The organism is Pseudoalteromonas luteoviolacea H33-S (genome assembly GCF_001625695.1).
GTDB lineage: Bacteria > Pseudomonadota > Gammaproteobacteria > Enterobacterales > Alteromonadaceae > Pseudoalteromonas > Pseudoalteromonas luteoviolacea_B.
The window spans coordinates 57672-115342 of record NZ_AUXY01000088.1; the positions used below are offsets into that span (position 1 = coordinate 57672).

The 57671-nt window shown below is 39.2% G+C and carries 48 protein-coding genes; 27 read left to right on the forward strand and 21 right to left on the reverse strand.

Features of this window, described 5'->3' with window-relative positions; all coding sequences use genetic code 11:
• Positions 1-137 precede the first annotated feature (137 nt).
• Together N477_RS17590 and N477_RS17595 are read left to right on the forward strand one after the other, a co-directional pair.
• The gene (locus N477_RS17590) at positions 138-1091 is read left to right on the forward strand and encodes an ABC transporter substrate-binding protein (protein WP_196760653.1); all 954 of its coding nucleotides are present in this window, start codon (positions 138-140) and stop codon (positions 1089-1091) included.
• On the forward strand, positions 1088-4249 hold the full coding sequence (locus N477_RS17595) for a PAS domain S-box protein (protein WP_063360073.1): 3162 nt from the start codon (positions 1088-1090) through the stop codon (positions 4247-4249). Before N477_RS17590 ends, N477_RS17595 begins: the two co-directional genes overlap by 4 nt.
• Here N477_RS17595 and N477_RS17600 read toward each other — a convergent pair.
• A complete protein-coding gene (locus tag N477_RS17600) occupies positions 4246-6471 on the reverse strand; it encodes a TonB-dependent siderophore receptor (protein WP_063360072.1) in 2226 nt (741 codons plus the stop codon). The genes N477_RS17595 and N477_RS17600 overlap by 4 nt on opposite strands.
• 380 nt (positions 6472-6851) lie before the next feature.
• On the opposite strand from N477_RS17600, the gene N477_RS17605 reads away from it, so the two are divergent.
• Positions 6852-7922, forward strand: coding sequence for a sensor histidine kinase (locus N477_RS17605; RefSeq protein WP_063360071.1), 1071 nt, complete (start codon positions 6852-6854; stop codon positions 7920-7922).
• Positions 7923-7926: 4 nt separating this feature from the next.
• A complete protein-coding gene (locus tag N477_RS17610) occupies positions 7927-8751 on the forward strand; it encodes a LytR/AlgR family response regulator transcription factor (RefSeq protein WP_063360070.1) in 825 nt (274 codons plus the stop codon).
• A gap of 96 nt (positions 8752-8847) precedes the next feature.
• On the opposite strand, the gene pyk is transcribed toward N477_RS17610, so the two are convergent.
• Complete coding sequence (gene pyk, locus N477_RS17615; RefSeq protein WP_063360069.1) at positions 8848-10281, reverse strand: pyruvate kinase; 1434 nt, start codon at positions 10279-10281, stop codon at positions 8848-8850.
• A 434-nt stretch (positions 10282-10715) separates the two neighbouring features.
• Here pyk and gndA point away from each other — a divergent pair, with 434 nt between their 5' ends.
• Together gndA and N477_RS17625 are read left to right on the forward strand one after the other, a co-directional pair.
• On the forward strand, positions 10716-12089 hold the full coding sequence (gndA, locus tag N477_RS17620; protein WP_063360068.1) for an NADP-dependent phosphogluconate dehydrogenase: 1374 nt from the start codon (positions 10716-10718) through the stop codon (positions 12087-12089).
• A 99-nt stretch (positions 12090-12188) separates the two neighbouring features.
• A complete protein-coding gene (locus tag N477_RS17625; protein WP_063379457.1) occupies positions 12189-12779 on the forward strand; it encodes a hypothetical protein in 591 nt (196 codons plus the stop codon).
• 116 nt (positions 12780-12895) lie between these two features.
• On the opposite strand, the gene ansA is transcribed toward N477_RS17625, so the two are convergent.
• Positions 12896-13906, reverse strand: coding sequence for an asparaginase (gene ansA / locus N477_RS17630; RefSeq protein WP_046355524.1), 1011 nt, complete (start codon positions 13904-13906; stop codon positions 12896-12898).
• A 78-nt stretch (positions 13907-13984) separates the two neighbouring features.
• Positions 13985-15853 carry a signal peptide peptidase SppA gene (gene sppA / locus N477_RS17635; RefSeq protein ID WP_063360117.1) on the reverse strand — a complete coding sequence of 623 codons (1869 nt, stop codon included), beginning with the start codon at positions 15851-15853 and terminating at the stop codon, positions 13985-13987.
• A gap of 239 nt (positions 15854-16092) precedes the next feature.
• Between sppA and N477_RS17640 the strand changes: the two genes are divergently transcribed.
• From N477_RS17640 to upp, 4 genes are all read left to right on the forward strand, one after another.
• The gene (locus N477_RS17640) at positions 16093-18054 is read left to right on the forward strand and encodes an FAD-dependent oxidoreductase (RefSeq protein ID WP_063360066.1); all 1962 of its coding nucleotides are present in this window, start codon (positions 16093-16095) and stop codon (positions 18052-18054) included.
• A gap of 111 nt (positions 18055-18165) precedes the next feature.
• Positions 18166-18855 carry a DoxX family protein gene (locus N477_RS17645; RefSeq protein WP_063360065.1) on the forward strand — a complete coding sequence of 230 codons (690 nt, stop codon included), beginning with the start codon at positions 18166-18168 and terminating at the stop codon, positions 18853-18855.
• Between the two features lie 81 nt (positions 18856-18936).
• Positions 18937-19485, forward strand: a complete 549-nt coding sequence (locus N477_RS17650) for an NAD(P)H nitroreductase (protein ID WP_063360064.1) — start codon at positions 18937-18939, stop codon at positions 19483-19485.
• Positions 19486-19502: 17 nt separating this feature from the next.
• The gene (gene upp, locus N477_RS17655) at positions 19503-20135 is read left to right on the forward strand and encodes a uracil phosphoribosyltransferase (protein ID WP_063360063.1); all 633 of its coding nucleotides are present in this window, start codon (positions 19503-19505) and stop codon (positions 20133-20135) included.
• A 39-nt stretch (positions 20136-20174) separates the two neighbouring features.
• Here the strand turns inward: upp and N477_RS17660 are convergent, their stop codons facing one another.
• From N477_RS17660 to N477_RS17670, 3 genes are read right to left on the reverse strand one after another with little or no spacing between them, the layout of a single operon-like run.
• On the reverse strand, positions 20175-20846 hold the full coding sequence (locus N477_RS17660; protein WP_063360062.1) for a TVP38/TMEM64 family protein: 672 nt from the start codon (positions 20844-20846) through the stop codon (positions 20175-20177).
• A gap of 24 nt (positions 20847-20870) precedes the next feature.
• A complete protein-coding gene (locus N477_RS17665) occupies positions 20871-21269 on the reverse strand; it encodes a DUF2141 domain-containing protein (protein ID WP_196760654.1) in 399 nt (132 codons plus the stop codon).
• A gap of 44 nt (positions 21270-21313) precedes the next feature.
• A complete protein-coding gene (locus N477_RS17670) occupies positions 21314-22048 on the reverse strand; it encodes an SDR family oxidoreductase (protein ID WP_063360060.1) in 735 nt (244 codons plus the stop codon).
• Between the two features lie 195 nt (positions 22049-22243).
• On the opposite strand from N477_RS17670, the gene N477_RS17675 reads away from it, so the two are divergent.
• The 8 genes from N477_RS17675 (at position 22244) to N477_RS17705 (ending at position 29710) form a co-directional block, all read left to right on the forward strand.
• On the forward strand, positions 22244-22762 hold the full coding sequence (locus N477_RS17675) for a Crp/Fnr family transcriptional regulator (RefSeq protein ID WP_063360059.1): 519 nt from the start codon (positions 22244-22246) through the stop codon (positions 22760-22762).
• Positions 22763-22988: 226 nt separating this feature from the next.
• Positions 22989-23492 carry a DUF3887 domain-containing protein gene (locus tag N477_RS17680; RefSeq protein ID WP_063360058.1) on the forward strand — a complete coding sequence of 168 codons (504 nt, stop codon included), beginning with the start codon at positions 22989-22991 and terminating at the stop codon, positions 23490-23492.
• A gap of 206 nt (positions 23493-23698) precedes the next feature.
• Positions 23699-24736, forward strand: coding sequence for an alpha/beta hydrolase family protein (locus N477_RS17685; RefSeq protein ID WP_063360057.1), 1038 nt, complete (start codon positions 23699-23701; stop codon positions 24734-24736).
• A 198-nt stretch (positions 24737-24934) separates the two neighbouring features.
• Positions 24935-25108, forward strand: a complete 174-nt coding sequence (locus tag N477_RS26130) for a hypothetical protein (protein WP_155731946.1) — start codon at positions 24935-24937, stop codon at positions 25106-25108.
• 331 nt (positions 25109-25439) lie between these two features.
• Positions 25440-25586, forward strand: a complete 147-nt coding sequence (locus tag N477_RS26135) for a hypothetical protein (RefSeq protein ID WP_155731947.1) — start codon at positions 25440-25442, stop codon at positions 25584-25586.
• Positions 25587-25937: 351 nt separating this feature from the next.
• The gene (locus tag N477_RS17695; RefSeq protein WP_063360055.1) at positions 25938-27257 is read left to right on the forward strand and encodes an FAD-dependent oxidoreductase; all 1320 of its coding nucleotides are present in this window, start codon (positions 25938-25940) and stop codon (positions 27255-27257) included.
• Positions 27257-29098, forward strand: coding sequence for a flavin monoamine oxidase family protein (locus tag N477_RS17700; RefSeq protein ID WP_063360054.1), 1842 nt, complete (start codon positions 27257-27259; stop codon positions 29096-29098). The genes N477_RS17695 and N477_RS17700 overlap by 1 nt, the downstream gene beginning before the upstream one ends.
• Positions 29099-29524: 426 nt before the next feature.
• A complete protein-coding gene (locus N477_RS17705) occupies positions 29525-29710 on the forward strand; it encodes a YqaE/Pmp3 family membrane protein (protein WP_063360053.1) in 186 nt (61 codons plus the stop codon).
• A gap of 95 nt (positions 29711-29805) precedes the next feature.
• On the opposite strand, the gene N477_RS17710 is transcribed toward N477_RS17705, so the two are convergent.
• From N477_RS17710 to N477_RS17720, 3 genes are all read right to left on the reverse strand, one after another.
• On the reverse strand, positions 29806-30633 hold the full coding sequence (locus tag N477_RS17710) for a hypothetical protein (protein WP_155731948.1): 828 nt from the start codon (positions 30631-30633) through the stop codon (positions 29806-29808).
• Positions 30634-30858: 225 nt separating this feature from the next.
• Entirely contained in the window at positions 30859-31488 is a 630-nt protein-coding gene (locus N477_RS17715; RefSeq protein WP_231098038.1) for a LysR substrate-binding domain-containing protein, read from the reverse strand.
• A 116-nt stretch (positions 31489-31604) separates the two neighbouring features.
• Positions 31605-34193, reverse strand: a complete 2589-nt coding sequence (locus N477_RS17720; RefSeq protein WP_063360050.1) for a TonB-dependent receptor — start codon at positions 34191-34193, stop codon at positions 31605-31607.
• 149 nt (positions 34194-34342) lie between these two features.
• Between N477_RS17720 and N477_RS17725 the strand changes: the two genes are divergently transcribed.
• Positions 34343-34867 carry a YaeQ family protein gene (locus N477_RS17725; RefSeq protein WP_063360049.1) on the forward strand — a complete coding sequence of 175 codons (525 nt, stop codon included), beginning with the start codon at positions 34343-34345 and terminating at the stop codon, positions 34865-34867.
• On the opposite strand, the gene yfaE is transcribed toward N477_RS17725, so the two are convergent.
• The 4 genes from yfaE to N477_RS17745 form a co-directional block, all read right to left on the reverse strand.
• Positions 34859-35131 (reverse strand): class I ribonucleotide reductase maintenance protein YfaE, encoded by a 273-nt coding sequence (gene yfaE, locus N477_RS17730; RefSeq protein ID WP_063360048.1) that lies wholly within the window; start codon positions 35129-35131, stop codon positions 34859-34861. The genes N477_RS17725 and yfaE overlap by 9 nt on opposite strands.
• Complete coding sequence (gene nrdB, locus N477_RS17735) at positions 35131-36261, reverse strand: class Ia ribonucleoside-diphosphate reductase subunit beta (protein ID WP_063360047.1); 1131 nt, start codon at positions 36259-36261, stop codon at positions 35131-35133. Before nrdB ends, yfaE begins: the two co-directional genes overlap by 1 nt.
• A gap of 632 nt (positions 36262-36893) precedes the next feature.
• On the reverse strand, positions 36894-38888 hold the full coding sequence (locus N477_RS17740) for a hypothetical protein (RefSeq protein ID WP_063360046.1): 1995 nt from the start codon (positions 38886-38888) through the stop codon (positions 36894-36896).
• Between the two features lie 181 nt (positions 38889-39069).
• Complete coding sequence (locus N477_RS17745) at positions 39070-39537, reverse strand: nuclear transport factor 2 family protein (protein WP_063360045.1); 468 nt, start codon at positions 39535-39537, stop codon at positions 39070-39072.
• Positions 39538-40136: 599 nt separating this feature from the next.
• Between N477_RS17745 and N477_RS17755 the strand changes: the two genes are divergently transcribed.
• From N477_RS17755 to N477_RS17765, 3 genes are all read left to right on the forward strand, one after another.
• Entirely contained in the window at positions 40137-41624 is a 1488-nt protein-coding gene (locus tag N477_RS17755) for a sensor domain-containing diguanylate cyclase (protein WP_196760655.1), read from the forward strand.
• 121 nt (positions 41625-41745) lie between these two features.
• A complete protein-coding gene (locus N477_RS17760; RefSeq protein WP_063360042.1) occupies positions 41746-43152 on the forward strand; it encodes a YfcC family protein in 1407 nt (468 codons plus the stop codon).
• A gap of 273 nt (positions 43153-43425) precedes the next feature.
• The gene (locus N477_RS17765; protein ID WP_063360041.1) at positions 43426-45990 is read left to right on the forward strand and encodes a putative bifunctional diguanylate cyclase/phosphodiesterase; all 2565 of its coding nucleotides are present in this window, start codon (positions 43426-43428) and stop codon (positions 45988-45990) included.
• Between the two features lie 203 nt (positions 45991-46193).
• Here the strand turns inward: N477_RS17765 and hemH are convergent, their stop codons facing one another.
• Positions 46194-47213, reverse strand: a complete 1020-nt coding sequence (gene hemH, locus N477_RS17770) for a ferrochelatase (protein ID WP_063360040.1) — start codon at positions 47211-47213, stop codon at positions 46194-46196.
• Between the two features lie 227 nt (positions 47214-47440).
• Between hemH and N477_RS17775 the strand changes: the two genes are divergently transcribed.
• Positions 47441-48991 carry a methyl-accepting chemotaxis protein gene (locus tag N477_RS17775; protein ID WP_063360039.1) on the forward strand — a complete coding sequence of 517 codons (1551 nt, stop codon included), beginning with the start codon at positions 47441-47443 and terminating at the stop codon, positions 48989-48991.
• A 205-nt stretch (positions 48992-49196) separates the two neighbouring features.
• Here N477_RS17775 and N477_RS17780 read toward each other — a convergent pair whose 3' ends face one another.
• Positions 49197-50405, reverse strand: a complete 1209-nt coding sequence (locus N477_RS17780; protein ID WP_063360038.1) for a tyrosine-type recombinase/integrase — start codon at positions 50403-50405, stop codon at positions 49197-49199.
• Between the two features lie 46 nt (positions 50406-50451).
• Positions 50452-51384: an aromatic amino acid DMT transporter YddG gene (yddG, locus tag N477_RS17785; protein WP_063360037.1), complete on the reverse strand. Its 933-nt coding sequence runs from the start codon at positions 51382-51384 to the stop codon at positions 50452-50454.
• A gap of 161 nt (positions 51385-51545) precedes the next feature.
• Between yddG and N477_RS26610 the strand changes: the two genes are divergently transcribed.
• Both N477_RS26610 and N477_RS17790 read left to right on the forward strand, forming a co-directional pair.
• Positions 51546-51644 (forward strand): peptide-methionine (S)-S-oxide reductase, encoded by a 99-nt coding sequence (locus N477_RS26610; RefSeq protein WP_269200069.1) that lies wholly within the window; start codon positions 51546-51548, stop codon positions 51642-51644.
• A 41-nt stretch (positions 51645-51685) separates the two neighbouring features.
• On the forward strand, positions 51686-52054 hold the full coding sequence (locus tag N477_RS17790; RefSeq protein ID WP_269200070.1) for a peptide-methionine (S)-S-oxide reductase: 369 nt from the start codon (positions 51686-51688) through the stop codon (positions 52052-52054).
• A 318-nt stretch (positions 52055-52372) separates the two neighbouring features.
• Here the strand turns inward: N477_RS17790 and N477_RS17795 are convergent, their stop codons facing one another.
• The 3 genes from N477_RS17795 to N477_RS17805 form a co-directional block, all read right to left on the reverse strand.
• Entirely contained in the window at positions 52373-52714 is a 342-nt protein-coding gene (locus tag N477_RS17795; protein WP_081216309.1) for a hypothetical protein, read from the reverse strand.
• A 69-nt stretch (positions 52715-52783) separates the two neighbouring features.
• A complete protein-coding gene (locus N477_RS17800; protein WP_063360036.1) occupies positions 52784-54607 on the reverse strand; it encodes a hypothetical protein in 1824 nt (607 codons plus the stop codon).
• A gap of 151 nt (positions 54608-54758) precedes the next feature.
• On the reverse strand, positions 54759-55076 hold the full coding sequence (locus N477_RS17805; RefSeq protein ID WP_063360035.1) for a hypothetical protein: 318 nt from the start codon (positions 55074-55076) through the stop codon (positions 54759-54761).
• Positions 55077-55344: 268 nt separating this feature from the next.
• On the opposite strand from N477_RS17805, the gene N477_RS17810 reads away from it, so the two are divergent.
• The gene (locus N477_RS17810; RefSeq protein WP_063360034.1) at positions 55345-55860 is read left to right on the forward strand and encodes a hypothetical protein; all 516 of its coding nucleotides are present in this window, start codon (positions 55345-55347) and stop codon (positions 55858-55860) included.
• A 619-nt stretch (positions 55861-56479) separates the two neighbouring features.
• Complete coding sequence (locus tag N477_RS17815; RefSeq protein ID WP_063360033.1) at positions 56480-57001, forward strand: flagellar protein FlhE; 522 nt, start codon at positions 56480-56482, stop codon at positions 56999-57001.
• Between the two features lie 23 nt (positions 57002-57024).
• Here N477_RS17815 and N477_RS17820 read toward each other — a convergent pair whose 3' ends face one another.
• Positions 57025-57510, reverse strand: coding sequence for a hypothetical protein (locus tag N477_RS17820; protein ID WP_063360032.1), 486 nt, complete (start codon positions 57508-57510; stop codon positions 57025-57027).
• Between the last annotated feature and the right edge of the window lie 161 nt (positions 57511-57671).

Genomic DNA, 57671 nt, shown 5'->3' on the forward strand with positions numbered 1-57671 from the left:
TTATATGGCAATGCTTGTGTCTAATAATCGTAGGTCAAATGGTGATAACTTTCCAAAAGCATGGAGAAAAAACCATAACCTTTAAGTTGGGCTACACTATTTTTAATTATCCGGTGATTGAAATGAGTGTGAATCTGATGAAACTTAAGTACATTCTGTGTTTTTTATTTTTTTGCTTTGCTTCACTCAGTCAATTTGGATGCTCAAAGTTTGATAATAAAACAATTAGAGTAGGTTCAAATGTATGGCCAGGTTACGAGACATTATATTTGGCGAGGCACCTAGAAGAGCTCCCTGACAATATTAAGTTGATAGAGTTACTGTCTGCAACAGATGTCATGGAAGCGTTTCGTTTGAAGCGCCTAGAAGTCGCAGCACTGACTATGGATGAAGCAATGACGCTTGTATCGGAAGGTATTGATTTGAAAGTCTTTTTAGTGATGGATGTGTCAAATGGTGGAGACCAACTCATAGTACGTCCTGATATTAATGAACTATCAGAACTAAAGGGAAAAACAATTGGGTATGAGCAAACCGCATTAGGTGCATTGATGTTACACGAGGTCTTGTACGCTGGTGGGCTCGATATCAAAGATGTGACGTTGATACACCTTCAAATTAATCAGCAATTAGATGCTTTTTCGAAAGGCTATATAGATGCGTTGATAACTTTTGAGCCAGTTGCCACGCAATCAAAACAACTTGGCGGTAAAGTCATATTTGATAGCTCACATATTCCCAATACGATAGTAGATGTATTAGTAGCGAGGAAAGAGACACTTGAAAAGCATAAAAACCTTATCCAAACACTTGTGAATGGACAATCCAAAGCGCTCGATACCATCGAGATTTCTAAAGTTGAAAGCTTAAAAGTGATGGCGCAGCGGATGGAAATTTCTCAAGAGCAGTTAGATGAGGCAATGCAAGGGATCCACTATCCGGATTTGCAAGAAAATCAGACATTACTAAGGAAAAACGGGAAGTTATTTGCGACCGTAGAACGCTTAAATACAATTTTATATGAGGCGAACCTCATTGCTCAACCGGTTGAAGCACATAAACTTTTTGATGATAGCTTTGTAAGCCAATGAAAAATTTACTCTTACCGCGTTCTATTGTCGTATGGGTGCCATTGTGCACTGCTTTGATTTTTATCATTTCTATTACAACTGGCGCCAGTCTAACTTACATTGGTAGTCGCAATGTAGCAGAAGAGAATAGCCTATCTCAAATAAGTTATGTGTTACTGTCATTAAAGAATAAAGCAGAGCAAGAAGTGTTTAGGGCCGGTCACGATGTTTTAAATCATGAAGCATCAATTATCGGGACTATTTCTGCGGTTGATGATGTGGCGGTGACTGACGATAAAGGTATCATCTGGGCGTCAAATCGATATAGCACCAGAGGCAAACCTTTGCTAGATATTGCTTCTTATATGTCTAAAGCCGATATTCAAAATACACAAATGTATAAGTCTATTCAGTTTCACTACTCACCTGATAAGCAAATGGTTGAAGCTACTTTGAGCTATATATGGCCCTCAGAGAGTGAAATCCGGTCTAGTAAAAGAGGACTTATCTATCTGAAATACGATTTGAGCTATGACAGATTACATTTATCTGAGTTTATTACACATCAACTGATGTTTATTGGATTACTTGGATTGGTATTGATAATTTGTACCATGGTGCTTCTGCGTCATTTTTTTGTAGAGCCAATTAAACAGCTTATCGTGCAAGCATCGGCGTTGGCAAAAGGGGACTACGGCAAAAAAATTGAGGTGCAAGGCGCAAAGGAAGTACAAGCTTTAGCAAAATCATTCGTGCAAATGCGTGAAGCAGTATCAAGACATATAAATGAACTCGATGAGGTTAGGTCTCAGTTGGAAAAACGCGTTCAGCTGAGAACGTCTGAGCTAAATAAGGCCAATTTGAATTACAAGTATGCTCAAAATATGGCTATGTTAGGGCATTGGTCTTATGAGCTTTCTACTGGAGTTTGTGAGTTTTCAAATGAAGCAAGAACAATATTGGGTATTGAAAAATCAGGTACCGCAGGCCATGTCCAATGGCTATTTGGCAGTCAAGATCTGAAAGATGACAACAAGAATGAGTTGCTAACTGACTTATTGGATCATGAGCAGGAATTTAAGGATTTTAATTATACCATTATTGTAAATGGCAGTATGCGTTATATCCGCATGGTTTCAGAGCACGTATTTGACTCGTTAAGTAAGCAAGTAAAGATCACGGGGATTGTGCAGGATGTTACTGACTTAAAGCAAAAAGAATTATCTTTGCTTGAGAGTGAGGCAAAAATGCGTGCAATAGTTGATACAGCAGCCGATCCAATCATTGTTATTGACACTCAAGGATTCATTCAAGAGTTTAGTCCTTCTGCGAGTAAAGTATTTGGGTATAGCAAAGATGAAGTGTTAGGTCAGAATTTGAAAGTGTTGATGCCAGAACCAACACGAAGTGAGCATGATAAGTACCTTGAAAAGTATAAACAAACTGGTATACGTAATGTGATAGGTAATAAAAGAGAGGTGACTGCACTGAGGAAAAATGGCAATCAATTTCCAATTGATTTAGCGGTGACAGAAACAAACATTGCAGGTAAAGGCTATTACACAGCCATCATCAGAGATATTACCCAAAGAAAAGAAGCAGAAGAAATATTATTAGAGGCAATGAAAGCCGCCCAGAGTGCCACAGTTGCAAAGTCCACATTTTTAGCCAATATGTCTCATGAAATTCGCACGCCTATGAATGCAATAGTTGGCTTGTGCAGCTTGATGTCTGATACTCCGCTATCTCAAAAGCAACAAGGCTATTTAACAAAGTTGACGCGCGCATCAAACAGTTTACTGAATATCATTAACGACATTTTAGACATATCAAAAATTGAGTCAGGGAAGCTTGAAATTGAGCATATACCTTTTCGTTTAGAAGATGTTGTGGATTTAGCAAGTGATATTATTTGTGACCGGGCTCAAGAGAAAAATATTGATTTTTACATAGAGATTGCTAGCTCTGTGCCTACGGCTTTAATTGGTGACCCTGTACGTTTAGGGCAAATACTCATTAACTTACTGGGCAATGCTGTTAAATTCACGCCAAATAACGGGAAAGTCGTTCTAAAGCTTGAGGCTGACACATTAACAGATACAAAAGTCATGCTTTTAGTGTCAGTGATCGATACTGGTATCGGCATCGCTAAAGATAAACAAGAAAAGCTCTTTTCAGTTTTTACCCAAGCTGATATTTCTACAACAAGAGAGTTTGGTGGGACTGGTTTAGGTTTAGCGATTTGTCGTAATTTAGTTTCGATGATGGGGGGACAAATTGGCCTTGAAAGTGAATTGGGTTCTGGCAGTCGATTTTACTTTACGGTGAATATTTTAAGACAGCAAGGGATACCATCAGCAAGGCAGCAAAAGACCAATACTATCGATAAAAAAGAATATGCGGATCAGGCGGAGCGGATTAAGAATATTGAAATTCTGTTGGTTGAAGACAATGATATAAATCTAGAAATTGCATTAGAACTCTTAACGAGTATAGGAATACAAGTTGTTACGGCGACTAACGGTAGTGAAGCAATAAGCGTGCTTAAGGAGAAACCAAATATTGGCTTGATTCTAATGGACTGCCAAATGCCAATTATGGATGGATATAGAGCCACTGAGTTAATTAGGCAAGACAAACGGTTTATTGACCTACCTATTATCGCTCTGACAGCCAATGTTATGCCTGAGGATATAAAAAAGATTGAATTGAGCGGAATGAATGGTTTTATTGCTAAGCCGTTGAACGTTGATACACTGTTTCAAATGATATTTGAAGGAGTTAAGCCTTTAATAAGCTCGTCTGAATCAAAATTAAACTTGCCAGTAGAAGGTTTTAATTCCGATATTGATTTTGAATTGGGTTTAAAGCAAGTAAATGGTGATGTTGATTTTTATAAAAAGATGGTGGAAAAATTCCGTATGAAACAGTCAGACTTCACTCAGAGACTTAGGTTACTGGTTGAAGATAAAAAGTTTGAAGAGGCGAGGAGAGAGGCTCATACTTTAAAAGGTCAAGCTGCCTACCTGGGCTTTAATTCAGTTTCCGCAAAAGCTGCGTTGTTAGAGAGTAAGTGTGCGGATAAGCAACTTTGGGATGATATTGAATACGAAGTCAATAGTGTCGCCTCATTAATCAACACGGCAATTAATGAGGCAGAGTTAAATATAACTACTTAAAAGCGATATTTTAGGTTAGCTGTGATGGTACGGCGTTGGCCATAGAAGCAATCCCCACGGTATAAACAACTGGTAATGACTGTCTTGTCTGTTAAGTTGTCGATGTTAAGGCTTAACTCATAGTCGTTAAATTGATAGCCAACCATCATGTCATATAATGTAAAGCTATCTGTGGTAAGCGCCTTGTGATATTCAACACTACCAACAGAGACCGAGCGGCTACCATCAAATGTTTTGCCTACATATCGAATACCTGCACCAAACTTTAACCCCTCTAACAGGTTGTCTGCACGGTAAGTTGCCCATACTGATGCCAAATGCTCTGGGGTTGCTGACAGAGGCACATCATCAGTGCCAGTTGTTAATACAGCACCAGCCATAATTTGCTGCTGCCGATCCGGAGCCTGTTGAGCTAACATAGCTGCCTGAGTAAAGATTTCTTGTGCAGATAGAGGAGTGGTATCTTGCTCAGATTCTGTGTACGCATATGAAGCATATACATCTAAATTTTCCCACTCTAGTTGCGCTTCAATCTCAAAGCCATCAACTGAGACTTCACTATCTTGTACATGTTCGAGAGGGGAAATTTTTCTTACATGATTTTTATCTGTGATATGGAAAACACTAGCAGTAATTAAGTGTTCAGTGCCAGCAGGTTGATATTTCACACCGTATTCTATTTGCTCACCTTCTTTAGGCTTGAAGCTTCCGCCTTGTGGCCTTAAATCATATATAGGCTGGAATGACTCTGAGTAGCTAACATAAGGTGAAATACCATTTTCAAATTGGTATAGTCCGCCAATTCTACCTGTTAAAGCACTTTGCGATTTTTTAACTTGCAATAGACTTGCTACATCACCCACTTTTTCCCATGTTTTTTGCTCGAGATCGTCGTGGCGAAGTGCAGTGTTTAATACAAAATTATGGTATTCAAACGTCGCTTGGATGTATCCACCAAGTTGAGTATTGACTTGTTCTGGCGCGATGTCTTTTATTTCAGTTGGTAATGGATCATTTAAACCGTATACAGGGTTGTATAAATCTAATGGAGAAGAGACTCCACCGCGCAAACGACTGGTGCGTGTTTCTGCGTCTTGGAAATCAATACCAGCAACAATGTTTACTTCTACGTCATTGAATTCGATGTACTGATGCAGTTGGATATCACTTAACAAGCTCTTTGATTCGCCATCTGACATGCTAAATATACGCTTGATTGAGCGTTTATCTGCTTCAAACTTAGGTGGCCAAGAAAAAATAGTACGGTACTCAGAAGCGCTATCACTATAGCGAGTAGACCAGTTAACTTGCGTGTCTTCAGCAATACTGTGCTCTACGATTGTTGTGATTGCAAACTGTTCCGTATCGTAGCGATCCCAACCCGGCTCACTCACAAATCGTTCACTCGGGATTTGACCATATTTTGCTGGTAAAATGGTGCCTTCGTGAGGGAAGAATTGAGTTGAAGACCCTGACTCATTTTCTTGTATATTAGTCAAGATTGTTAAACGAGTATCTTGGTTGATATCCCAAGCAAAGCTTGGTGCAAATACAAGTGTATTGTCTTCGACAAAGTCTGTTTGGGTATCACTATTACGATATACACCGACAAATCTTGCTTGATATTCATCGCTTTGACCAAAGGCTGTGTTGTAGTCACCAGCGAGCTGCGCGCGATCATAGTTACCAACTTGTGCCCAGATCTCGCCTTGGGTTTCGCTGTGTGGACGTTTTGATACTGAGTTTATGATACCGCCTGTTGAGCCTTGACCATAAAGAACAGAAGAGGGGCCTTTTAAAATTTCAACGCGCTCAAGTGTATAGGGGTTAGTACGTGTATTGTTGTAGTGTCCAAACTGCATTTGTAGGCCGTCTACATAAATTAGAGGGTCTACACCACGCACTTTTGACCAATCACCACGGGTATCGACACCATATGGGCCATTGTATACACCAGCTACATAACCAATTGCATCTTGTAAGGTTTCTGCACCAAGATCGGCGATTCGCTTTGAAGTTAAAACAGAAACTGATACAGGTGTTTTGGTAATAGGCACATCTGATTTTGATGCACTTGCACTAACATAAGAAATAAGCCCTTTAGGACTGACTTCAATCACTTCCAATTCATTTTTTTTTGAATCGTCAGCGAGTGACACACCAGAAAAAGCAATCGCAAGTGCTGAAAGAAGCATTGGATATTTGGTTTTAAATGAGCGCATGATTTTCCTTCATTATTAAATAATCGCGCGAATAGTATTGTAAGTGATAACGATTATCAATGGTGTTTTTGGTGTTTTTATTATAAGAAACATATATGTAAGAAATTACTTAACACACCGCCACGTCTCTTAATTTTAAATTTACATACATACCTCTAATTGGAACGTTAATGTGTGGATTTACAGGTGGTCAAATTATGGTTGGAATCGTAATTTAAACTGATAATTAAGGTTGAGTCTGATTAGTTACTGTGTTGTTACTGTGTTTCAATAACCTATATGTTTGCGGTTAATTGTTGGAAATACAAGACTATTGGTAGTGCTTAACTGGTTTTCTATGGGATATAATCCAAGGTAGGTTATTAGAGGTAAAAATTAATTTGAATTGGCAAGCTTTAGTCGATAATCGACAACGATTTTTTTGGGTTTTACAGATATCCGGTTGGATCGGTTATGCACTGGTTAACTATATAGGCTCAAAAGTATTTGAAATGCGAGACATTTATGTATTTGTCATCGTACTCAATGCGTATGCTGGTTGTTTGATGACGGTGCCACTTAGGTACCTCTACCGACGGGTATGGAATGCAAAGCCGTGGATTTTGATATTTGTTGTTTTCAGTGTTTCTTACATTACTGGTACATTGTGGTCAGTTGTACAAAAGTATAACTTGTGGGAAATATATCGACATGGTTATCGTCCAGAAGAGTGGTTTTATTACCTTCAGCAAGGGTTAGACTCAGTTTATATTGTATTGTGTTGGAGTGGCCTATATTTTGGTATTAAATATTACCAGTTACTTCAAAGTGAACGTCAAAAAGCACTTAAGGCCAATACTATGGCGCACGAAGCGCAATTAAAAATGCTTCGTTATCAGCTAAACCCTCATTTCTTATTTAATACATTAAACGCAATATCGACATTGATATTAGTCGAAGAGAACAAAGACGCTAACCAGATGGTGTCTAGATTAAGTGACTTTTTAAGGTATACCTTAAATACAGATCCAATTAAAAAAGTGCCACTAGAGCAGGAGCTTCACGCATTAAAGTTGTATTTAGAGATAGAGAAGGTTCGCTTTGACGAACGTTTGGCGATAGATTTAGATGTTACTGAGCAAGCAAAAAATGCGCTTGTACCAAGTCTGATATTGCAGCCATTGATTGAAAATTCCATCAAATACGCGATAGCGCATATGGATGAGGGCGGCAAGATTGAAATTAAAGCGCAAGTATTTGCCAATGAACTATTGTTAGAAGTTGGAGACAATGGTCCTGGCGCTGAGCTTACTGATGGTCAGCTAACCAATGCGAGCGGTGTTGGCATCGCAAATACCAAAGACAGATTAAAAACACTTTATGAGAATAATTACTCGTTTGTGTTATCAAATAATTCGCCTTCAGGATTGAAGGCAAACATACGAGTTCCGTTTGAAAAGGCCGAGAAGTGAAGTAATGAGCAAGATTAAAACGATAATTGTTGACGACGAGCCACTAGCAAGAAAGGGCTTGGCAGTCAGATTGAGAGAATTTGATGAAATAGAAGTAGTCGAACTTTGTAACAGTGGACAAAAAGCCATAGACATTTGCCAGCAGCAGGATATTGATTTGGTCTTTTTAGATATCCAAATGCCTGGGTTAAATGGTTTTGAAGTAGCGCGAATTCTAAGTGAAAGTGTTAAACCTTTGCCTGCTATTGTCTTTGTTACAGCGTTTGATCACTATGCGGTCAAAGCGTTTGAGATCCACGCTTTGGATTACATTCTAAAACCAGTTGATGACAACAGACTAAAACAGGCGATCGAAAAAGTGCAAAGTTATTTAAAGAACCAACAAGATAACGCCCACAAGAAAAAGCTAGCCAGCTTTGTGGCGGGGATAACAGGTAACAATTGCGAAGAAATTCTAAAAAAGCTAGCCACTGGTGATGCAATTGAAGATAAAAAGTTTCCTGAATCTCTTGCTGTAAAAGAGCAGGGCGAAATAATCAGAGTGTCGACTGCAACTATCCAATGGATTGATGCTGCGGGTGATTATATGTGTCTTCACTGTGCTGACGGACAAACGCATATCTTACGTAAAACAATGAAAGAGTTGGAACAAGAACTCGATCCGAAACTGTTTGTACGTGTACATCGTTCTGCCATTGTAAACACAGGACAAATCAGTAAGTTAGTGACGCAAAGCAGCGGTGAATATTTGTTGGTATTGGATAACGGCCAAGAGCTTAAAGTCAGCCGTAGCTACAGAGATAAAGTGAAGTCTGCGTTGGCAAGTTAGTAACACAGCACTTTAATATCGTTTTGCCTTAATGTCTGATACAAAAAAGCCCAACTAATTTAAGTCGGGCTCAGTATGTATCAGTAATCGTAAAGATTATACTGTGACGATTTTCAACGTATTGGTCGCGCCAATAGTTTCCATTAAGTCACCGTGAGTAAGAATAACGGTATCACCTTTTTCTAAAGAGCCACTTTCAACAAGCGTATTTAGCGCATCATTAACAAGCGAATCAGCTGTGCAACTTGTTGAATCAAAGTACACTGGGTAAACACCGCGGTATAGTGCTGTTTGACCTAGTGTAGTGGCATGACGTGATAGCGAGTAAATTGGTAATCCAGAGCTGATCCTCGACATCAGTTTAGAAGTGTTGCCTGATTCTGTTAAAGCGACAATAGCCTTCACTGAATCTAAGTGGTTCGCAGCGTACATTGCAGATAGAGCCAAAGTCTCTGATGTATCAGCAAACATACTGTCTAGTCTGTGCTTAGAAATATGTGTCTCAGGTTGAGATTCTGCACCTAAACATACGCGAGCCATAGTCGCTACAGTTTCTTCTGGATAATCGCCAGCTGCTGTTTCAGCCGAAAGCATAACCGCATCTGTGCCGTCTAGTACTGCGTTTGCAACATCCATTACTTCAGCACGCGTAGGCATTGGGTTGTCGATCATCGACTCCATCATTTGTGTCGCTGTGACAACAGTTCTATTTAAAGAGCGTGCGCGGCTGATAATTTGTTTTTGCTTACCTACAAGCGCTGCATCACCAATTTCAACACCTAAGTCACCACGCGCAACCATTACTGCATCTGATGCTAATACAATATCGTCAATTGCTTCAACTGTATCAACTGCTTCTGCGCGCTCAATTTTAGCAAGTAACTGTGCATTAGAGCCTGCCTTTTCCGCAAGACTTCTGACATAACGCATGTCATCACCGCTACGAGGGAATGAAACTGCAATGTAATCTACGCCGATTTCCGTAGCAGTGATTAAGTCTTCTTTGTCTTTCTCCGTAAACGCTGGTGCTGTTAAACCGCCACCCAATCTATTGATACCTTTGTTGTTTGACAAGATACCACCAACAGTTACGGTACAATTTACTTTTTTACCGACGACTTCATCAACGGTTAATTGAATCAAACCATCGTTCAATAATAGAAGATCACCTGTATTTACGTCTTGCGGTAATTCTTTATAGTCAATGCCCACGGCTTCAACAGTGCCCTCACCAAGGCCAAGCTCTGCATCAAGTGTGAACTTTGCACCTACCTCTAGATTCACTTTACCTTCAGCAAAAGTAGAGACACGGATTTTAGGGCCCTGTAAATCTGCAAGGATTGAAACATGCTTATCTAGTCTTTTAGAGATTTCGCGAACAGCGTCTGCTCTGTTTTTATGATCTTGCGCTACACCATGGGAAAAGTTTAGTCGTACTACATTAGCACCTGCGCGAATGATTTTTTCTAAATTATTATCTCTATCTGTAGCTGGTCCCAGTGTGGCAACTATTTTAGTGCGTCTAAGCATCAGATTCTCCTGTAGGCTGCTCTTGCTAACATCTTTTTCAATTGAAAGTGGTTAAATAGTGGTCTTTTAAACCTTAATTAAGCAAATATTCTCAGATAATTACGCTTTTATGTAAAGTTTTGCCACTAAACCCTTTTTCATACACAAATTAAATTATATGATCTGTATGACGTGATTATGACACCGGTGTCAGTGGTCGTCAATCTTAGAGTGAAAGAAGATTAGCTTTAACACTCTGACTGATAATGTGTTTAGCCTGTGTGTAGAGCAAACTTTTGCTTGTGCTAAAACACGAGATGACTAAAAAAGTACTAAACTTCAAATTGTTTGATACTTAAGGTGGCCCGAGCAGAATATTATTGAATGCTCAGGTATAATGTACCGGACATCGTGTAGACGAATTTAAGTGTGGTTGTTACCGAGGAGGAAACTTAATGCAAGTTGCATTAGTTGGTTTAGGTGTAATGGGCAAAAACCTTGCACTGAACTTAATAGAGAAAGGTATGACATTAGTCGCCTATGACAAAAACCCAGACGCAGGTGCTGAACTAATTAGCTGTGCACAGTCTTTGGGTGTAGAAGAGCGTCTCCATATCGTATCGGATCTCGGTGATATGGTTAGAAGGCTGGAGCCTCCTCGTTCGGTATTGTTATTAGTACCAGCAGGCGAGCTAGTTGACTCAGTATGTAATGAACTAATAGAAGCCGGCGTGTCAAAAGGCGACATTATTGTTGATTGCGGAAACAGTAACTACAAAGACGGTATTGCTCGTAAGCTTAAATACCAGAATAAATTTGAGTTTGCCACTATGGGCATCTCAGGTGGTGCAGAAGGAGCAAGACATGGCCCTGCAATGATGGCCAGTGGCTCAGAAGGCGGTTGGGAGCGTTTGGTTCCTTGGTTTGAAAAAGTTGCTGCCAGCTACAATGGCGAGTCATGTTTTGCGCGTGTAGGTCAATCTGCGAGCGGTCACTTTGTGAAAATGGTTCACAACGGTATTGAATATGCACTAATGCAATTAATCGCTGAAGTTTATCATTTGCTTCGTATCGGTACAGGGCGTTCACCAAAAGAAGTTGCTGAGATTTTTGAATCTTGGTCAGAAGGTGAGTTGAACAGTTACTTATTATCGATCTCTCGCCACATTCTTAGCCTAGAAGACAGTAACCAAACACCATTAGTTGATCTGATTGACAATAAAGTGGGTGCAAAGGGAACTGGACTTTGGACTGCGCAAAATGCATTAGAGTTGGGTATTGCTGTGCCTTCATTGGTTGCCGCAGTGCAAGCGCGTCACTTAACTAATACAATCAGTACGCTTGCTGCAAAAGAGATGACGTACCAAGCGAAAGAAACACAAAAAATCGATATCGATTTGAATGAGCTTAAGTCAGCATTTTATTTTGCTAGCTTGCTTTGCTACCGTCAGGGCCTCGCGTTAATCAAAGGTGCATCACGTTCACATCAGTGGAAAGTTGACCTTGCTAAGACATTACAAACTTGGCGTGCAGGTTGTATTATTCGCGCAGATTATCTTGATGATATTGCAAAGGGTGTTGATTTCATCGATACACTTGAGGCAGAAACGCATGCACTAAGAAGTATTACAGGCCAAGCAATTCAGACTGGTTTGGCTTTCCCTGTACTTGCTTCGACACAAACTTATATTGCAACGCTAAGCACGCCTAGCAATGGTCACCTAGTTCAAGCACAGCGAGACTATTTTGGTGAGCATGGCATTAAAACACACAGTGGTGAGACTTCTCATTTAACTGATTTAGTCGATTTACCTGAAAAGGTACGTTAACTAACTCAATAAACACGTGTTTTGTAGCCGTTTTGAGTTAAATAAAGGAGCCATTTGGCTCCTTTATTTTTAAATTAAATTTATATTTTTTAATAATATATGTACGAAAGAATTAACCTTGCGCTTAGTTATATAGTTGTTATTGCTTCTTTTCTTCTCGGCTTGTTCATTCTATACAATGCACTTTTTAATAATGTTGATAGCTATTTTCCGGATAAAGCGTCATTGATAACTGTTGATGATAAAATATTGTCTATTGTAGAGAAGGAACATTCATTGGAAATCAATTTAGTAAATGATTACAGCTCTAACTACAGCTATCTAAAGAAACATGGCCAAGCAGGTGAGTTGCTCGATATCCTTTCTGTGAATGCTGGCAAAAACGTGACTTTAAATGTGATGGAAAATCAAGGTAATTTTCTTACAGATAACATTGCTCAACTAAAGGTAAGCAAGTCTGTTTATCAGGTTAGTATAGAAGGGAACATAATAAGATCTTACGAAGAGGTGCAAGCTGCGCATCAAAAAGATAATAAGATAATGCCATTTGTAGGTTGGATGTTTTTATTTTTTTCAATATATGTAGGAAGGGGGCTTTATTTGACCAAAATCCCACTTACTTTTTTTCAACCACATCCATTCTATGTTTATTTGGCCCACAAACTGCTTAAGCTATTTCGTTCAAGATAAGTATAAGAGTAGTTTGGGCCTTGTCATGAGGTTTATAATTTTAGTTTGCTTATCAAAACAAGCCTTGCAATCTAACCCATAAAATCGCAAGGCCTGTTAAAATCTAGCAATAATAGTTAGCGTGTTAGCTCACCGCGCAAGTTATCCTGCATCAAGTGGCGAATTGTTTCTAATTCCAGCTCTTGACTGAATAAGTAATGTAACTTTGTTAAACATGCTTCTAGTGTCATGTCATAGCCGCTGATCACACCACAGTTCAATAATGCATTACCAGTTGCATAGCCCCCCATATTCACTTGACCTTGTATACACTGCGTTAGGTTTACAATGACAACACCACGTTCAGACGCACTCTTCAAGGTCGCCAAAATATCGTCCTGTTGTGGGGCATTTCCTACGCCAAAACTAAGTAAAATAAGTGCTTTAACATCGGATGACAGTACATTTTCAACCATAGTAGCGCTAATGCCAGGATAGAGGTGTAGTACCGCAATTTGCTGAGATTGAATAGAGGTGACATCTAAGTCTTGATCGACATAAGGGCTCAACTTGCCTTCTTGGAGCTGAATATTGATCCCCACCTGAGCAAGCGGAGCTAGGTTAGGGGATGCAAAAGCATCAAACCCATCAGCATGCGCTTTAAGGGCACGATTACCTCTGAATAGCTTATTGTTGAAAAACAAGCTGACTTCGGCAATCGGATAGTTTGCTGCAAGATACATTGCATTTAATAAGTTAACTTGCCCGTCAGATCTAAGCTGAGATAGTGGGATTTGAGAGCCTGTGACGATCACTGGCTTTGTGAGGTTTTCAAACATGAAAGACAGAGCGGATGCTGTGTATGCCATGGTATCCGTTCCATGCAATACTACGAACCCATCATAGTCATCGTATTTAGATTGAATATCTTCTGCGATTAATTGCCAGTGCAAAGGTGACATGTCTGAAGAGTCAATGAGCGGACAATATTCATGAATATCAAATAACGGCATTTCTTCACGTGTGAATTCGGCGTTATTCTTGACAGTTTCTGTGAGATAACCTGCAACTGGTACATACCCTTTGCTTGATTGCTTCATTCCTATGGTACCGCCGGTATAGGCAATATAGATTTTTTTTCTTTTCATAAAAAAAGCCCAGATTTGAGTCTGGGCTTAGTATACCAACTGCAGCATCACATTGCAGTTTATTCATTAACCTTGTAACTATGGAGACACATCACACATAGTACACAAACTATATATACTGTTTGGGTCGTTATATAGTTCAATCATATTTGCGCTTTGTTGCACTTTATTTATGAGCTGGTTGATACCTTGATGCGTTACTTTTTGTAGCGTATCAGATGGCGTTGCACTTGGCAGAATAGATTGCACTATTTCAGCACCAAATATTTGTTGCATTAATAGCTCTTTCTCACTGAGAGTTTGCTCAACTGTGAACACTTCATAATGTTCTAAGCTAGCAAGTGCAGCAGCCGATTCGATAGCCTGATCTTTCGTTCCAAGCTTATCTATTAAACCAAATTCTAGTGCTTGAGGGGCAAGCCAAACACGTCCTTGGGCAACTTCATCCACTTTTTCTTTGTTGATGTTTCTTGCATCAGAAATCATAGATAAAAACTTGTCGTAAGCATCTTCAACACCCATTTGAATAATATCTGCGTATTGAGGGTCGATACCACGCGCAATCGAAGAAGATCTAAGCTCAGTCGTTGCAACACCGTCAGAATATAAACCAAGCGCTTTCAATGAATTTTCAAATGTAAATATAGTGCCGAAAACACCAATAGAGCCTGTGATTGTTGAAGGCGATGCCCAAATTTCATTGGCGGATGCCGCAATCCAATAACCGCCTGATGCAGCGACAGAACCCATAGAGGCTACAATTGGTTTCCCAGCCTCTTTTATGGCTAATACTTCATTTCGGATTTGTTCTGAAGCAAACATACTGCCGCCACCTGAATCAATACGAAGTACAACTGCTTTTACATTGTTATCAAGACGTGCTTTTCTAAGTAGTGCAGCCGTAGAGTCCCCACCAATCATACCTGCTTTACGTTTCCCATCGACTATTTGCCCTTTGGCGACAACAACAGCGACTTTATCGGTGAACGGATTAGGTTGTGTAGGAAAGCCAGAAATCGATGCTAAATATTCTTTATACTTAACCTGCTTGTATTTATTGCCTTTGGCGTCATTACCTACTAAATCAACGAGTTTATCATTAAATTGCTGGTCTGTTTTGAGGGAATCAACCCAACCATATTTTATTGAAAATTGTGCAGAGTCACCTGATACAGTTGACATTTTCTCACCAAGTTGCGTTAAGGTCTCATCGAAGTTATCCGTGTCAAATGGTCGGCGTGCAGCAACATCATTTTTGTATTGTGCCCAGAGATTATTGAGCCAAAGCTTGTTCGCTTCTTTTGCTGCATCTGACATATCATTTCTAATAAATGGTTCAACCGCTGACTTAAAAGTTCCAACGCGGAAAATATGTTGTGTAACGTGCAATTTATCTAGTGCGTCTTTGAAATACATTGGGTAAGTACCAAAGCCCTTGATGCTTAAGCCACCATAAGGGTGCATCGAAATTTCGTCCGCAGCCGCCGCTAAATAATATTGTGTTTGGGTAAAGTAGGGACCATGTGCATATACAGGTTTTCCTTGCGCCTTAAAACCGTCAAGTGCTGTCGTAATGTCTCTTAATTTGTCCAAGTGTGCATGATACAAACCTTTAAGGTCTAAATGTATCGCTTTAATACGATTATCATGAGCTGCTTTATTGATGACTTTAATTACATCATCAACTAGCACTTCCTTTGGTTTGTCACTTGGACCGAATGCATCATCCAGTGCTGCATCAACAGGGTCGACGTAAGTTAGCTGTTCAACTAACTTGCCTGATAAATTCAAGCGTAAAACGCTATCTTGAGGTACGAGAATTTCCTCTTCTGAAGACATCATAGCAACAACAACGCCTATGATAAGTACAACAAATACCAAGTTTACAAGTAGCCTGCGAGAGAAGTTCAACGCATGCCATATGCCTTTAAATAGTTTTGCGATCAGCTTCAATGTTTTTCCTCTGGTTTTAGTACCGAAATGCTCTCATTAATATCATAACTTAGTTGTGCGCTCAGTGTTACTTTTAAAACGTAACGAAGTATTACTTCGCTCACTTTAGTCGCAAATTTGTGGAATTATTATAAATTTATCTACTTTTAAGTAATAAATTTTTGCTTTTTACTTGCCAAAATCTATAAATTGGTTAATGTTCACAGGTAAGACCAGTTACATTGGGGCGAGCAATGTTAGAACAAAAACTAAAACTTAAAAATTCTGAGCTACGTAACCGCTTGGTCATGGGTTCAATGCACACAGGACTTGAGGAAGGGTGGCACAACCGAAAAAGGCTGCGCGCTTTTTATGAAGAAAGAGCAAAAGGCGGTGTTGGCCTAATTATTACGGGCGGATATAGCCCCAATATACGTGGTAAACTTACCCCCGTCGCGTCGTCTTTTAATTCCCGCTATGACGTAATCAAGCATAAGGCATACACAGAAGCTGTACATCAGCACCAGGGTAAAATTTGCCTACAACTTTTGCATGCAGGGCGCTATGCATATCATCCATTCAATGTTGGGCCGAGTAAAATCAAAGCGCCTATAAACCCATATACTCCAAAATCCATGTCGCTAGGCATGATCAAAAGCACGATTAAAGATTTCGCGAAATCAGCCTACATGGCAGAAAAAGCGGGATACGATGGTGTTGAAATCATGGGCTCTGAAGGGTATCTAATTAACGAGTTTATGGCACCACATACCAATCATCGTAAAGATGAATATGGCGGTACACTCGAGAACCGTATGCGGCTGGCTGTAGATATTGTAAAAGCGGTTAGGGCACGCGTGTCTGACCAATTTATCATCGTGTTTAGATTGTCGGTGATGGATTTAGTGCCAAACGGCTCCACCAGCGAAGAAGTAACGGTGCAAGCCAAAGCCCTTGAAGCCGCCGGTGTTGATATTTTAAATACGGGTATTGGTTGGCATGAAGCTCGTGTGCCGACCATTGCCAGCATGGTGCCTCCTGGTGCATTTAGAGAAGCGTCTAAGCGTTTAAAAGATGTTGTAGACATTCCCGTTGTCGCGGTAAACCGTATAAACACACCTGAACTTGCGAATAATATCCTAGATAAAGGTGAAGCCGACCTTATTTCTATGGCAAGGCCACTGCTTGCAGATCCTGACTTTTTTAACAAATATGCAGAGAATAAGTCTGAGCAAATTAATATTTGTATTGGATGTAATCAGGGGTGTTTAGACCATGTTTTTAAAGGCAAACGAGCAACTTGCTTGGTGAATCCTCAAGCTGGCTTTGAATTAGATTATCCCCTCGAGAAAACCTCAAGCCCTAAAGATGTCTTAGTCGTTGGTGCAGGACCTGCTGGGTTGTCAGTTAGCTGCTATTTGGCTAAAAAAGGTCATAAAGTTACATTGATAGATAAGAATGAGCATGCTGGGGGTCAATTTAATCTTGCAATGCGGATCCCCGGCAAAGAAGATTTTAAACTAGCGCTTAAATATTTTTTAAACGAGGTAACACGACTCGGCGTAAAAATGGAGCTTGGCAAGCCTTATGACAATAAAATGGATGCAGATTACGACGATATTGTTTTCGCCACTGGGGTAAGCCCGCGTTTGTCTAAAATCGAATGTAGCGATGGCAAACGTGTTTTGGCATATGACGAAGTTATTCGCAAAGAAGTTGAGCTTGGCGATAAAATTGCGATTCTAGGTGCTGGTGGTATCGGCTTTGATATGGTCGCATTTTTAACTGAGCCTGAAAACCAGTCTATTGAAGAATTCAAAGGCCAGTGGGGTATTGAACAGTCTGTTGTTCCATCAACTGAACAACGAAAAATATATATGCTTAAACGCAGTGCGGGTCGCTTTGGCTCAGGATTAGGCAAGACCACTGGTTGGATCCACAGAGCTGTGGCTAAGCATCACCAAGTTGAGCAGCTTGCAGGTTGCGAATATGTTTCTTTTTCAAATAACGGCTTAGTTGTACGTATTGATGGTAAAGAGCAAACACTTGATGTGGATACCGTGATCGCTTGTATTGGTCAAACTTCAAATGAGTCTGATTTTGACAAAGAAAGTCTACCAAATAACCATCACGTGATTGGTGGGGCGTTGCTTGCCAGTGCCATTGACGCAAAGCGGGCTATTTACGAAGCATTGCAAGTCGCAAGAAAGATATAGCCTTTCAAAAAAACAAAACGACACATGGGTGTCGTTTTTTTTACCCTGCAATAAAAGTTGCTGCGCATCGGTCTACACTGTATGAATACTATCAAAGGTGTAAATCGTCATATGATTAATAAAATCCAATCCATTTATCAAACTAGCATCGAAAAAGCAGATATCTTAAGTGGGCTTGCCCCACTTATTTTAAGGTTGATTGTTGCGCCGGTTATGATTATTGCAGGGTACAACAAACTCAATTTAGGGAAAGAAGATGCAGGTTTTTTTGAAAGCTTATTAGCAGATGAGAACGTGGTTGCTTGGTTTGGTAATCCAGACTGGGGGTTAGGGTTGCCACTTCCTGATTTACTGGCATTTTTAGCTGGCTGGACGGAATTTTTAGGTGGTTGGTTCATTCTATTCGGGTTACTCACTCGCTTGGTTTCTATTCCATTAATGGTGACTATGTTTGTCGCTGCTACACAAGTCCATTGGCATAATGGTTGGTTTTCGGTTGCGCCAGCAAATCCAGATACCAGTGCTGCGCAGGTATTTGCTTGGCTTGGCAGTGATACTGCAAAAGCAAGTCTGGAAAATAGTTTAGAAGTGGCAGAACGATTAGACAGGATTAAGTCTATTGTCAGCACCCACGGGTTTCCTGAATACCTGTACGAGAAGGGCAATATCGTGATTTTAAATAATGGCATTGAGTTTGCGGCAATTTATTTTGCAATGTTTTTAAGCTTATTTTTCACTGGAGGCGGTCGTTTTTTCAGCTTGGATTACTGGATAGCCAAGTTACTCACCTCAAGGGCATAAAAATATTAGGGAAAGTGCTAAACTTTCCCTAACACTTCACGTTAAAATAATAAGTGTTTGTTTATCATTAAGGAATTATATATGGATGCCATCGAGCTTTTGATGACACGTCAATCTGACAGCAATTTATCCTTTCCAGGCCCGACTGAGTCGCAACTAGAAATTATTAAAAAAGCAGCGTTAAAAGTGCCAGATCACGGTGGTTTAGCACCATGGAAGTTTATTGTTGTCAATGAAGATGCGAGAGATAAGTTAGGTGAAATATATCACAAAGCAGCGGTAGAAGAAGAGCAAAACGAACGCACCGTGTCCCGTGCCAAAGACCTACCACATCGCGCACCTATGATGATCATTGCTATATCTCCTTATCAAGACCACCCAAAAGTCCCTCGTGTTGAGCAAATTGAAAGTGCAGCATGCGCTTGTTTTGCTATGCAGCAAGCTGCATTTGCACAGCGTTTATCCGGTGTTTGGAGAACTGGCTACTTTGCGCAAAGTCCGGCAGTTAAACGCGAGCTTGGCTTAGACGAGAAAGATGAGATTGTCGGTTATCTTTATCTAGGTACACCGACAATTCAATGTACTAAACCGGTTCGTCACGAACCAAATTCATTTTTTACTGAGTTATAATTTTACAGAGGCAAGTTATGGCACTTCATGTTGTTGAACACCCGTTATTACAACACAAAATAGGCTTATTGCGAGAGCATGGTATTTCTACCAAAAAGTTTCGTGAGCTGGTGTCGGAAGTTGGCAACTTGCTTACTTACGAAGCGACAAGAGATTTACCAACGGAAACAACGACGATAAAAAGTTGGACTGGTGAAGATTTAGACGTACAAGAAATTAAAGGCAAAAAAATCACACTTGTGCCAATTCTAAGAGCTGGCCTTGGTATGTTAGATGGCGTGATGCAGTTGTTACCCGCTGCAAAAATCAGTGTTGTTGGATTACAGAGGAATGAAGAAACACTGGAGCCAGTCTCATATTTTGAGAAATTAGTGGGTAACCTAGAATCAAGAAGGGCTTTGGTTGTCGATCCTATGCTTGCTACAGGCGGATCACTCATCGCGACAATTGATTTACTTAAAAAGTCTGGCTGTAAAAACATTACAGCCATTGTGTTAGTTGCAGCACCTGAAGGTGTCGAAGCGGTCGAAAAAGCGCACCCAGATGTCGACGTTTATACGGCTGCACTAGATAGTCATTTGAACGAAAATGGTTATATAGTGCCTGGCCTAGGTGATGCAGGCGATAAAATATTTGGCACTCAAGCTTAATAGATGTGGCTGGCGAAATTGAGTTTGCCAGCCTTCTCTTTAAGAGTGGGACGACGCGGCTTTAACTTTACGTGTTTGCTTATTGAACATCCACCAACATATCCAGAAAAACCCAGTTAACCCAATCGCTGCATAAATAGCAGGTTTGGGGTTTTCTAATGTACTGATTGAACCTGCATACGCTGCAATACACGCGTAGGGTATAGTGCTCATCATCCAATAAATAATAAACTCTTTAAATGGCATTTTGGTCACCCCAGCCATACATGCTGAAATCTCTGGCAATATTGGTGTCGCTCTTGAAAGTAAGATCACTACCGGACCTCGCTTTTGAAATAGTGCGATGGCACTGGCTCTCTCGTTTGGGTCTTTAACAAGCGTATCAAACAGCTTGTTGCCAAACTTATAGCTAATCGCATAACCTGTTGTACCAGCGAGCATCAGGCCAATAATACCACTGAGTCCGCCCACATAGGGACCCAGAAAAAAACCAGCTAATAAAATAAGTGTGAGTGTGGGTACGGCGATGAATAAATCTAAAAAAAGTAGCCCAATCACAATGAGTGCAACTAAGTACACATTCAGCTCTTTTGCTGCGTTAAGCCAAGTTTTGATGTCGTTGATACTGAGGACACCGCTTATTTTGAGAACAATAAAGGTCGATGCGAAAAAGCAAAATAATATCAGCATCATTTTTAAAAGTGATTTCATACAAAACAGTTCCGTCGTTAGAGATTATGGGTATTTTATAGAGATTGAAATTGGCGTGTTAATGTCAGCCAATGAAAGTTTTGCGTCTTTAAACTTGGGTGGCCCGCGCCAACTAATTTTTGCACCATTGGAAAAGCCAAGTCCTTCAGACGGAATGAGACCAGTCCAATTTTTCGAAGTAGTTTGCGAGTTGTCTTCATCATGTAGTACTTTGATTGCAATCTCTGCTTTAGCAGTTGTAAATTCGACGGTTAGTGATTTACTTTCAGGACTGTGAAACTGAGTTTGGAGTGCTTGTTTGTGTTTGACAGGAAAGCCATTATCTTCAAACAACATCACCATGATTTGTCCTGGTCGCCTGGTATCTATACCGTTAATTTTCACTTGTACGCTTGTAGCGATTGCGGCTTCAGTAGTTATCATAAGTACTCCAAAAATGATTGATTTATATAGTTTGCACATGGTCATTAAGATCCTTTCAAGAGTCGTTTAGCCAGGCTGGGTGTCAGGGCATTTAAAATCCTTAAAACTTTAATTTTGCCGATATCATTCTGGGGGTTTTGCTGCTTTAACCCTTTAAGAATTGACTTGGCAGCGCACTCGGCTGACATCTTATTTTCACCTCGGCCTTGGGTCATAGGGGTGTCTACTAAAGGAATAAATGCCTGTAATACCTTGATATTTGTATTCTCTAATTGGTAGCTTAAACTTTGTGAAAAAAGGTTGATGGCTGCTTTTGAGGCGCAATAGACGCTAGCACTTTTTTTAGCGACAAAAGACAGCCCAGAATTGATATTTAATATAATAGATTGGGCTTCGTTGCTATTAAGTGCAGGGATCAATAAATAGGATAGTGCACAGACTGCTGTAAAGTTCACATTGATTTCCCGTGTAATTTTCTCGTACTCGAAATCAGGATCTGTGAAAAATGGCTCGTTTTGTATAGCCGCGTTATTGATTAATACATCAACGCGGGGGAATTCAGCTTGTATGCGCTCTGACAACGGTTTATAACTTCCGGGATCAGAAAGGTCTGCAGGAAAACATGTGACGTTTTTATATCTCATATTGAGTTGTTCAAGTCGGTCGCTGTTTCTGGCAACGACAATAATGGTATTTTGGGCTTGCAGCTGCTCGACAATTTGACGGCCAATGCCGGACGTTCCGCCTGTTATCACGATTACTTTATTCACTAAGTTCACGTTTGTATCTCCAGTGGTGAATCTGCTTGATACTTTAAAGGAGGACTTTTTGTGGGGCATTAACCTATGTTAAAAATCACAGAATAATTTAAACTAAAACTAATTCAATCAGAGCTTGTTCTATATATTCATAAATAACTAAAGTTTTAGATCTCAAGTGTTTATAGTTTCGTACAATAAAATAAAGGATGCGAAATGGAACTACAAAATTACATAGCGAAAAATGGTATTCCCCTTGAGATTGAAAAGGGGAAGCAAGTTTTCGCTCAAGGTGAATTGTGTGACTATGTGTACTTGGTAAAAAGCGGGTTATTAAAGGCTTTTTATATCACGGCCGATGGAAAAGAAACCATTAAATCATTTATTCAAGCTGGCACCATTATTGGTAGTCTAAATGCAGCGCATTGCAAAGTCCCAAGCACTTTTAGTTTAGAGGCTTTGTCGCGCTGTGAACTTGTTCAAGTGCCTTTTAATGAATTATTAGCGTTAAGCAAAAAGTCCATTTCTATCTCTCAAGAGTTTATCCAAATTTTATTGTCCTTATCACTCAAAAAAGAGCGCAGAGAGTATGAGTTACTCACCTTGTCCGCAACTGAGCGGTTTGAGACTTTATGCAAAGACCAACCAGAGCTCGTTAAAAAGCTTACTCAAAATGATATTGCTAAGTATTTAGGGATCACGCCTGTTGCATTGAGTCGAATTAAACACAAATAACAGGTGGGCAGTGTACTGCTAAGTTTGGTAGCAGTGGTTGAATGCTTGAGTCATTGAAAGGATTAAATAGACATTCGCTCTTTTTCAACAAAATCATTCTTGCTAAAATTGCACATATAAATATATGCAGTGTCAATTAATAAAAATGACACTTTCCCCTTGGAAAAATCTGTTCTTAAGCTTTGTATTTATGCTGTTAAGACGATTAAGCGTTTAAGGAAGTAAAGTGAATAATTCAAGTAAAGTTATAATTTTGTTGTTAATTGCCAACCTAATCGCAACGATATGGTTTGGTACAAAAAACTCAGTGACGGCCGATAATGTTAAGCCTTATGAGGAAGCATCTAAACATGAACTTCCATCGTTTATTACTGAGCAAGTTAGAGAAGATATTTTAAATACCTTCATAGAGCACTTTAATGCGCATGATTTTGATGCTTTATACAATATGTTTGGTCCAGTTGCAAAGTCACAAATATCGAAAGAAAAAATGGATGAAGAGTTCTCTAAATTAGTTAGGTTGTTCGACAAAATAGAGCAGGGTACATATAGTTTCGCTGAGTTTTCAGGCCAACAAGGTAGCACTACGGTTTATGTGCTAAATTACACAGTGAGCTTATCTGAAAAGAGCACATTTGGTAGCGTAGGTAATCTTAAAATTACAGTTGCTCTTGACTCTAATTCTTATCAAATATACGGCATTTTCCTGCATGGTAACTCAAACAGCTAAGATGCTTATAAGCACATAGCTAAAACCAGTTATGTGCTTTAATTACTGTGCCGTATCAAGCATTACCTAAAGCAGGCAAAAGAAGAGCTTATTAATCTTACAATAGCTGATTAAGAACTTTGTTCATTATTACGACTACTCACAGTTTCTCACATAAAATGCATTTATAGTTTCATTGACTTTATCAGTTAAGGAAACTATCAGTCATGCTTCAGAATAAATTTGTCAGCCTTTTATTTGCGTGTACCTTTGTATCTGTATTATCTGCCTGTAACAATAAATTAGACTTCAGCGAAAATCCGTATACAACACATACATTTGATTCACTCGATAACCAATTATCCGCTCGACTCTACAAACCCAAGCTGCATTCAGAATCTGATCCTATCGTCATTTTTGTTCACGGGGATGGAGATATGGACAGTACCGCAAATAGTTTTTATCTACCCATTATTGATGCTTTAAATGAGCAAAAGATTGCAACCTTTTCGTGGGATAAACCTGGGGTAGGTAATTCAGGTGGCGATTGGCTATCTCAATCTATGCAAGATAGAGCTTTAGAGGTGCAAGATGCCATTGCTTATCTTCGAGCCACAGGCTATCAACAAAATCAGATTGGTGTGATTGGTTTTAGCCAAGCAAGTTGGGTATTCGCTAATTTACACAGTGAAACCGAAATTAAGTTTATGGTTCTTGTTGGTGGTGCTGCTAATTGGTTATCTCAGAGTCAATATAGTATGTGGATCCGTTTGGTCGATGAAGGAAAAATTGATGCTGATGACGCAACAGCTTTAGAGCGTATTAACAAATTGAGTGATCAGGAGTACCAGTTAATCAAAGCGGGTTACGATAACTATCTTGCAGCGTCTTTGCATCAAGACCCTTTCATGTCAGAACCGTTAGAAAATGAAGCGCGGTTTAACTTTGTTCGAAAAAACATAGACGCAGATGTATCCGAAGGTTTTAGTAAACTTAACGTACCTATGTTTGCAATGTATGGTGATAGCGATGTTCATGTTGATATTGAGCATAGCAAGGTTGAATTTGAATATGTATTTGCAAATTCAGACCAGCCTAATGCGAGTCTAGAGCAAGTAACCATCAGCAATGCGACACATGGTCTAATGAAACCAGAATTACCACTGGATGCATTGTTTTCTATTAAAAAGAGCCATTTCTCACATGGTGCTATAGAAACCATGGTTGAGTGGATAAATTTGCAGACAAAAACAGGTAAAAATTAAGATGCGACAGGTATAAATGACCACGTATATTAGCAATCATACTGTGTTGAAAATAATATTTTTAAAGGCCTGAATAAATCAAAGAGCTAAAACCTAATGTTACTCTTTGGTTACAACATTAATTTCTTTCAATTTACACCTGCATTACTTTGTGTAACAAATAGTATTGACTATTATTTAAACAGTAAAGGAAGCGTTATGAAATTACACTTAAGTAAAAAGACTCTTAAAAGTTTAACTAACCAAAAAGATGTTGGAGTAGAGCAAACACCATTGATTGCTGGTGGTGGTTCTGCTATCCCTCCTACTGCAGTACAGAAGGGCTGTCCGTATTTTTCGTTTTACCCAGTTGATACTTGTCGTCCACGTTAATACCGTTAATGAATAGGGCACATTGAGTGCCCTATATGGCTAGTTATATATTGTGAAAGTCTATTTCATTTAAAAAATCCACGAGTTATTTTGATATTCAAGTACTGAATATATATTTTTGAGTTTATTTATGTCGTTAACTACATACAAGGCCAAGCAGTTTCTTGAATCTAGTTATAGAGATAAAAATAAATACGTTTTAGAGGTCTTGTGGAGAAAAATGATTAAACAATGATGTTTTAATTTTAATCATTGATTGGTCTAAATTTACACTTTTGGTACTTTCTGTGATAAATAAAAAGAGTATCTATTAACCTGCAAAGGAAGCATTATGAAGTTACAACTAAGTAAAAAGAATTTAAAAAGCTTAAATAGCCAAAAAGAAGTGGGTGTAGAGCAGACGCCATTGATCGCTGCTGGTGTAAGCCATCCACCACCGACGGTTTTCCCAGTATATCCTTGTGTTCCGCGTAATTAACGAATAGGGCACAGAAAGTGCCCTATATGGTTTACCTGCATTTTCAGCACTTCAATTTCACTACTAAACTTACCTCGTAGTAGAACTTTCTAATTTTATATTCAGTTTTTTATTTTCCTATCAGTTATTTATAATGTATCACTTCGTGTAATGCTGGTAGCAGCGCTTAGCTATAGTTATGTTCTTTAGATGCTTTCAATTCTTTGATTTAATGAATCGTATCCCCTTAAATTAATATAAGAACTCCTATTCCTCGACTTATAAATACAACAAATTCTGTATCATGTAAGGGTTTGTAATACATAACAGGCGCATTCTAATTTAGAGTGAAAATCTAAAAAGGAGTGCTTAATGAACACAAATACAAAATATGACCTCATCGTAATAGGTGGCGGTCCAATTGGCCTATCTACTGCTTATCATGGCGCAAAACAGGGCCTTAAAACTCTGGTAATTGAAAAGTTTAGTTACTTTAATAACCTTGGAAGCTCAGCTGGGTATTCAAGACAGTTCCGGTTGCAATATGAACAAGATTATATGTCGCAACTTTGCTTGTCATCGCAGCCGTTTTGGCATGATTTACAGCGCTCAACAAGTGTGCCTTTAGTTGGGAAACAAGGGAGTTTATGGTTTGGTCAGAATATTTCTGGCACTCAAGAGGGCGGGATTGATAAGGCCAAAGACACAATGGATACCCTTGGTATTCCATATGAATCTTTGGAAGATGCAAAAGCTATCGAAAAGAAGGCCAGTTTTAAAAAGTTACCAACTGAATACTATGGTTTTTTTCAAAAAGACGGTGGCACCATCAATGTGAAAGAAACAGAGCAGGTACTTTATAACGCAGCGCTTGCAACAGGTAAGGTTACATTTAAAGAGTGGGAAAGTGTTGTCAATATAGATAACAGTGAACAGAGCTGTATAAAAGTCTTCACTCAACGCAGTGGACAAGGCCCAGAAACCTTGTCTTTTTATCAAGGGGCAAAGCTCGCTATTACGACAGGTGCTTATGTGAACGACACGGTGAGCACTTTGGGCTTGTCAGTGCCGATTTTAATTTGGCAGATGGCGTCTGCTTATTTTAAAAAAATCGATGAGCATGCTCATTTTCCTTCCTGGTTTGCATTTCAATCAAAACCAAAAGATCATCCAGAGCAAGAAGAGAGCGCAACCAATTCACTCCTTTATGGTTTCCCTGAGTTAAATTGGGCGAATCCAGGATATGTGAGAGTCGCAACTGATTTTCCTGATTATAAAATTATTTACGATCCCAGTGAACGTCGACTGGCACCCTCAGAGAAGTCTTTAGATATTGCTTCCTCGTGGGTAGAGCAGTTTATGCCAGGTCTTGACCCAACACCTCAGCACACTTCTACTTGTCTAATTGCACTGTGTAATGCCCCTGACGTTGAAGAGCAACCTGAGTTTTTCTTGGATTACTTACCTGAAGAGCAGCCAAACTCTAAGAATATAGTGACATACACAGCCGGTTGGGCAGGGAAGTTTATCCCAATTATGGGAGATATGATCATCAAAATGCTGCAAAACCCTGATCTCGAGAGATTTAAGTATAGTGAAGGCGAACGGGTGTTTAATATATCCCGCAATCATTTCGCAATTGACTGGCAAACAACTTGTGAGGCGGTCTCTGCAAAAAAGGAATTAAAATAATGAAAAAGTACACAATTTTTGGTGGTGGGCCATCAGGTTTATATACAGCTTGGCGTTTATTGGATAGCGGTAAAGTAACAAAAGGTGAGCAACTCGAAATAGTTGAGTGGGGAGATTACGATTATGCACAAAATGGAGAAGGAACGCGTTTACCTGCAGGCCGTATCTGTACTCATCACTATAAAAATGACAGCACGCAATCTTATATCGAAGTTGGCGGAATGCGTTTTATCGAGTGGGATGACAAAAACAAAGAAGGGCATCAGCTTGTAACGACGACTATTCGCAAACTGGGTCTTGACTGTCAAAAAGCCCCTTTTAATACGACTGATGATCCGCTTTTATTTGTACGTGGTCAGCACATGTACCAAAGTGAAATCAACTTCTATAACAGAGCTCCATATGATACCAATACATGTGTTGATATAAAGGCTGACGTCAAAGTTGGTAATCAGTTTAATGTAGTTGAAACGGTCAGTGTACCTGCAAATGCTGCACCAGCAGATGATTTAATCGGGAGTGTATCAAATTCAATTGTAACTAAAAAGGCGACAAATAGAGTCCAGCAGTGTGAGTTTTACGCATCAGGAGAGCTACCCGATGGGTTTGAGTCATATGTGTACAAGCCAGGCGATTTAGTAAGCAATATTGGTTACTGGAATATTTTGTATGACCAAGCATATAACGAAGGGTATCAATATGCTGCTGATGCCAATGGCTACAGCTCTAATGTGATAAATTGGAATGCTGCGGATGCGGCTGTTTATAACGGCGAGTTTGCACCCGGCGGTAAATTCAAAACCTTGAAAACAGGCATGTCATCTCTGTTTGTACGTTTATACAAAATGTGCTCTGCTCTTGCAGAAAGTAAAGGCGTTGATTTCAAAATAACGAAATCTACTCGATTACATTCGATCTGGAACACGTCTGGTAAAACACAGTATTATACTGCTACTGCGTGTCAACCAGATGTGCCCGATGGTGATGTAAAAGAAACTGATTATGCATTTTTGGCAATGCCGCCTCATGCTATCAAGGCGGTTGCTGCTGCCACTAGGTACTTGCCAGAAGAGTGTGATCGAGTTAACTTTTTAAATCAAACCAATGTGGCTAATTACTTAGAGTCTGTCATTGAGCAACCTTCCTTTAAAGCTGCGATGTTTTTTGATAAACCCTGGTGGGAAGATAATGCACTGCCATTTAAGCCTAAAATTAACACGCAAACGCAAACATATGGGCCGACAATCACTGATTTACCGATTAGACAGGTTTACTATTTTGGTAATAACGCAGCCGATCAAAGTGCGAAGCCTGTATATGGTATTTTGGCATCATATGATGATATGCGTTTCACGAATTTCTGGCGTGAGTTGGAGTGGTCAATCGATAAGCAGCATACGGTTGCACCTAGCACAGATATTCAGCCACTCATAGGTGCTAAAAAAGCGACTAATGCAATGCAAAAAATGCTTAGGTTACAACTAGCTAGATTGCATTATGGTAATGACCATGTAGATCCAAAAGTGATCCCTAAACCATTAGAAACCACTTTTATGGACTGGGGGCATAACCCATTTGGCGCTGGCTATCATGCTTGGGCATCGCACTATAATATTTGCAATGTCATGCAAGATATACGTACACCGGAATTGCTGGCAGGTATGGATAAATCGCCGAATGTGTTTATCATTGGCTCCGCGTTTTCAAATGATCAAGCATGGATTGAAGGTGCTTTTTGTACTGCAGAGTCAGTGCTAGTGGACTTTTTAAATGTTGAAACAATAGCAACGGATCCACAGGATTACCCTCTAATTTGCGGTACTTGTGATATTAGGATGTAATTTCAAGTGCATTGTTTGAAGTGAGCGTATTCAGTCTCTTAATTAAGAGCGCTGTAAACATCTGGTGTTATTCACCTTTGTTAGCACCAGATTTTAGCTTTTGTCCTTATTAGTACTATAAATGCAGGTTTAATTTGGCTATTAGAGTGCTCAGATAGAAAAGCCACACGATATGGGGATTGAATTAAAAACCAGTATTTTGGTATTGATAAATGTTTATTAAACGTAATTTTTATGGTTCTGTAGTTTAACGGTTTTGTGTTTATGAGCTATCTTTAAATCGTAGCTGTCTGCAACTCATTTTTGTACTGTTCTTTAGGTCTAATGGGCCAATAAAGGCAATCAGTTACTAGAATATATTCAAAGAAGTCCGCACAGCTAGTTTGATCTAGCATTTTTTTGGTATACAAAAGATAGAGAGTGAATATGAGCTCAAGTAATGTAAGTATCTTAAACTTAATTTTTGCAATTTTCCTTCCGCCTATTGGTGCATTTTTGCAAGTCGGCTTCAGTCTGCACTTTTTTATCAATATTGTGTTGACTCTACTTGGTGGCCTACCAGGAATGATCCACGCTATATGGCTTGTTGTTACCAATAAATCGGGTGAGTGATCCAAATTCAATCAATGAGCTAATAATGTGCTAATGCTACATGGTTAGCCCATTGATTCTCCCGAACTTCATAAGTCTCAATTATGAGCCCGGGCTTAGGTAAGCGGTGTTGACCAAACATTGACAGATAGTAGCTCACCATGCTGATATCTTTGGTTTATTAGCCGGCCTGAGAAATTGAACCCGGCCTGATGGAGTATTTTGTTTTTGTCGTAATTGTCAGATAAACAATTTGACTGAAGCAAAACGATACCTAAGGATTTTAAATGTGACTTTGTGAGCGTGATTAGGTCTCTTTTTACATCTAACGTATCGAGATGATCAGCAATGACTATGTTTGAAATATTGGCGACATTGCCATGAGAAAGATATGTAACCCTCACGTACGCGACTATATTATCTAAAAATTCAAATACAAGATAATCATTGCCTTGTTGCATATCGTCAATAATCGCCCGTTCGCCTTGATTAAAGGCTGTATAATGGCAGTTGGTACTAAATTGTAATTTAGCGATATCCATTGCATCATTGTGTTGAGCAAATCGAATCATAGACAAACCCGACGGTATCACATCATGTTCATTGGGCGCTGATGTAATCACATCCAAAACAGAATCGTGCTCTAACTTACCCACTTCTTGTGCTCTTGTTGTGTCAAAGTATTTTGCGATGTACAAAGCATCATGTGAACCGCAATAGCTAGGGACGGCTGCTTCTATTTGATAATCTTTATTTGAAAACAGGCCAAACTGAGATTCGTTGATGATATAGCTAATTTTAGTATTACAGTGTTTATGCGTTTCTTGCTCAATTGAGTCTATAGTGTGTTCTTTTAGACTGGAATTGATCAAGTTGGCGGACGTGAGTCTGTTAACTGTATTAAATTCCAATATGCTATCTACATCCATCGAATTTTTTCTCATTTTACCTGAACTAACTTCATTGAGTCTTTTAATTAGAGCTCTAATGTTTTATTGCCTTTTATCATGGCAAATATAGAGATAATTTTCAAATCCTATCGTTATTTTCGCTTTTAAGTCCTACTTTTTTCATTTTTTTATGTTCTTTTTAATTCGATCACTAATTAAATTTTTATCTTTTTTGAAAAGTAAATTTATATGATAAGTTTGTATGATAAATAAAATTTATCACCATGATAGAGGTAAATTTCGTAAATATGGAAAAAGCATCAAAGAGTCTTTGATAAGTTCTGTCTTGTTACTTTTTGCCAAGTACATAGCAAAAATTTCTCTAGTATAAGTAGGGGGTTTTTCGACCAAAAAAAGTTTTTTCTTGCGTATCAAGTCAAAGCACATTTGTTTTGGTAGGTAAGCCGTACCACCCGCTTCGGTGATGAAGTTTAACGCGATTCTTGGCTGACTCATGGTGTGTTTAATCGCCGTGTTTTCGCAAAAATCACGGACAAATTGACTATTCACAGCCTCGCCATAATCAACTTGGATTATGCTTTTGATTTGGTCTACCTCTAAATTTTGCTGGGTTGATACTAGTTGTAACGGTACTGTACTGACTTTTTCCGTCACGATTTCTTCAATGTAAGGGGGTTCGAATATGAATGCGATGTCTATTAACCTTGCTAGCAGCTGCTTTCTTAATTCCAAAGGAGAGTAATTTTGAATATGAAGTTGAACATCATCTAAGTTCCTATCAATTTTTTGTAGCCAATCTTGTAAAACAATGTCCCAAATTGACATCATGGACCCAACAAATAACTGACTTACATTACCTTCACTTACACCGACTGCTGGTATGGGCAAGATAGCACAGGTTTATGAAAAGAAGAACGAAGAGTCAAAAGACAAGGAAAGCGTTTAAAATAAAAATGCTGCCCCGAAGGACAGCATTTTGGGTCTCTATAAAAGAAAGGAACTGGTTAGAAGTAAGCTCTGACCCCAAGCTTAACATTGCGCCCAGGTAGAGGCGCCTGATCCTTGATGAATGAGCTATGCACAAAGCCTAGTTCGTCCGTCAAGTTTTCTAAATTTAGGTAACCAACCATATCGATACCTTGAACTGCAAAGTCGTAGCTCATGCTTGCATCTACAAGTGTGTAGCCCTTGGTCACTGTCTCATACGATGTGATTTCGTCTTGCTCTAGGTAACGGGTAATTGTCATATCCGCTGAGAAAGGACCTTTTTCATATCCGTAGTTGATACCAAGCTTGTTGCTAGGAATACGCGGTAGGTTTTGGCTATTGTCTAGCTTAGCGCGTAGGTGGTCACCAAAGATTTTAACGCGGTTGACGTCGTTAATTTGGTAATGAACGTCGAATTCTAAGCCGTATAATTCTGCATCTTGACTAACGAACTGATAAACATCACGCGCACCTTCGTGCTCATGATCTGCAACCTCTAATCCGTGTTCAGATGTGAAGAAGTAGTTCGTTTTTTCTTGATAGTAGAAACCCGCAATATCGTTATAGAAGAAGTTCAAAGTGTAACCGAAGTCACCGATGAAACGACGGAAACTAATGTCTAAGTTAGTCGCAGTTTCTTTTTCGATGTCTGTTGGTTCAAAATGAATTTCTGTGCCTTCAATGTGATAGCCAAGACCTAGTTCATATGTGCTTGTTGCAATGTGAAGGCCGTTAGATAGTAGCTCAGCAGTAAGTGGTGCACGCTCTGAACGTGAAAGACTTACAGCAACATTGTGACCTGGCGCATAAGTATAAACACCACCTACAGATGCACTCACATTCGTCATATCAAGCGTGTAATCTGAGATTTGAGTCGTTTTAACTAATGTCTCTTCATGGCCGTGGTCGTGGTCGTGGTCATGGTCGTGCTCATCGTGACCATGCTCGTCATGATCATCTTCATGGCCAATATGTGTTTCAGTAATGCGGCTAGTTAGCTCATAGTTTTCAACACGCGCACCTAACTCTAAAGTAAAGTCACCAAACTCACGCTCTTCTAATACGTAAAACGCATGTGTCGTTGTGTTAGTTGCTGGCGTAAATGCTTCTGCGCCCTCTGCTTCATAGTCGCTGTCAGAGTAGTGGTAACCAAAAATACCATGCCACTCACCGATACGGTGTTCGAAGTTAGTTCTTAGCTCAGTAGTTTCATTTTTGAATACTGTGCCAACCATGCCAGCTTCAATTTCAGCATGTTCATAATCAGTGTAACCAGCGCGTACTTGGATCGATTCAAGCCAGTTGTTATGAAGGGCATAGTTAAATAATGCTTGCCAACGATCTTGTTTTACGCGTGCAAACACATTGTGGTTTTCTTCGTCGTGACCGTGTGCATCTTCATCACCATGGTCGTCGTGGTCGTGCTCATCATGACCGTGCTCGTCGTGGCCATGTTCATCATGATCATGCTCATCATGGTCGTGCCCGTGATCATGGTCATGTCCGTGGTCATGTCCGTGGTCATGACTGTGTGCAGGGATACCATAATCTGTCTCGATGCTACCGTAAGAGAAGCCGACAGTTATATGGTCAGTGACATAGCTTGTGCCAATGTTAAATACTTCAGAGTCGATAAACGTATTATCTACTTTTTCTGCGTATTCAGCTGTGTGCTCCTCACCTTCATGCTCGTCATGGCCATGTTCTTCATGGTCGTGATCATGCTCATCTTCGTGGTGTTCATCATGATCACCAGGTAACTTGAAACTTGGAGTTTCATAGTCACCGCCTTTGCGCTTAACGCCATCAAAGTGGAAGTTGAAGCCGTTATGGCCAGCTTCGAATAGTGCAGCGACTGTATTGGTATTTGAATTTGTATCATGGCTGTAATCAACAGCACCTTGAGGCGCTTCAACAACATCTGTTGGAATACGGTTATCAACAACGTTTACAACACCGCCGATTGCACCTGAGCCGTACAATAGGGTAGCTGGGCCACGAAGTACTTCGATTTGTTCTGCGCTCAATGCGTCGTTAGTATTTGCGTGGTCAGGGCCGATGCGAGAGGCATCACTGCTATCTAATCCATTTTGAGTGATTTTTACACGAGGGCCATCTAAGCCACGGATGATTGGGCTTGACGACACAGGGCCAAAGTAGCTTGCATTGATACCAGGTAGATCTTTTAATGTCTCACCAAGAGTTGGTTTTGCTGAATTCTTTAATTTATCACCACTTAACACTGTTACAGGTGATGCCATCTCCATGTTACTTTTATGAAGCGCTGAAGCATATACGACGATGCTTTCAATAGAGCTTGGTGTCAGTGTAACAGTAACAAAAGGAGAATCAGGGTTTACGTCTAAACGTTGATCGATAAAGTTGTTTTTGGAAACGTGAAGCTCAGACGCTGCATCTACTGCAATAGTAAAGTTACCATTGTCATCTGTTTTGATAGTTTGAGACTTACCGTGTAGGTGAACATTCGCGTTGCTAATAGGGAGGTTGTTGTTATCAACTACTTTGCCGCTTAACTCACCAGCAAACGCTGATGTTGACAGCATTACTGCGCTGACACTCAGAGAAATCAAAGATTGTTTAAACATTGTACTTCTTTTCTGTATGTGATTGTGAACGTGTAATAATATAACACTGCAAAATATATAAAACAATGATGTTATACTATAACTTTATATTTGAATTATGATTGTCTGTTCCTATATTTAAAATAATAAAACGTTTATAGGGCGCAAAGATGACAGGGCCATTTGTCTTCAAAGTAAGATTGAAAATTGCAGATTTATTTCATCAAGCTAATCATCTTGAGACTTTTACAGCTGCGCTTCAAAAGACGGAGACGTTGCAGCATTTTGTACTAAAGCTGATCGCTTACTGTGCTTTGTCATATAAAAATGAGGTTCGTTGGTTAAATAGCAGAGAAAAGCACCACCCAGATGTTTGGCACGAGCTCGAAAGTGGCGAAATAGAAAACGCGCTTTTTGTTGCAAGTCCAGATTTGAGTGAACTTCAGAAATACGCGCGTCTTTACAGTAAACTCATTATTTTTAACACCCATAACGAGCAATGGTTCGACGAGTTAAAGCCTCATCTAGTTGCTTTTCACAACCTAAAAATTTTTGCGATTGAATCGCGTTTTGTTGATGAGCTGGTGGATGCACTGACACGTAGTTTGCATTGGGATGTAATTATTGAAGACGGCGCCATCAGTATCAGTAATGGCGACGATTATTTTCAAAGTGATGTTGTTCGATTAAGTTAGCTTGATGACAACATCTGTAATTGGCTTCGAGCAACATAGTAAAACCTCTCCATCCCTTACAAATGCCAATGGTTCCTGATTGTAAGTAACTTGGCCTTCAACAAGCTTGGCTCGGCACGCACCGCAATAGCCTTCACGGCATTGGTAAGGAATATCGATATTGTTTTGTTCTAGAGTGCATAGTAGAGAAGGTGACTGAGCCGCAAATTTAAGCGGCTCATCATGGTCTTCAATTGAAATCTTCAGTTCTGGCCTTTCTTCCATTACAGGTCGAAATCACCAAAGTCTGAAGCGCTGACTTCAGCATCGATTTGACCTACTAAGTATGAACTGATCTCTGCTTCTTGTGGCGCAACCTGAACGTTATCAGATACTAACCATGCATTGATCCAAGGGATTGGGTTACTCTTATTCTCAAACTGAGCAGGTAGACCGACAGCAGTCATACGCACGTTTGTGATGTACTCGACGTACTGGCATAAGATGTCTTTGTTTAACCCGATCATTGAGCCGTCTTTAAACAAATATTCTGCCCATTCTTTTTCTTGCTCAGCAGCTTCGACAAACATCTTAATCGCTTCTTGCTCACATTGAGCTGCAACAATTGACATTTCAGGGTCGTCTTTGCCTTCTTGCATAATATTGAGGATATGCTGAGTACCAGACAAGTGAAGTGCTTCATCACGAGCGATTAGCTTAATGATTTTGGCGTTACCTTCCATAAGCTCACGCTCAGCAAATGCAAAAGAACAAGCAAAACTGACGTAGAAGCGAATAGCTTCAAGAATATTGACTGACATGATGCAAAGGTAAAGCAACTTTTTAAGTTCAAATAAGTTGATGTGAACTGTTTCGCCGTTGATTTGATGTTTACCTTCACCATACATGTTGTAGATAGATACTTTCTCGATTAACTCGTCGTAGTATTTAGTGACCGAATCTGCACGCTCACTGATCTTTTCATTTTCTACGATATCATCAAAAATAACTTCTGGCTGTTTAGTCACGTTCCTTATGATGTGTGTGTACGAGCGGCTGTGGATCGTTTCACTGAACGCCCATGTTTCGATCCATGTTTCCAATTCAGGAATTGAAACTATTGGTAATAACGCAACATTCGGTGAGCGACCTTGAACGCTGTCTAACAGCGTTTGGTATTTTAAATTACTTAAAAAGATGTGCTTTTCATGCTCAGGCAATGCCTGAAAGTCTAATCTGTCTTTACTTACATCGACTTCTTCTGGACGCCAAAAGAAAGACAATTGCTTTTCAATTAGCTTCTCAAAAATTGGATATTTCTGCTGATCATAGCGAGATACATTAACAGATTGGCCAAAGAACATTGGCTCTTTTAGTTGGTCATTATGTTTTCTGTTAAACGTAGAATACGACATAAATAATACTCGACACCAAAATATTTAGCGGCTATTGCCATAGCTATAACCGCGGAAAAGTTTACAATTTATCATGACTTGAAGTGGTCAAAACCACACTAAAGCGTGTGTTTAGACCCTGCGCCCAAAATGGAATCTACTCACTTCACGTCATCAAACCCAGAGTGTTTTTTCAATATACGAATGTATCACAGAAATAGATTTTTCACCGCAAATATATTTCAGACAATTGACACTTTAGCGTCTTGACAAAAGAGTCTTGTTGAGTGTAATAAAGTATCATAATATTCGGTTTTATTATTATTTTATCTTTTATTACAATTGTTTAAATGAACTCCTTCATTGTTTTCTAATTTTCCTTGCACACAGATTTTTATCGATAAAATGAGAAATGTAAATTTTCATTTGTGTGTTCACCCTAATTCTAATCTACTTTTATTCATTTGAAATTTTTACGAGGTAGTAAAGAATTAATGGAGGTTATAATTTGGCTCAAATTGGTCATTGACAAAAGATGGGTCCCGTTCTAGAAGCTTTAACACTTCAGTCTCATTCCTTGTTCGGTAAAGGGAAGTTCTTGGTGGACTAAATGCGTAAAAGCATTTTGTCCACCAAGCAACTATCGGGTAACTCTAACCTCCGGACCCGCCGGTAGGTGTCCCAACTGTTACATCAACTTGCATATCTTCATTAATATGACGGTATCTGATCATCTTTATAGAATCTAAATTTTCATTAAGGAAAAGCATAATGACAGGGCCATCATCATCGGCACCGTAATTGACTTGAATTCTTGGCTCATCTAAAACTGTGCCATCAGTCCCTCTGCGTCTGTCAAAAATGGCAACTATCATAGATGAGTCATAACTGACACTCGTATCGAAATCGATTGTACCATTAGATTCAATAACCACAGTACCTCGACTATGTCCAGTTCCAGTCACTGAATAAGTATTTGCAAACCCAGTAATTAGCTCAAGATTTTCTATTTGACCGTCTGTAGATTTCTCTGTGAATTGGCCTAAGAAAACACTTTCAAGCGTGCTTAAATTTACTTCATGAAACTTCTCATTTAATACTGATACTGCGTATTTAAAGCCATTTTGCTCGTCTTTATAAATATACTCAGCCCCGACTTTTTCAAACTCATTGATTTGAATTTCTGAGCCGTCATTCGCATCAGGGTTAGGATCAATAAATAGGGCGCCAGAACTAGAGAAAGTAAATTGTACAACTTGTCCATCGTTATATGACGCACCACTAGCGCTCATTGCAAAAGTAAGTGTAAAGGATTTGCCCTTCAGTGCGTCAGGCAGCATGTCACTACTGTCATCAGAATCATCACCGCCAGAATAACCCGGTGTCCAAGTGTAAGTTAGATCTGATGTTGAAGTGACGCCTTGTGTAGAGATTGTGTATTGAACACTGACAACAAGCTTGCTTTCATCTGTGCTAACGAGTTTGAATGAAAAGTCTGAAACTGTAATACCTTGAGACTCGATTTGAGTTTTAATTTGTTTCTCTATTGCGTCTAAATCTTCAGGGTTTGGCGCTGGGACATTTTCTAGTTTGATCTCAGGCAAATTGACAGAAACGCCTGCGGTAGTTGAGGTTCCTGTAATGGTCAAAGTCGGAACAGTATCATCATTGCCTTGATCGTCGTTATCATCATCATCATCGCCACCCGGTATGAGGCCACCAGGTATAAAATCAAATGAAATATCATCTAAGTTTAGATCTTTTAATATTTCCTCTAGACCCTCTAGTGTTTTCTTGATGCTATCTAAAGAGAATATTCCATTTACATCGGCTGAGAGCGCCTCTACGCCGAAGCTACTGGCATATGCGCTAATTTGGCTAGATAAATCTGATACAAAGGTGTCTGCATTGTAAACTGGATTTTCAAATACTTGATCGCCTACTTTTCCATCCAGTACGTTATCTAGAAAATCAGCTTTTAAACTGTTTAAAATTGCAATCGCGGGATTGTCTTGAGTGGCACCTAGTTTAGCAAGCCCTGCAAGCGTTGTTGCGTAAATACCTGCTTGGTCATTGTTAATAGAACCTGCCACGTTTTCTGATACCAGCTGCGGTGCCTGTAAAATGTTATCAAGTGCTGGCGCTAACGCATTTTTAATTTGCTCGTTGACTGCATTCACAGAGTCTGCATCGACCACATTTGCAGAGATTATCGAGTTAGCCGCGATCTCAGTTAAGGTGGTGACACCGACTTGCTCTTGCAATGATGCCATTACTGCACGTAATGTTGTGGTCGACGGCAGCGGCAAAAATTGGCCTTTGGATTCATCGAAATACTCAGACTCGCTGGTTGGTTTTACTTCGACAATGAAAGGGCCAGTTGTACCGCTAGGTACAGTGATGGTTGCCGTTCCATCTTCTCCGGTTGAGCCGGTCGCACCTTCTACTGCTTGTTTATTTGCCAATGTTAGTAATTGGACATCCGCATTTTTTATCAAACCGAGTGATGGGGTGACCGTGACTTTGGTGCTTTGATCTACAGGGGTAGGATTAGTGACTGGATCGTCATCATCATTATCTAAACAGCCAGACAACGATAATAATGCCAAACCCAAGCATAATCCTTGGAATGGTTTATACATGTTCATAGCAATGCCTACAAGGTTATTAAAACAGTTTTGCTATTGCATCTACCAACCAGTCAATTCCTTGTAATTATTGTTTGATACCCATGCTCGCTTCCAGCTAATGTTGAATACGCGATCCAATAGCTTAATAGAATGTAGCCCAAATTTGCTATTTTAGAAGCAATGTGAAAAAAACATGTCGTTAGAGTGTGTCAATTCTATCCACGATCACTTCACGGTGGCTGAATTTACAGGCACTTTCTGTCACCGAGAGTTTATCAAGGTAGCGACCAGCTATGACCGTTGTATCACTGTCATTATTTTTGTTTTTTAGGTATAGAATGAAGTTAGAATTCGCGTTAAGGTTTGAATCTTCATCTAAAAAGATTCGGCTGCTAGTCATAAGGTGAATGGATTTTTTTGTTTTTCTGGCTGATTCAAACCTTGAAGCAAGTGCTTGATGGCCGGAGAGGGAGATATTCAGTCTTTCTACATTAAAGGTTGCGTTTTCAGTAAATAAACTGACGTATTGCTCTGTCGTGCCTTTATCTCTAATTTCAGTATATTGGTATAACGTTTGTTCACAAAGCTGATATGTCGACTGCTCAATTGGTTTAGTAATTGTACAAGCGGTTAAAAACACAAAGGGAATGGCACAGAGCTGTTTCATAAGTTTCCTTGTTATTTTTGTTTGCTTCCTTCTTTTCGTTATTTCGAAGAATGTTTGCTTTTTTTCTTCGTAGCGACAAACCTGGAAGCGAGTGCGTACACAACATACACCAATACCAAAGAATTGCCGAGTACTAATACATCCTTATCCTCAGTTATTAACCACAAAAAAGCGAGTACAACCGCCGCAATGGTGAAGTGTGTAACTAAGGGGTTGGATTTTCTCTTTTTACCCATTAAATAAACCTAAACTAAATTTAAGTCGATATTATAAAGTGAAAATAGAACACAAACCATGCTTTTGGAACGTTTTATTCTGCCTGTTCACCTAAGTCGCTGTTATCAACAGGAATAGATTTTGGTTTCTATTATTGGATAAGAAAGTTACTCAAACTAAAGGATTAATATGAAAGTTGTATTAATGATTTGCTTCTTGACCTAGGTTAATTTTTTACCAGTATTAGGGTTTTAAAATACAGCTAGAGCAGGGAAAACATATGACGGTATATGGCTAAAAGAAAATTACTATGCGTGCTAAGACACATTCTGAGAATCGATTTAAAAAAACTAATATTAGCTTTGGCAACTTGCGGTGTCGTATTGTCGCTATTAAATACGCTGTTCGCCAGCTATCAAGTTCATAAAGAGGCGTTTATTAAAGACACCTTACATGCAAACCAAACTTATGCAACAAAACTTGCAGAGGTTACACAGCTCTTTTTGCAATCTGTGAATAGTCAGTTAAATGTTAGTGCATTCCATATCGCCGAGAATATTGATGATACATCGCTAGTTAATGCTGAATTGGAACGTTTGTTATCGCAAACGAATAGCTTTGACTCTTTGGTTGTGGCGAGTGCTGATGGGCAAATCATAGCTGTGCGTCCTGAACTGCCGGTGCTAGGCCAGTCAATCTCTTCACAGCAACTACATAAAGTAATGTTGCAAAAGCCCGTCGTTCTTGATCCTTTTGTGTCTCCAGCTGGCAATTTGATGATCAGCCCAACGTATCCGCTTTTTGATGGTCAGGGTCAGTATCTTGGCTTTGTTGCTGGGGGCATTTATCTCCATGGTGATACTATTCTTAATCGACTGCTTGGAAGACATCACTATGCAGATGGTTCATATTCTTACGTGGTAGATAAAGCACATCGTATTTTGTATCACCCTGATCCAGATAGAATTGGAGAGCAAGTATCTAATAATGTTGTAATTGATCGCGTTTTAAACGGTCAAACAGGTGCGATGGAGTTGGTAAATAGTAGTGACAAACACATGATCGCCGGCTTTGCTGCTATTCCAATGACTGGATGGGGAGTTGTTAGTCAAAGGCCACTTATTTCAATTTTGAATCAACTTGCAATTACACATAGGTCAGTCGTTTATTCCAGCGTACCTTTTACTATTGTGATTCTAGGATGGGTTTTCGTCGTAGGTTTTTTAATTGCTAGACCACTGACTGTATTGGCAAAGCAGCTAACAGTTGTAGAAAATAAAAACGTATCCGGTGCTGGAGTCAGTGCATGGTATTATGAGGTTGCCAATCTTAAATGTGCTTTATTACAGAGTCACCGTGCGGTTCGGCAAGTGATTAGAGCACTTGATGCGGATAGAAAGACTGACAAGCTTACTGCTTTACACAATAGACTTTCATTGGATCTATGGCTCGAAAATACGATTAAATTTAAAGTGGGGTTTTCTGTGCTGGCAATTGATATTGACCACTTTAAATCAATCAATGATAGTCATGGTCACTGCACAGGCGATAAAGTACTAAAAGAACTGGCGAAATTAATGATTCAAAATGCAAGAGCCGATGATTTTTGCTGTCGGGTAGGTGGGGAAGAGTTTTTAATTTTTATGCCCAACGAATCTCTTTCACAAGCCATGATCACAGCTGAAAGGTTGAGAACCTTGATATCAAATCACATTATGCCTAATGGGATCAGAGTGACGGTGTCTATCGGTGTATCCCAGTGGCCAAATAATTCAATGCAAATAGATAAGGTAATTGAAATGGCTGACAAAGCGCTATATCAAGCTAAGCAAAGCGGAAGAAATAAAAGTTGCTGCTTAGAAGCTGCCTAAATGGTCTTTTTGTACATAAAACAGCTAATCATTTACAAACTTTTAGCTTAGACAATGATCTTTGTCTTAAATGTGGGTAATATGCGCGCCAAATTATAAAATTATTGATTTGGAGTAGTAAATGGGACAGACTTTGAAAGTACCACATACGCTCGTGCTGTTACTCGGCATGATGGTGGTTGCCCTGTTAGCCACATGGGTGGTACCTCAGGGCTTTTTTGAAACAAGCGTAACTGAAAGCGGCAGACAAATGGTTGTCGCTGGTACTTATCAGCTCGTTGAGCAAAAAGAGTTTCTAACTCCTTGGGACCTTCTAACTGCAATTCCTAAAGCATTTGCGCAAGCACAAGATGTTATTTTCTTCGTATTAATCGTAGGTGGTGTACTGAGTATTGCTCGTGCAACAGGTACCGTTGATGCATTGATAGGTCGTTTGTTAGAAAAGCATGGTACTAAGCCACAGCGTCTTATTTTTATGGTTGTTTTTTGTTTTGCATTGGCATCAAGCACAATCGGAACTGCTGGTGAATACATTCCATTTGTGCTGATTTTAGTTGCACTGTGTAAGGCGATGAAGCTTGATGCAATGACAGCTGTCGGCATGATCGTAGCTGGTTACGGCATTGGCTATGGTGTATCAGCATTTAACCCATTTACTGTTCTTATTGCACAACAAATCGCAGATATCCCTGTTTATTCTGGTATTGAGCTTAGATTGGCTATTTTTGTTCCTTTCGTATTAATCGGATTTCACCATGTGTGGAGCTATGCTAAGAAAGTATCAAACGACCCAAGCAAATCAATGATGATTGGTGTGCCTTGTCCTCTTGAAGGTCAAGCTAAACCAAATTACCCTAAACTTAATGGTCGTCACCAAGCTGTGCTATTTAGTTTTATAGTTACTTTATGTATTGCTGTATGGGGAATAGCCACTAAAGGCTGGTATCTTTACGAACTAGGTGGCTTATTTGTCGCTTGGGGTGTTGTGATAGCGGTTATCGGTAAACTATCAGCTGACGAGACTGCAGAGCGCTTTATCGATGGTGTTTCTGAGCTTGTAACAACGGCTGTATTAATCGGTGTAGCACGCGGTATCGCGCTTATCCTTGAAGATGGTCAAATTCTTCATACTCTGGTTTACAGTTTGTCTTCTCCGCTATCTCATGTTGCTGCAGAAATTTCGGCAGTGGGCATGTTAGTGATTCAAACCTTCTTAAATACATTTATTCCTTCTGGCTCTGGTCAAGCTTATGTCACTATGCCTCTGATGGTACCGGTTGGTGATCTTGTTGGTGTGCCACGTCAAGTCGCAGTATTAGCGTATCAATTCGGTGATGGTTTCTCGAATATGATTATTCCAACTAACGCAGTATTGATGGGTATTCTTGGTATGGCCGGCGTACCATATACACACTGGTTCAGATTCTGTTTGCCATTGATTGGTAAGCTATTGCTAGCAGCATCAATCGTATTGATACTTGCAGTAAGCTTTGGTTATGGCTTAGATGTGCAACCAATTATTGAATAAATTTAATTTTTATTAATTAAAAACCGTCTTAATAAGACGGTTTTTTTTTGCGTTTTAATTGGTATTTTTATTCGAAAAATAATATGTTTGTATCCATATTTGGTAAAATGGGTATTAAAAGGTTGAAATATTGTTGAATATATATTTATTAATCTTGTTATTGATATTTTATTGATCTATCTTCATATCTTAAAATATTAATTATCTATCATTGCTAATTGTATTAATTCCGGTTCATATTAATAACTATAATTATTAAAAGATTGTTAAACGATGACGCTATCATTCAGTACTTTTTATAATTTGCCAAGTAGCGAAGCACGTTACGAATTGGCACTAAACTTGATTTACGAGAAGTTTAAACCAGCTCATTGTTTAATAGGTAAATTCATTGATTCAGATACGCGAGTTAAGACAGTGGCGTACTCTGTCAATGGAGAAAAGTCCAATTACATCATTTATGATCTTGAAGGGACGCCTTGCAAAGACGCGAAAGACAGCCAAACTGTGTGCTCTATTAGCTGTAACTTACAGCAAATGTATGCTGAAGATGAGATTTTAAAAATATTTGATATTGACGGTTACCTTGGTGTAACGCTTAGGGCGTTGAACCATAAGCCTATCGGTATCATGGTTTGCTTGTTTGATGAAAAAATAGAAATATCGAACGACGACAAACATTGGTTTAGAGAGCTGAGTTTGCTGGTGGGTGCAGAGCTTAATCATAATTTAGAGCTTACTTCACAAGAGATTTTAGTTAAGCAGCTTGCAAAAGGTGAGCGTATTGCAAGACTTAGTTCTTGGTCTTGGAACATCAGTAGGAATATCCATAACTTTAGTCAAGAGATGCAAACTCTCATCAACGCGCCTGATCAAGAAATTGATTTTGAGTTGTTTTGTGAGAGTTTAAAAAGCAAAGATCAGAAAGCACTCAGAGTCCTGATGCAAAAGCTCAGAAATGGGCAGATAAACCATATTGATATTAACGTTTCTCATCGAGACAGAAGTCAGTTTAAAGGGTTGTTTAGAGTTATAGGGCATATTGAGCGTTCCGACGAGCAAGAAGATGAACGTATTTTTTGTGCGTCCGTGCAAGATATTTCATATATTTACGCGCTTAATAAGCAGCTTGAACTGACCAATGTGGTGTTCGAACATGCTACGGAAGCCATCATGATAACCGATCACAAAAACCGTATCGTGATGGTTAACAGAGCGTTTGAGCGTTTGACTGGGTACTCTGATACTGAACTTCTAGGAAGAAACCCCTCGGTGTTATCTTCAGGTAAACACAGTGAAGAATTTTACGAAAAAATGTGGGCAGTGCTGAGTAAAGACGGGACTTGGAAAGGTGAGATTTATAACCGCAGAAAAAACGGGCAAATCTTCCCCGAAGAGCTAACGCTTAATATTGTTAGAGACGAAGACGATGAAATCGTAAATTATGTTGCGATATTTCGTGACATCACTGATTGGAAACGCAACGAAGCGCAGTTAACATTTTATGCTAATCATGAACCTCTAACGGCATTGATTAACCGCCGTTGTTTTATGGATGTTCTCGAGTCTCGAATTTCCGAAAATCGCAGTACATTGCAGCCTTGTTCTCTTTTGTTTATCGGCCTGGATCACTTTAAAGAAGTAAATGATATTTATGGTCCTGAAATTGGTGATAAGGTGCTTATTTCAGTCGCAAGGCGTTTAAAAAATGGCTTGAGGCGCGCTGATACAATCGCACGCTATGGTGGGGATGAGTTTGCAATTTTGCTAGATGCGACCAATGAACAAAGCGCCTATGATATTGCTTCTAAGCTTTGTGACAAACTTAAACAGCCTTATGTTTATAATGAATTAGCCATAGAGCTGACAGCGAGTATTGGAGTTGCACAGCTAGATTATCGCAAACGCATTACCGCAGCTAAGTTTATTCGCAATGCTGCACACGCGCTAGAAAGTGCAAAAAAGACAAATAGAGGCAATATAGCGCTGCACAATCAAGAGATACAAAATGCTTATCTCAATAAGATTGCGCTTAGAGACAAACTAAGAAATGCAATTAAGCACGAGTTGCTTAATGTGTATTACCAGCCAATTGTTGATCAATCAACAGGTAAGATTGTTAAGTTTGAGGCGCTCGTTCGCTGGTTTGACGATGAGCAAGGTATGATATCACCAGGCGCATTTATACCGATTGCTGAAGAGTTCGGTTTAATCCAGCAAATAGGGCACTTTGTGCTTAAAAAAGCGTGTCAGGATTTAAATAAAATTCATTCATTGGGCTACAGTGATGTGAGCATATCGGTGAACAGATCTGTGAATGAATTTAAAGTGAGCAACAATCAGTTTGATTTAATAACTGAAGCTATCGAAAACGCCAATATTCCTTTTAATAGCTTGACTGTCGAAGTGACTGAGTCGATGGCGACTAATCACTATACGTGGAAGCTACTCGCAGAATTACGGGAAAAGGGGGTAAAAATTGCGTTAGATGATTTCTGCACCGGTTACTCGTCTTTGAGTCACTTAATTGAAAACCAAGTAGACTACTTGAAAATTGATAAATCCTTTGTTGATAGTCTGCTGCAAGATAAAAGCAAGCAGATCATGATTTCTTGCTTAGTTGATATGGCAAAGCAATTGGGGATCAAAGTAATTGCTGAAGGAGTTGAAAGTGAAACGCAGCTGAGTGTACTAAATGAACTCGGGTGCGATCATATCCAAGGATATTACTATAGCCCGGCAAGACCAATCGGTGCTTGCATACATCTTTTAGAAGAGTTTAACGGTGAAAGCGCTATTGAGTTTGATTTGTTGAATTTAAGTTCTAACAGGATATAAAAACATTCAATCCATTAAAACCTGATTTATCTGGGTTTTAATGGATTGAAAATTGACCGTTTTAAATCTGTCCGGTTTGATCTTAATTTGAATGCTTGGTGTCATTAAATACAATTATATAAATAAAAAGCTGTATTTAAGTTGTCTAATGGGCAAGTCAAACGGAGAGAGCCAGAATCACCTAGCTCTCTAATACCATGTATTTAAATATGTGGTTTTAGAATGTCGTAAAACGCTTCTATGTGGTCATCTCTGTCATTGAGTGCAGGAATATAGTCATATCGTTTACCGCCAGCTTCAATAAAATACTCTCTATTTTCTTCCTCTAACTCTTCCAGTGTTTCTAAGCAATCTGCGCTGAATGCAGGGCTTAAGATGGCAATGTGTTTTGTACCTGACTGCGCAAGCTCCTTGAGTGTGAAGTCAGTGTAGGGCTTTAGCCATTCTTCACGGCCAAATCGGCTTTGAAAAGTGGTCATTACTTTGTCTTTGTCTAAGCCGAGTTTAGCCACAACAGCGTTTGTCGTTAAATGACAAAAGCAATGGTACGGGTCACCATTGGTCAAAAACTTTTTCGGCGTACCGTGATAGGAGAATAATATTTTATCTGGTGTTGGGTTGTGCTCTAAATACTCTTGAACAGAGTTGCTAAGAGATTCGATATATTTTTCATTGCCGTGATATCCATTGATAAAATGAAGTTCAGGTACCCAGCGCCATTTAGTTAATACCCGAGAGACTGCATCAAAAGTTGAGCCGGTCGTTGCACTCGAGTATTGAGGGTAAAGTGGTAGTACAACAATTTTAGTGATGCCTTTTTCACGTAACTCTTCTAAACCGGCTTCAATAGATGGATTGCCGTAACGCATGGCCATCACTACTTCAACATCATTATGGTCTTGCTCTTTTAAATATTCACGCAGTTTATGGCATTGTTTCTTTGTTATATCGATAAGTGGTGAGCCTTGCTCGGTCCAAATACTTTGATATGCTTTGGCTGACCTACTTGGCCTGATCCTGAGTATGACACCGTGCAATATCATCATCCAAATAATGCGTGGAATTTCTACAATACGTGGATCTGATAGAAATTCTCTTAGATAAATTCGAAGGGCTTGTGTGGTCGCTGCGTCAGGGCTGCCCAAATTGGTGACGAGTACGCCAACTTTACTGTTGAAACGGTTCTCATGAGGGTTGTCAGTAATTGCCGAAAATCTGGACACTTAGCACTCCTTGGTGGCATTTTAAAACGGGTAGTATTTTACAGTAAAGCGTATACGTAAAACACGCTTATTTGGATCTAACTGCGGCGTTTTTAATTTAAATCATGTCAATACGTCTTAAAATTGTAGTAATAGAGTGAAAATAGGTTGCTTATGTCAGGTATAAGTCGTATGTTCCTCTATCCAGCGTCGAGTTTAAGCGTAATTTGCAGAGAGTTTTAAGTTAAATGCGAGTTAATCAACCAGTTACAAATCGTGAACAGCGGTTTGCACCAGAAGATAAGCTGATTTCAGTTACTGATTTGAAAGGCACAATCATTGACTGTAATGAGCACTTTATAAATATAAGTGGCTACTCAAAAGAAGAATTAATTGGCCAACCTCATAATATAGTCAGACATCCTGATATGCCTGAATTGGCATTTAAAACCATGTGGACGCAGCTAAAAGCTGGTAAGCCTTGGATGGGAATGGTCAAAAACCGTTGTAAAAACGGTGATTTTTATTGGGTAGATGCTTATGTCACTCCAATGACAGAGAATGGACAAGTTATCGGTTATGAATCGGTTAGAACATGTCCTAGCCGTGAAAATATTGCAAGGGCAGAGACCTTGTATCGCTCGATTCAAAGTGGCGCTAAATCAGCGATTAAGCTACCAAGATTAAGAACTATTTGGCCTGTTGCTGCATTTGCAAGCTCACTCGCTTTGTACGCGTTTGGCTCTGAATCAGGTGCTTTTGCTTGGCTTATGCTCAATAGTGTCGCGATTTTCGGATACAATCGATATCGTGATAATGAGCAACTCGAAAGAATTAACCAAGTTTTAAAACACAGTTTTTGCGATGATGTATCTAAACAAGTGTACTCACCTTGGCAAGGGAAAATGGCTGAATTGCACGTAAAATTATTAAGTGAGCACGCGCATTTAGACACGGTGATTACACGAATTGAACATGCGTCAAACCAAGTTACCTCAGGTGCAGAACAAACAACAGATAAAAGTCGTTCAACAACCGAGCAACTTACTCAGCAGCAACAAGAAACAGAGTTGGTTGCAACCGCTATGAATGAGATGGCGACGACTATTCATGAAGTGTCCCAAAACGTGCAATCTACCTCAGCGGATGCAACCGATGCGCTTGAGCTTGCAAAAGAAGGTGCTAAAAGCTCTGAAGAGACTAAAGCGTCAATTGAAAGCCTTGGTTCAACCGTGATTGACATCAAAGACTCAGTATTAGGCGTAGCGCGTCAAACAAGTAAAATTGCAGATGCGGCACAAATCATTGAGCAAATCGCTGAGCAAACTAACCTACTTGCTTTAAATGCGGCCATTGAAGCAGCTCGAGCAGGAGAGCAGGGGAGAGGCTTTGCAGTAGTTGCTGATGAAGTTAGACATCTTGCCCAGCGCACACAAGAGTCAACTAAAGAGATCCATGCAATTATCGATGAATTAACGCAAAGTACGCAAGAGTCAGAAGTGATTGCACAGCGCGGTGAGACTGAATCTCAACTTGGTATTGAGAAGCTGAATGCATCAACACAAAAAATTGAGCATATTTACTCTTTGATTGAAACAATGAGCGTGAACAGTATGCAAATAGCTGCTGCTGTAGAAGAACAAGCGACTGTTTCTGAAGATATTAATAAGCAAGTCGTTAATATTGCTTCTTTGGCCAATTCAAGTGTGATGAGCTCACAAGAAAGCCAAGAAATTAGCGAAGAACTAACACGCGTTGCTAAAGATATGCATGAGCTTGTGGTAAGATTCAAGAGATAACAAAAGGGCCCCACGGCCCTTTAAAGCTTACCAAGAAGAACACATCATACATAAATATGCTTTAATAATGTTTAACATAAGTGCATATTACTTATAATCAAATTTTATCAAAGGAATAGAAGGTTTAGATTGAAGGTCGAGTAGGTAAATACTAAGCTGCTGTACATACAATGCAATGATGCACAGCATGGGTAAAAAATCGAGTTTACAATTTCCGCTTAACACCTGACTTTGCCCGCTCTTTTATATTCGTTTGAATATAGATCTGGTCAGTTGTCGCAATTTTTGAATGGCCAAGATCTTCAGATAGGTGCTTTAACGGTCGTGTTTGGGCATCATGAGTGGCACCAGTGTGCCTTAACCAGTGACTGGTCGCGGCTTCTAGATTCTCAGACTCTTCACTAAAACCATCTTGTTTCAACTTATCAATGGCTAAGTCAAAACTCTCTTGCACGATACGTCTTAATTGGCGAACATTCATGCCGCCTTGTCCACGTAGTTTATGAATAATTGGGTGAGGCTCGTCAACACGGGGAAGGGAGGTTAAACCGCGCGACTGTCTATATCTTTTGAGGTATTCAACAAAGTCATCACTCAATGTGACATCACGAAGCTTATTACCTTTACCCATAATTCTTAAAAACCAAAAACCATCCTGATCTTGCCAGAAATGACTCATTACAGGGGACCATTGGGGACGCTCAGATAGCTCTGATATACGTAGATAAAGCCCTTTTAGGCACGCAAGGGTAAACAGGTTTCTTTCAAGTTTTGGGTTTTGCTCACACAAGTCTTTAGTCACACCAAAGACATATTCCCATTGCAAATCACTCAGTGTGTCAGGGAGCTTAATTTGTGACTGTACGACCAAATAAGGACAGTTCTTTTTAACAACAGGCACAAAGTTGGTGAATGATTTTTCCTCTAAAATTGCAAATTTATAGAAGACATTAAGCGCCGTGAACATGGATGCGAGCGTTTGCTGGCTCACGCCATTTTCTTTAAAAACAAAAGGGCGCCAATTAGAGTTAACTTGTCGAGTGCCTTCATGATTTTTAAACCGCCACTGCACAGAGTCTGCAAGCCAAGCTTTATCTGGCTCGACAACAAAATCAACATACGCTTCTATGTCTTCACGTTTAAGTTCAAATACAGATTTTTCTTGAATGAGCCAACTCCAAAGATGAAAACGCTCTATCTCATTTCTAAAGCGGTTGAATGTGGCTTCTGATTTGCGTCCATAAACGTATAAGAATTGATAAAGAAACTTTAACTCGTCCAAACATACATTTTCTTCAAGTCGATTTTCATTTAAAAACTCTGCCATTGCAGGGTATTCACTTTGCAAGGTCTCATCATCTAAATGGGCGATGAGATATCTGAGTTGTTTTAGCGTATCGACTAACGGCGTCATATATTGTTGATCCAAGCGGTATGTTTGTATCAAATTATATGTATATTTATTCAGTATTGTCTAGCACAGTTTGTACCTGGCTAATTTGTTGATTTTTATAACGTGTTGACTGCCAGCATAATAAAGAGCCAATCGTTACGGCGACAACACCTAACCAAAAACTTTGCTGCAAACTCACGCCCAAAATTATAGCCGCGAATATGCCGGAGAACACAGGAGTAAAATAAGAGATAGCTGCAAGTAAGATCATATTGCCACCAATAATGGCTTTATTCCAAAGGCCATAGCCTAGCGCCATTCCGCCACCGGCTAGCACCAGCATAAAGACACTTTTAAAGGAAAAGTCCGAAGAGAAACCAGTATCCAATAGGTACAATTTTAGCCACAGCGTACATGCCGTAAAAATGAAAAATAGCGTGATTGCGTTTTCGCCGTTAGACATAGCCTTGGTTAAATTGCAGTATATTGCCCAAATAATCGCACCACTAAAGGCAAGTAAAAATGCTAAAGGGTTACTCATAATATTTGTCAACATCCCTGCTAACAGGTTTGATTCGCTCGAAACGACTAAACACACGCCAATGAAGGCTAAAATACTGCCAGAGATCAATAACTGGAGACTGGCTTTACTATGTTTACAAATGACTGCGCCTAAAATAGTGAATAAAGGCCAAAGGTAATTAACAATGAGAACTTGAGCGGATTGCTCTCTGGAGTTAGCAAAGCCAAGTGACAGTGAAAGACATAACTCATATACAACAAAAAGAAAGCCGCCAATAACAACATAACGTTTTGGGTACTTTTTGATATTTGGCAGTCCGGAAAAGGCTACCAAGAATAACGCCGAGTAGGTGTATACCAGCGCCGCACCACCAATCGGGCCAAAGTCTTCACTCACGATACGTACGATATGTAAAACAGCGCTCCACAGTAGTACAGCTACAACGCCAAATAGTGTAAATTTGTATCGAGACAGCAACTTTATGCTCCCAAAAAACGCTTAATTATATAGATTTTGAGTTTGACTGCACCTATTTTAATTATGCAGGTAGTTTTTAATCGAATAATTTATCATTTTATGAGAAGTGTTTGTTATGCTAAATCATATAAACGTTATTCTGTGTTTATTGAGAGGTTGTTGTGAAAAATAAGCTGGGTTTGGGAGGAAGCTGCTACTGGTGTACTGAAGCTATATTTCGCTCCTTGAATGGCGTTGAGAAAGTAGAGCAGGCTGGATAAACAGTTTTGATAACAATGAATGGTTTTCTGAAGGGGTATGTTTGTCGTTTAATCAAAACATCATCACCTTAGCTGATTTGGTTGAAATACACCTTTTTTCTCATAGTTCAACTTCAAACCATTCAAAAAGAGATAAGTATAGAAGTGCCATATATTGCCAAAGTACCGAGCAGAAAAGTGAAGTAAAAAGTATATTGTCAGTACTTCAAAAGCATTTTGAGCAGCCCATAATTACACAAGCGTTATTACTTAACGAATTTAACCTATCGCCTGAACATTACCAAGATTATTTTTATACTGCACCGAATAGACCATTTTGTCAGAACATCATAGCCCCCAAATTGCTCAATTTAATGGAAAGGTTTAAAAATAAAGTGAACACTCGGCTGCTAAATAAAGCTCTCAAATAAGGTTTGTTCTATATACTAGAATAATTTCCTGATTAAATCTCGGTATTTTTTATAACTTCATTCTCAATAATAGAACATCAATCTAATTTATAGTGAATTGGTAGTGTTACTCAATAAGTAGAGGTACTTGTGCTCTTGAAAGTGTTATTTCTGTTATGTGTTTACGTTTATCGTAAATGGATGTAATGAGCCAGCCTTAGCTTCCAATACGACACAAAAAATTATGTTAAAAAGCAACTATTAAAGAATAGTGTGGTGATAGTAGGTTATATTTTAGAAATAGCCCAGATTAGCTCTGGGCTTTATATTGAATGCTATTTAACCATGATTTTCATGGAAATGTTCACCGTGCTGATGATGCCAATGTCCATCATGATTATATTCCACACGACCTTGTTCAATACGACGTTTATGACCGCAATCTAAACCATGTCCGTGTTTATGCTTTTCATGGACTTTGACTTTAGCCTCATGAACCTCACCCGCATGATTGTGATGGTCATGACCACTGTGGTTGTAATCAAAATGGTCAACATGCCATTCGGCTGCATGGCCGCAGTTATATCCATGCTTATGCTCATGCTTATCATGGGAAACATGATCAGTTGCCACTGCGGCACCTGTAACCCCTAAAGCCAATGCTAAAATAATTTCCTTCATAGAGTTTCTCCGATTGTGAGTATCAAATCTAAACTAGGATGTTTATAACATTTTAGCAACTTATCCTGGTTAATAAATGCTCAGCAAGTTATGCATAGCGCGGATACGCGCACGATATTGTGCTTTCAAGTATTCTTGAGTCTCTTCTTGGCTCAATGTCTTACTATGTTGTCTAATATTTTTCAGCCAAAGGCGCTGTGTTTGGCGAACATGATCGGCATGCTCTGTGTTTCTTAACCGTTTATATGCTGCTGTGAGCTCTCTGTCGTACAGCGCGAGTCCAGCACTGGAGCAAATTGCTTTTTCTTGCTTTGATTTTGCTAATTTACAATCAAAACTAGCCGTAATTTGTGCAGAGGTTTTTTGGCCTTTAATTAATTTAAACTCTGATGCCAGTGCTGCCACCTTTGGCCTTGGGTTTTTTGCAAAATAAAATGATAAGTCATTGCCTTGAGAGTCGACTAGCGTTTTATCCGCTCCGGCAGTGATAAGTGCATTGATCACTTCTAAAGAAGCATTCTCCGCTGCATAAGTGAGCGCTGAACGATTAAGTCTTTTAACATCATTAATAAAAGCATCCGAACTACTATATTCGTCGTTTTTGTTTACAAAGGTGGTTGCGTTAAGATCTACACCGACAGCTATTAAGTCATTAACGGCGTCAAGGTCGTTAAAATGTGCAGCTAACATTAAATATGTTTTGTTAAACCAGTTTCTATAGGTTACTGCTTGAGCAAGTTCCTCTGTGTTAAGGTCGTTCAGTAAATATTGCGCTTTAAAATACTGAGGAGAGCCCGCTTTTAAATCCATATAACCTTGATAGGGAGCGAGTAATCTTCCTAAGAATTGATATATCAATGTTTGCGCATAAAAGTGGGCTTTGTCTTTGTCATATTTATGATATGACATGTAAAAATGCGCAACTTGTAGTTGTGCGTCGGCCATATGGTTTTTTAGTGTGAGTAACTCTCGATGACTCCATGCATCCACATTGCCAAATAATGCCAAGATATTATCAACCTGTTTTTTCCTCGCGCAGATAGCAGCGTTTTTATCACAACCGCCTTCACCTTTTACTTTCAATGAACTAGGTGTTTTCAAATACGCTTCAAATGGTTTTTTTATTACAAAATACGGGCTTCCCCAAGACCCCATCAACATAGGGTTGCCTTTAGTCATAATAGATTGATGTGCCAGTTTGTTTAGCGCGTTCAGCGATATTAATACTGGTAATCTAGTTTCTTCAACTTCACAAACGACCTCATGTCCTAACGCTTCTGTAAGTGCAATAACCTTGTTATTGTCTTTGATGTAATAAGCATTTCCCTGATGTTCAAATGGGAAAGAAATATCCGTGACTTGTAGGATCTCAGATAGCTCACGATCAATACTAAATGGTCTGTTTACTGTGATACTGTTTAAGTACTCAGCGATGTTATCACGCTTTGCAATGTAAAAAGTGCGCTGCCAATTGTTTGGGCTCTGTGAAAAAACTCTTTTAACTGTGTATAAAATACTAAGGTTGTTTACAGACTCTAAATGAGTAATGTAAAGCTCCTGCCTAATATTATCTTTAGCTTGAAAATGGTATTTAAAGGATGGGAACAGTTTAAACGAAGAAAATGGAGCACTCTTGACAGAAAAGTTTGATTCAATGGGGATGTCAAAGGTATCTATATTATTATGGTTTATTTGAGTGCCATCTCGAAATGATGGTAACAACCAACTTCTAAAATCCACATTAGTGTTTTGTTTATATTCTTTTTGGTAAGCAACTAAGAATTCGGTACAGACTTCAGCTTTATTTGTAGTCAATTCTACATTTAACAGCGGGCTTGAAAATGAGTGAAAAGAGAGACATAAAAAGGTAGAGAGGGCAAATTTTTTAATCATGTCATAAAATCCATTTGTTTTTAGAGTATTATATCTAAACAACTGCTCCTTTACTTCAAAAATTTAAATTTATATTCGTTAAATTATTTTGTTGGGAATATAATAATGCACTCACAGCGCAAGTGCATTTCAGAATTCATATCGGTGATAGTTAGTTCATTCTTAGAACATCATGCAGCGGATATAAACCAAACTTTGTATCATGGCACTTGTTTGAAATATGCTCGCCGTTATCAGCTTTATAGACAACAGTTTTATCTGACTTCATTGCATAAAACATCATGCCAAGATACTCGTAGAAGTTAGGGTGAGTAGGCTCTAATTTAAGGGTTTCATGTCTATCAGGCCAAATCCAAACAGATCCATTTGACTGCATACTGATACTACTGATTTTATCTGAGCAAGTGACTTCTTTAGCTTGTGCTGTGCTCGCTAGTAACAAAAGAGAAAGTAGTGCTAGTTTTTTCATTATAGATTTCCTTATTTTTTTATTTAAATGCACATTTACAGCGCGTATGTAATTTAGTCTTTAAAAGTTACAAACACTTAAATTTAATTTGAAAATAAATAAGAAAACGTATGACTCTGGACCTAATTTCGTAAAACATCTTTCAAAAAATTTATTGGTAAAAAATGTAATAACACCTTGGAATGGCACTTGCTTAATTAATGGACAGAAAAGTAATGAAGCTTTTTAATTGCATATGCGGCAGATAAATATTTAAAAGGAAATTATTATGAATGTGAGTGATCAGGTTAGAACTCAAGGTGCTTATGAAATCAAACATAAACCTACAAGTGTTCAACGCTCAACATCAGGTTCAGTTAGCACCAGCCAAGAGCCTGATAATAGAAACGAGTACCTTAAATTTATAGACTCAGCAAGTGATGAAAAGCTTACTCAATCTATTGATGCAATCAAAAAATATGGCCCCCCAACAGCCATGTTTAGAATGGAAGACATTTTAAATTCACATAATGTTGAAGAAATGCATGGCCGTGTATCAAGAGCGATTAGCCATTTTAATCAGGAGGCTGAGCAATTTCACAAGGAAGAATTGGCGATTATCAAACGTGGAGAAGAAGAGGGTAAGTCGGCTAAAGAGATTATGACCGACTTAGTTGCTCTGCGAGACAAACAGTCTGAATTATTTAAGATGGCAACAAGTTGGGGAAGTAAAAACCTGGCGCACCCCGATAATTACGACAAGCTTTTAGCTGAGACTCCAGATTACATTAACACCTATGCTTAGCGATTTCATTTTTCGTGCCCAAATTCTATATTTGATGCTTGAATTAATTCAAGGTCCATAATGGGTACGAAAAAATCATTGGTTTAGTAAATGACAATAGTATGACATTCGAAACATAAACCACACCTTAATGTCAGTTGGTGTGACTGTTTCAGCATAGTAATAGTAACAACCTTTCATTTTTCTATTTTTATTAACATTTAATGTTGAGGTTATTTAGATTTTTTTGATAATTTAAAAATCTATTTTTGAGTAGATATTTTCCTGTTTTAAGAAATTTAAGGGTATAAAATTCTAAAAATCTTGAAAATCATGCTTCTATAATTTAAATTAAACGATATTTCTGTCTTTTAACCTGTAAATTCGTACTCATTTTCAGGGTAATAAACAACTACGTTATGACAAGTTAGCCTTATTATAATGAGATGAAAGGGAAAGTTCTTATTGTGATTTTGTAATGAGTAGAATTTTTATTCTATTAAAAAGATGTATACAAAAAAGATAGCTAAACGTATTTCCCCCCTCTGAAATTGATTGAAATTTAATCATGCATTATTGACATGTTTCTAATGAGTTTATTAATGTGGATGCACTTTTTATGGAATAGAGGAAAAGGAAAATGACAATAAAAGTCAGTACATATCTTTCTGCAATCGTAACGTCTAGCGTATTATTTGCTGGGGCTGCAAATGCTCAACTAGGTGCTTTACCTTCGATAAATGGTGTACAAGCGCCTTTTAAAAGTGAAGTAATAGAAGAGCAAGCGGCTGAACCAATAAATATTAGCGGTGGCGCGTATGCAAGCAATGGCAACGCACCATCTCTATACAACACTGGTCGATACTCATTCTTAAACTTGCCAGTAGTTGGTGCTGTATCATCGAGTGCCAAAATTACAGTAGTAAACTATTACTACAACTATTCATATTTACCAAGCGGCATGCGCGCGTACCTCTGCTGGAATAGCACCTCAACTTGTGCGGACGTGACTGGTCGTAGATCTGGACGTTTAGAACAATTTAGAAACAAAGCTGCAAATAAACCATTTTTCTTCGCATTTGGCGTAGCTGGAAACGGTAGTGCACTGTCACCTCCAGCCTACGGTGGAAATAGTCAAGTAATAGTAAATTACAGCTTTTAAACCTTTGATATAAAGGTTTTAGCCTAAGCATGAGTGTCTACTGCTAACATACCTGCTTTAACTTGGTAATCTAGTGGTAGCGCTCTATTAAAATCCATAATCCGATTGAAAATCTCAGCATCAGTAGCGCCTTCATTTTTCATTTTGTTATATATTTCGATACGCTGCTCTGTAACTACAGCTGCTTCTTTATCAAATTCATCTGATTTGCTTGCCCACTTTGTAAACGCCTCAACATCGTTTAGCGGTGGCGCTTCATTAAGGTTAATCATCATTTTATTAGGGATAAATGTCACAGCTTCTGCTATCTCAGCTGCAAAAGAGGGGTCTGATTCTACTTTTTCTCTAAATCCTTCCCATGCAAGCTTTCTTTGTGGCTCATTTGAAGACTGTTCCGTTTTATCTGTTTGTGTAGAAGCTTGAGTAGACTCTTTATTGCTAACAGCTTGTGTTTGCTGGTACTGGGAAGCCGCATTCGTTACTTGGTATGGGTTCGAGTTTAAAATCATGACTTATCTCCTTATCTCAGTAACAAATACTTAGCAAGTAACAGGCCAATCGAAGAAATAAAAAATTTACATAAAATACAATGTGTAACATAAAGCAAAAATTAGCATGGCGACAAGTTGCCGCTTTTTCGAGCGCCAAGGCTGAGCATTGCCGCTTAATT

What these genes read in the sequence shown, in the direction of transcription:
- N477_RS17590 (WP_196760653.1), top strand. Translation starts at nt 138, where the DNA reads ATGAAACTTAAGTACATTCTGTGTTTTTTATTTTTTTGCTTTGCTTCA.
- N477_RS17595 (WP_063360073.1), top strand. Translation starts at nt 1,088, where the DNA reads ATGAAAAATTTACTCTTACCGCGTTCTATTGTCGTATGGGTGCCATTG.
- N477_RS17600 (WP_063360072.1), bottom strand. Translation starts at nt 6,471, where the DNA reads ATGCGCTCATTTAAAACCAAATATCCAATGCTTCTTTCAGCACTTGCG.
- N477_RS17610 (WP_063360070.1), top strand. Translation starts at nt 7,927, where the DNA reads ATGAGCAAGATTAAAACGATAATTGTTGACGACGAGCCACTAGCAAGA.
- pyk (WP_063360069.1), bottom strand. Translation starts at nt 10,281, where the DNA reads ATGCTTAGACGCACTAAAATAGTTGCCACACTGGGACCAGCTACAGAT.
- gndA (WP_063360068.1), top strand. Translation starts at nt 10,716, where the DNA reads ATGCAAGTTGCATTAGTTGGTTTAGGTGTAATGGGCAAAAACCTTGCA.
- N477_RS17625 (WP_063379457.1), top strand. Translation starts at nt 12,189, where the DNA reads ATGTACGAAAGAATTAACCTTGCGCTTAGTTATATAGTTGTTATTGCT.
- ansA (WP_046355524.1), bottom strand. Translation starts at nt 13,906, where the DNA reads ATGAAAAGAAAAAAAATCTATATTGCCTATACCGGCGGTACCATAGGA.
- N477_RS17640 (WP_063360066.1), top strand. Translation starts at nt 16,093, where the DNA reads ATGTTAGAACAAAAACTAAAACTTAAAAATTCTGAGCTACGTAACCGC.
- N477_RS17645 (WP_063360065.1), top strand. Translation starts at nt 18,166, where the DNA reads ATGATTAATAAAATCCAATCCATTTATCAAACTAGCATCGAAAAAGCA.
- N477_RS17650 (WP_063360064.1), top strand. Translation starts at nt 18,937, where the DNA reads ATGGATGCCATCGAGCTTTTGATGACACGTCAATCTGACAGCAATTTA.
- upp (WP_063360063.1), top strand. Translation starts at nt 19,503, where the DNA reads ATGGCACTTCATGTTGTTGAACACCCGTTATTACAACACAAAATAGGC.
- N477_RS17660 (WP_063360062.1), bottom strand. Translation starts at nt 20,846, where the DNA reads ATGAAATCACTTTTAAAAATGATGCTGATATTATTTTGCTTTTTCGCA.
- N477_RS17665 (WP_196760654.1), bottom strand. Translation starts at nt 21,269, where the DNA reads ATGATAACTACTGAAGCCGCAATCGCTACAAGCGTACAAGTGAAAATT.
- N477_RS17675 (WP_063360059.1), top strand. Translation starts at nt 22,244, where the DNA reads ATGGAACTACAAAATTACATAGCGAAAAATGGTATTCCCCTTGAGATT.
- N477_RS17685 (WP_063360057.1), top strand. Translation starts at nt 23,699, where the DNA reads ATGCTTCAGAATAAATTTGTCAGCCTTTTATTTGCGTGTACCTTTGTA.
- N477_RS26130 (WP_155731946.1), top strand. Translation starts at nt 24,935, where the DNA reads ATGAAATTACACTTAAGTAAAAAGACTCTTAAAAGTTTAACTAACCAA.
- N477_RS26135 (WP_155731947.1), top strand. Translation starts at nt 25,440, where the DNA reads ATGAAGTTACAACTAAGTAAAAAGAATTTAAAAAGCTTAAATAGCCAA.
- N477_RS17695 (WP_063360055.1), top strand. Translation starts at nt 25,938, where the DNA reads ATGAACACAAATACAAAATATGACCTCATCGTAATAGGTGGCGGTCCA.
- N477_RS17700 (WP_063360054.1), top strand. Translation starts at nt 27,257, where the DNA reads ATGAAAAAGTACACAATTTTTGGTGGTGGGCCATCAGGTTTATATACA.
- N477_RS17705 (WP_063360053.1), top strand. Translation starts at nt 29,525, where the DNA reads ATGAGCTCAAGTAATGTAAGTATCTTAAACTTAATTTTTGCAATTTTC.
- N477_RS17710 (WP_155731948.1), bottom strand. Translation starts at nt 30,633, where the DNA reads ATGAGAAAAAATTCGATGGATGTAGATAGCATATTGGAATTTAATACA.
- N477_RS17720 (WP_063360050.1), bottom strand. Translation starts at nt 34,193, where the DNA reads ATGTTTAAACAATCTTTGATTTCTCTGAGTGTCAGCGCAGTAATGCTG.
- N477_RS17725 (WP_063360049.1), top strand. Translation starts at nt 34,343, where the DNA reads ATGACAGGGCCATTTGTCTTCAAAGTAAGATTGAAAATTGCAGATTTA.
- yfaE (WP_063360048.1), bottom strand. Translation starts at nt 35,131, where the DNA reads ATGGAAGAAAGGCCAGAACTGAAGATTTCAATTGAAGACCATGATGAG.
- nrdB (WP_063360047.1), bottom strand. Translation starts at nt 36,261, where the DNA reads ATGTCGTATTCTACGTTTAACAGAAAACATAATGACCAACTAAAAGAG.
- N477_RS17740 (WP_063360046.1), bottom strand. Translation starts at nt 38,888, where the DNA reads ATGAACATGTATAAACCATTCCAAGGATTATGCTTGGGTTTGGCATTA.
- N477_RS17745 (WP_063360045.1), bottom strand. Translation starts at nt 39,537, where the DNA reads ATGAAACAGCTCTGTGCCATTCCCTTTGTGTTTTTAACCGCTTGTACA.
- N477_RS17760 (WP_063360042.1), top strand. Translation starts at nt 41,746, where the DNA reads ATGGGACAGACTTTGAAAGTACCACATACGCTCGTGCTGTTACTCGGC.
- N477_RS17765 (WP_063360041.1), top strand. Translation starts at nt 43,426, where the DNA reads ATGACGCTATCATTCAGTACTTTTTATAATTTGCCAAGTAGCGAAGCA.
- N477_RS17775 (WP_063360039.1), top strand. Translation starts at nt 47,441, where the DNA reads ATGCGAGTTAATCAACCAGTTACAAATCGTGAACAGCGGTTTGCACCA.
- N477_RS17780 (WP_063360038.1), bottom strand. Translation starts at nt 50,405, where the DNA reads ATGACGCCGTTAGTCGATACGCTAAAACAACTCAGATATCTCATCGCC.
- N477_RS17795 (WP_081216309.1), bottom strand. Translation starts at nt 52,714, where the DNA reads ATGAAGGAAATTATTTTAGCATTGGCTTTAGGGGTTACAGGTGCCGCA.
- N477_RS17800 (WP_063360036.1), bottom strand. Translation starts at nt 54,607, where the DNA reads ATGATTAAAAAATTTGCCCTCTCTACCTTTTTATGTCTCTCTTTTCAC.
- N477_RS17805 (WP_063360035.1), bottom strand. Translation starts at nt 55,076, where the DNA reads ATGAAAAAACTAGCACTACTTTCTCTTTTGTTACTAGCGAGCACAGCA.
- N477_RS17810 (WP_063360034.1), top strand. Translation starts at nt 55,345, where the DNA reads ATGAATGTGAGTGATCAGGTTAGAACTCAAGGTGCTTATGAAATCAAA.
- N477_RS17815 (WP_063360033.1), top strand. Translation starts at nt 56,480, where the DNA reads ATGACAATAAAAGTCAGTACATATCTTTCTGCAATCGTAACGTCTAGC.
- N477_RS17820 (WP_063360032.1), bottom strand. Translation starts at nt 57,510, where the DNA reads ATGATTTTAAACTCGAACCCATACCAAGTAACGAATGCGGCTTCCCAG.